Annotated in this window: 47 protein-coding genes; 18 read left to right on the top strand and 29 right to left on the bottom strand. The window is 71.8% G+C overall.

The window, feature by feature from the left end:
* Window positions 1-412: 412 nt before the first annotated feature.
* Window positions 413-958, top strand: a complete 546-nt coding sequence (locus WFI16_RS09320) for an SDR family oxidoreductase (protein WP_419897548.1) — start codon at window positions 413-415, stop codon at window positions 956-958.
* A gap of 8 nt (window positions 959-966) precedes the next feature.
* Here WFI16_RS09320 and WFI16_RS09315 read toward each other — a convergent pair whose 3' ends face one another.
* The 3 genes from WFI16_RS09315 to WFI16_RS09305 all read right to left on the bottom strand — a co-directional run bounded on the left by WFI16_RS09315 (window position 967) and on the right by WFI16_RS09305 (window position 4,490).
* Window positions 967-1,524 (bottom strand): chlorite dismutase family protein, encoded by a 558-nt coding sequence (locus WFI16_RS09315; protein ID WP_199259175.1) that lies wholly within the window; start codon window positions 1,522-1,524, stop codon window positions 967-969.
* 245 nt (window positions 1,525-1,769) lie between these two features.
* Complete coding sequence (locus WFI16_RS09310) at window positions 1,770-3,125, bottom strand: IS1380-like element ISPme1 family transposase (RefSeq protein WP_011997539.1); 1,356 nt, start codon at window positions 3,123-3,125, stop codon at window positions 1,770-1,772.
* Window positions 3,126-3,239: 114 nt separating this feature from the next.
* A complete protein-coding gene (locus tag WFI16_RS09305; RefSeq protein WP_419897547.1) occupies window positions 3,240-4,490 on the bottom strand; it encodes an ABC transporter substrate-binding protein in 1,251 nt (416 codons plus the stop codon).
* A gap of 216 nt (window positions 4,491-4,706) precedes the next feature.
* Between WFI16_RS09305 and WFI16_RS09300 the strand changes: the two genes are divergently transcribed.
* Both WFI16_RS09300 and WFI16_RS09295 read left to right on the top strand, forming a co-directional pair.
* Entirely contained in the window at window positions 4,707-4,883 is a 177-nt protein-coding gene (locus tag WFI16_RS09300) for a hypothetical protein (protein ID WP_419897546.1), read from the top strand.
* The gene (locus WFI16_RS09295) at window positions 4,880-6,277 is read left to right on the top strand and encodes an amidase (protein ID WP_419897545.1); all 1,398 of its coding nucleotides are present in this window, start codon (window positions 4,880-4,882) and stop codon (window positions 6,275-6,277) included. The genes WFI16_RS09300 and WFI16_RS09295 overlap by 4 nt, the downstream gene beginning before the upstream one ends.
* A gap of 55 nt (window positions 6,278-6,332) precedes the next feature.
* Here WFI16_RS09295 and WFI16_RS09290 read toward each other — a convergent pair whose 3' ends face one another.
* Window positions 6,333-6,713 (bottom strand): VOC family protein, encoded by a 381-nt coding sequence (locus tag WFI16_RS09290; RefSeq protein ID WP_419897544.1) that lies wholly within the window; start codon window positions 6,711-6,713, stop codon window positions 6,333-6,335.
* A 46-nt stretch (window positions 6,714-6,759) separates the two neighbouring features.
* A complete protein-coding gene (locus WFI16_RS09285; RefSeq protein ID WP_419897543.1) occupies window positions 6,760-6,999 on the bottom strand; it encodes a hypothetical protein in 240 nt (79 codons plus the stop codon).
* 162 nt (window positions 7,000-7,161) lie between these two features.
* Here WFI16_RS09285 and WFI16_RS09280 point away from each other — a divergent pair, with 162 nt between their 5' ends.
* The 3 genes from WFI16_RS09280 to pbpC all read left to right on the top strand — a co-directional run bounded on the left by WFI16_RS09280 (window position 7,162) and on the right by pbpC (window position 17,129).
* Entirely contained in the window at window positions 7,162-9,471 is a 2,310-nt protein-coding gene (locus WFI16_RS09280) for a heavy metal translocating P-type ATPase (protein WP_419897542.1), read from the top strand.
* Between the two features lie 445 nt (window positions 9,472-9,916).
* The gene (locus WFI16_RS09275; protein WP_419897541.1) at window positions 9,917-15,118 is read left to right on the top strand and encodes an alpha-2-macroglobulin; all 5,202 of its coding nucleotides are present in this window, start codon (window positions 9,917-9,919) and stop codon (window positions 15,116-15,118) included.
* A gap of 97 nt (window positions 15,119-15,215) precedes the next feature.
* Window positions 15,216-17,129 carry a penicillin-binding protein 1C gene (pbpC, locus tag WFI16_RS09270; RefSeq protein WP_419897540.1) on the top strand — a complete coding sequence of 638 codons (1,914 nt, stop codon included), beginning with the start codon at window positions 15,216-15,218 and terminating at the stop codon, window positions 17,127-17,129.
* An 86-nt stretch (window positions 17,130-17,215) separates the two neighbouring features.
* Here the strand turns inward: pbpC and WFI16_RS09265 are convergent, their stop codons facing one another.
* On the bottom strand, window positions 17,216-17,983 hold the full coding sequence (locus WFI16_RS09265) for an IclR family transcriptional regulator (RefSeq protein WP_419897539.1): 768 nt from the start codon (window positions 17,981-17,983) through the stop codon (window positions 17,216-17,218).
* A 136-nt stretch (window positions 17,984-18,119) separates the two neighbouring features.
* On the opposite strand from WFI16_RS09265, the gene WFI16_RS09260 reads away from it, so the two are divergent.
* Both WFI16_RS09260 and WFI16_RS09255 read left to right on the top strand, forming a co-directional pair.
* Entirely contained in the window at window positions 18,120-19,412 is a 1,293-nt protein-coding gene (locus WFI16_RS09260) for an MFS transporter (RefSeq protein WP_419897538.1), read from the top strand.
* A 61-nt stretch (window positions 19,413-19,473) separates the two neighbouring features.
* Window positions 19,474-20,100 carry a glutathione S-transferase family protein gene (locus tag WFI16_RS09255; protein WP_419897537.1) on the top strand — a complete coding sequence of 209 codons (627 nt, stop codon included), beginning with the start codon at window positions 19,474-19,476 and terminating at the stop codon, window positions 20,098-20,100.
* A gap of 4 nt (window positions 20,101-20,104) precedes the next feature.
* On the opposite strand, the gene WFI16_RS09250 is transcribed toward WFI16_RS09255, so the two are convergent.
* Entirely contained in the window at window positions 20,105-20,686 is a 582-nt protein-coding gene (locus WFI16_RS09250; RefSeq protein WP_419897536.1) for a TetR/AcrR family transcriptional regulator, read from the bottom strand.
* A gap of 207 nt (window positions 20,687-20,893) precedes the next feature.
* On the opposite strand from WFI16_RS09250, the gene WFI16_RS09245 reads away from it, so the two are divergent.
* The 3 genes from WFI16_RS09245 to WFI16_RS09235 are packed head-to-tail and all read left to right on the top strand — an operon-like array spanning window position 20,894 to window position 24,671.
* Window positions 20,894-21,385, top strand: a complete 492-nt coding sequence (locus WFI16_RS09245; protein ID WP_442970663.1) for a (2Fe-2S)-binding protein — start codon at window positions 20,894-20,896, stop codon at window positions 21,383-21,385.
* Entirely contained in the window at window positions 21,382-22,371 is a 990-nt protein-coding gene (locus WFI16_RS09240; protein ID WP_419897535.1) for an FAD binding domain-containing protein, read from the top strand. The genes WFI16_RS09245 and WFI16_RS09240 overlap by 4 nt, the downstream gene beginning before the upstream one ends.
* Window positions 22,368-24,671 (top strand): xanthine dehydrogenase family protein molybdopterin-binding subunit, encoded by a 2,304-nt coding sequence (locus WFI16_RS09235; protein WP_419897534.1) that lies wholly within the window; start codon window positions 22,368-22,370, stop codon window positions 24,669-24,671. The genes WFI16_RS09240 and WFI16_RS09235 overlap by 4 nt, the downstream gene beginning before the upstream one ends.
* Here the strand turns inward: WFI16_RS09235 and WFI16_RS09230 are convergent.
* The 4 genes from WFI16_RS09230 to WFI16_RS09215 all read right to left on the bottom strand — a co-directional run bounded on the left by WFI16_RS09230 (window position 24,668) and on the right by WFI16_RS09215 (window position 28,595).
* Window positions 24,668-25,141: an OmpA family protein gene (locus tag WFI16_RS09230; protein ID WP_419897533.1), complete on the bottom strand. Its 474-nt coding sequence runs from the start codon at window positions 25,139-25,141 to the stop codon at window positions 24,668-24,670. The genes WFI16_RS09235 and WFI16_RS09230 overlap by 4 nt on opposite strands.
* Complete coding sequence (locus tag WFI16_RS09225; protein ID WP_419897532.1) at window positions 25,141-25,938, bottom strand: hypothetical protein; 798 nt, start codon at window positions 25,936-25,938, stop codon at window positions 25,141-25,143. The genes WFI16_RS09230 and WFI16_RS09225 overlap by 1 nt, the downstream gene beginning before the upstream one ends.
* 65 nt (window positions 25,939-26,003) lie before the next feature.
* Window positions 26,004-27,911, bottom strand: a complete 1,908-nt coding sequence (locus WFI16_RS09220) for an AsmA family protein (protein ID WP_419897531.1) — start codon at window positions 27,909-27,911, stop codon at window positions 26,004-26,006.
* Between the two features lie 90 nt (window positions 27,912-28,001).
* Window positions 28,002-28,595, bottom strand: a complete 594-nt coding sequence (locus WFI16_RS09215; RefSeq protein ID WP_419897530.1) for a TetR/AcrR family transcriptional regulator — start codon at window positions 28,593-28,595, stop codon at window positions 28,002-28,004.
* A gap of 131 nt (window positions 28,596-28,726) precedes the next feature.
* On the opposite strand from WFI16_RS09215, the gene WFI16_RS09210 reads away from it, so the two are divergent.
* A complete protein-coding gene (locus WFI16_RS09210; RefSeq protein WP_419897529.1) occupies window positions 28,727-29,233 on the top strand; it encodes a DUF1993 domain-containing protein in 507 nt (168 codons plus the stop codon).
* Between the two features lie 115 nt (window positions 29,234-29,348).
* Entirely contained in the window at window positions 29,349-30,632 is a 1,284-nt protein-coding gene (locus WFI16_RS09205) for an MFS transporter (protein ID WP_419897528.1), read from the top strand.
* A 3-nt stretch (window positions 30,633-30,635) separates the two neighbouring features.
* On the opposite strand, the gene WFI16_RS09200 is transcribed toward WFI16_RS09205, so the two are convergent.
* The 6 genes from WFI16_RS09200 to WFI16_RS09175 form a co-directional block, all read right to left on the bottom strand.
* Window positions 30,636-32,213 (bottom strand): ABC transporter substrate-binding protein, encoded by a 1,578-nt coding sequence (locus WFI16_RS09200; RefSeq protein ID WP_419897527.1) that lies wholly within the window; start codon window positions 32,211-32,213, stop codon window positions 30,636-30,638.
* Window positions 32,214-32,537: 324 nt separating this feature from the next.
* Window positions 32,538-33,290, bottom strand: coding sequence for a substrate-binding periplasmic protein (locus tag WFI16_RS09195; RefSeq protein ID WP_419897526.1), 753 nt, complete (start codon window positions 33,288-33,290; stop codon window positions 32,538-32,540).
* Window positions 33,290-34,855, bottom strand: coding sequence for a SpoIIE family protein phosphatase (locus tag WFI16_RS09190; protein WP_419897525.1), 1,566 nt, complete (start codon window positions 34,853-34,855; stop codon window positions 33,290-33,292). The genes WFI16_RS09195 and WFI16_RS09190 overlap by 1 nt, the downstream gene beginning before the upstream one ends.
* 2 nt (window positions 34,856-34,857) lie before the next feature.
* Entirely contained in the window at window positions 34,858-35,790 is a 933-nt protein-coding gene (locus WFI16_RS09185) for a GGDEF domain-containing protein (protein WP_419897524.1), read from the bottom strand.
* On the bottom strand, window positions 35,787-36,185 hold the full coding sequence (locus WFI16_RS09180; protein WP_419897523.1) for a DUF1987 domain-containing protein: 399 nt from the start codon (window positions 36,183-36,185) through the stop codon (window positions 35,787-35,789). The genes WFI16_RS09185 and WFI16_RS09180 overlap by 4 nt, the downstream gene beginning before the upstream one ends.
* Before the next feature lie 13 nt (window positions 36,186-36,198).
* Window positions 36,199-36,744, bottom strand: a complete 546-nt coding sequence (locus tag WFI16_RS09175; protein WP_419897522.1) for a SiaB family protein kinase — start codon at window positions 36,742-36,744, stop codon at window positions 36,199-36,201.
* Between the two features lie 332 nt (window positions 36,745-37,076).
* On the opposite strand from WFI16_RS09175, the gene poxB reads away from it, so the two are divergent.
* Complete coding sequence (gene poxB / locus WFI16_RS09170) at window positions 37,077-38,816, top strand: ubiquinone-dependent pyruvate dehydrogenase (RefSeq protein ID WP_419897521.1); 1,740 nt, start codon at window positions 37,077-37,079, stop codon at window positions 38,814-38,816.
* Between the two features lie 31 nt (window positions 38,817-38,847).
* On the opposite strand, the gene WFI16_RS09165 is transcribed toward poxB, so the two are convergent.
* From WFI16_RS09165 to WFI16_RS09150, 4 genes are read right to left on the bottom strand one after another with little or no spacing between them, the layout of a single operon-like run.
* A complete protein-coding gene (locus WFI16_RS09165) occupies window positions 38,848-39,750 on the bottom strand; it encodes a VOC family protein (RefSeq protein WP_419897520.1) in 903 nt (300 codons plus the stop codon).
* Window positions 39,747-40,502 (bottom strand): serine O-acetyltransferase, encoded by a 756-nt coding sequence (locus WFI16_RS09160; protein ID WP_419897519.1) that lies wholly within the window; start codon window positions 40,500-40,502, stop codon window positions 39,747-39,749. The genes WFI16_RS09165 and WFI16_RS09160 overlap by 4 nt, the downstream gene beginning before the upstream one ends.
* A 1-nt stretch (window position 40,503) precedes the next feature.
* Window positions 40,504-42,045: an aldehyde dehydrogenase family protein gene (locus WFI16_RS09155; protein ID WP_419897518.1), complete on the bottom strand. Its 1,542-nt coding sequence runs from the start codon at window positions 42,043-42,045 to the stop codon at window positions 40,504-40,506.
* Window positions 42,045-42,923 (bottom strand): NAD(P)-dependent oxidoreductase, encoded by an 879-nt coding sequence (locus WFI16_RS09150; protein ID WP_419897517.1) that lies wholly within the window; start codon window positions 42,921-42,923, stop codon window positions 42,045-42,047. The genes WFI16_RS09155 and WFI16_RS09150 overlap by 1 nt, the downstream gene beginning before the upstream one ends.
* A 222-nt stretch (window positions 42,924-43,145) precedes the next feature.
* Here WFI16_RS09150 and WFI16_RS09145 point away from each other — a divergent pair, with 222 nt between their 5' ends.
* Genes WFI16_RS09145 through WFI16_RS09135 form a run of 3 tightly spaced genes read left to right on the top strand, consistent with a single transcriptional unit; the run spans window position 43,146 to window position 45,515 of the window.
* The gene (locus WFI16_RS09145) at window positions 43,146-43,793 is read left to right on the top strand and encodes a CDP-alcohol phosphatidyltransferase family protein (RefSeq protein ID WP_419897516.1); all 648 of its coding nucleotides are present in this window, start codon (window positions 43,146-43,148) and stop codon (window positions 43,791-43,793) included.
* Window positions 43,790-44,797: a phosphatidate cytidylyltransferase gene (locus WFI16_RS09140; RefSeq protein ID WP_419897515.1), complete on the top strand. Its 1,008-nt coding sequence runs from the start codon at window positions 43,790-43,792 to the stop codon at window positions 44,795-44,797. The genes WFI16_RS09145 and WFI16_RS09140 overlap by 4 nt, the downstream gene beginning before the upstream one ends.
* Before the next feature lie 7 nt (window positions 44,798-44,804).
* The gene (locus WFI16_RS09135) at window positions 44,805-45,515 is read left to right on the top strand and encodes a lysophospholipid acyltransferase family protein (RefSeq protein WP_419897514.1); all 711 of its coding nucleotides are present in this window, start codon (window positions 44,805-44,807) and stop codon (window positions 45,513-45,515) included.
* Between the two features lie 4 nt (window positions 45,516-45,519).
* Here the strand turns inward: WFI16_RS09135 and WFI16_RS09130 are convergent, their stop codons facing one another.
* The 6 genes from WFI16_RS09130 to WFI16_RS09105 all read right to left on the bottom strand — a co-directional run bounded on the left by WFI16_RS09130 (window position 45,520) and on the right by WFI16_RS09105 (window position 52,181).
* Window positions 45,520-46,248 carry a segregation and condensation protein A gene (locus tag WFI16_RS09130; protein WP_419897513.1) on the bottom strand — a complete coding sequence of 243 codons (729 nt, stop codon included), beginning with the start codon at window positions 46,246-46,248 and terminating at the stop codon, window positions 45,520-45,522.
* Window positions 46,235-46,831, bottom strand: a complete 597-nt coding sequence (locus WFI16_RS09125) for a hypothetical protein (protein WP_419897512.1) — start codon at window positions 46,829-46,831, stop codon at window positions 46,235-46,237. The genes WFI16_RS09130 and WFI16_RS09125 overlap by 14 nt, the downstream gene beginning before the upstream one ends.
* A gap of 6 nt (window positions 46,832-46,837) precedes the next feature.
* On the bottom strand, window positions 46,838-47,842 hold the full coding sequence (locus WFI16_RS09120; RefSeq protein ID WP_419897511.1) for a site-specific integrase: 1,005 nt from the start codon (window positions 47,840-47,842) through the stop codon (window positions 46,838-46,840).
* A gap of 89 nt (window positions 47,843-47,931) precedes the next feature.
* On the bottom strand, window positions 47,932-48,993 hold the full coding sequence (locus tag WFI16_RS09115; protein WP_419897510.1) for a hypothetical protein: 1,062 nt from the start codon (window positions 48,991-48,993) through the stop codon (window positions 47,932-47,934).
* Window positions 48,994-49,092: 99 nt separating this feature from the next.
* Entirely contained in the window at window positions 49,093-49,983 is an 891-nt protein-coding gene (locus tag WFI16_RS09110) for a hypothetical protein (protein ID WP_419897509.1), read from the bottom strand.
* Window positions 49,984-50,075: 92 nt separating this feature from the next.
* Window positions 50,076-52,181 carry a hybrid sensor histidine kinase/response regulator gene (locus tag WFI16_RS09105; RefSeq protein ID WP_419897508.1) on the bottom strand — a complete coding sequence of 702 codons (2,106 nt, stop codon included), beginning with the start codon at window positions 52,179-52,181 and terminating at the stop codon, window positions 50,076-50,078.
* A 271-nt stretch (window positions 52,182-52,452) separates the two neighbouring features.
* Between WFI16_RS09105 and WFI16_RS09100 the strand changes: the two genes are divergently transcribed.
* The gene (locus WFI16_RS09100; RefSeq protein WP_419897507.1) at window positions 52,453-54,018 is read left to right on the top strand and encodes an ABC transporter substrate-binding protein; all 1,566 of its coding nucleotides are present in this window, start codon (window positions 52,453-52,455) and stop codon (window positions 54,016-54,018) included.
* Between the two features lie 188 nt (window positions 54,019-54,206).
* Here WFI16_RS09100 and WFI16_RS09095 read toward each other — a convergent pair whose 3' ends face one another.
* Window positions 54,207-55,091 carry a dienelactone hydrolase family protein gene (locus tag WFI16_RS09095; RefSeq protein WP_419897506.1) on the bottom strand — a complete coding sequence of 295 codons (885 nt, stop codon included), beginning with the start codon at window positions 55,089-55,091 and terminating at the stop codon, window positions 54,207-54,209.
* A 46-nt stretch (window positions 55,092-55,137) separates the two neighbouring features.
* Window positions 55,138-56,364 carry a multidrug effflux MFS transporter gene (locus WFI16_RS09090; protein WP_419897505.1) on the bottom strand — a complete coding sequence of 409 codons (1,227 nt, stop codon included), beginning with the start codon at window positions 56,362-56,364 and terminating at the stop codon, window positions 55,138-55,140.
* Window positions 56,365-56,785 lie beyond the last annotated feature (421 nt).

Here is a 56,785-nt window from a genome sequence, read left to right as displayed (position 1 = left end):
GGATGTGCCGCCCGAATGCAGTAGACTGAGGACGGTCGACAGTTGCTTCAGCTCTGCCGCTGCTCCCAGCATTGGATCGCACCAGCCGTTCGAGCGTAGACAGAGCCTGTAGAGCGGACAGCCTTCAACGCTGGCTGCAGGACAGGCACATCAAGGCTATCACCTCGTCAGTCACCACCCGCACCATGTCCTTCGAACTCGCTACCAATCCCATTAGCGCAGCCACGCTCTTGAGGCATCATTTCTGCTGCCTCAAGAGCTCGGAAAGGTTGGCAACACCACATGAGCTTGTCGCCCGACACTACAGCGCCAACCTTGCCCTCATCGCCGCCGTCAACGACTGGGACTGACCCCCAAACCCCCCGAGGATACAGGGCACAAAATAGATGATTATTTTAGGGGGTTTGCTATAATGCTTGCGCGGACCCCGGGGACGGATAGGCCGCGCACGAAATGGGGCGGCCAGTCCTTCGCGGGGCTGGTCGCTTCTTCGTTAAACGGCATCGCCCATACCGTGGGCGGCTTCGCCTCGGCCGCCGCCGCCGAGGGAGGCCCCGATCTCTGGGAGCAGATGTACCGGTTGAACGTCCTGACCACGCTCAACATCTTCCGGGCCGCGCTGCCGCCCATGTGCGCAGCCGGTCGCGGCAGCCTGCTGGCCATCGGCGCCGGTGCGGCCGTGAAGGCGCCGTCGGGGCTTGGCGCCTATGCCGGTGCCAAGAGCGCCGTCCATCGGCTTGTCGAGAGCTTCGCCGACGAGCTCAAGGCCGACCGCATACGCGTCAACGCGATCCTGCCCAGCATCATCGACACCCCGCAGAACCGGGCGGCCATGCCCGACGCCGACCACACCGCCTGGGTGCGGCCGCGTGAGATCGCCGACGCCATCGCCTTCCTGCTCGCCGAGGATGCCAGCGGCGTCACCGGTGCGTTCATTCCGGTGTCGGGGCGGGTCTGAGGCTTCGCTTAGACAGGCTCGGTCCGGACAAGCCGGACATCGACCTCGCGCTCAACGAAATCCCATTCCCGCGTCGCTCGCAGCCGCGCCAAAAGCCTGTCGAACGCCGGCTCATCGGCCGGTGCGAACTCGAACCAGGTCAGGAAATCGAACGGCTCGCCGAGGTCGCGGCTGTGGTGCAGCCGGCGCGCGATCGCCGGAAGGTACTCCATGCCGATCGCCGTGTGCTGCGAGGTCTCTTCGAAGATCGCGCGTCTGTCATCCTGCGCGAGGTCCCACCAGGCCGCCGACTTTTTGATTGGGATCAGGGCTGCATGGGTCGCCTGTCGGCGGTCGAGGCCCTCCTGGCGCGCCCTCAGGCCGGCCACCTCGTCTCGCGTCGCATAGCGGAGGTTGCTGACCGTGCCGAGCAGGCGCCAACTTGTAGGGTCATCGATCGGGCCGGGCTCCCAGGGGTGGATGGTCAGGGCCTCGGCCGGTGCGAGGCCGGCGCCGCGATAGGCCGCGATCGAGGAGATACGCCAGTCTCCGTGCGCTCCGGCGCTGAAGGCATAGGTCGACGCCATGGCGGTCCCGATCTTGCTAATCACCCGACATTCCCCAAGTGGCCCGCCGCTTGACTTCAAGATCGCCTGATTTTGCTCGCTGGGCAAGCGTTTTTCGCCCCGAGCGGTGTCTGTCGTCGCGCAAACGGCCGAAGTCGGGTGGATCAAGCCTCGAACCCGCAGCATTCTGGCCCGGCAGAGCCGCTTTTCCGCGCGGCAGACGGACCTGTCCTGCCGCTTTCGTTCAGCTTGGGCATGGATCGTGGTCATGCGCATGACGGAGGCGTTCGAAGACGGCGGATGGCGGCAAGGACGGCCCGCACCATCGGGCCGGTGACGGCGACCTCGGCCAACTGGAAGGTAATGGCGCGGGCGTGGCGGACGACGCGGGCGCCGATCTTGATCAGCTTGAGTTGCAGGCTGGTCAACGACCAGTCCGCCATGGCCTCGGGCAGTTCGATGCAGCGCAGGAAGGTTGCCAGGTTGTAGGCCAGCGCGTGCAGTTGCAGCCGCACCTCGTTGTGCCGGAACTTCCGGCATGACAGCCGCGTCCAGCGAAAGGCATATTTGCCTTCCTTGATGTGCTGCTCTGCGGTGCCGCGCTGGTTGTAGAACCTCACCACCCAGTCTGGCTCCATCGGCAGGTTGGTGACGATGAAGCCGACTTTGGGGAACAGCTCGCCCGGATGCCATTCGATCTTGGCGATGACGCGGCGCGGCTTGTCCCAGGACGCCGCCTGATACTCGAAGTCCTCGAAGAACCGTTTGACCTTGGTCAGCGAAGGCCGTCCCACGGGCCGTGTCAGCCGATGCGCGATCTTCTCGCGCAAGACGGCGTTGGCGGGCAGACGGATGGCGTAGAAGAACCTGGCTTCTTCCAGCCGCATATAGATCGCGGGGATCGCGTAGGCAGCGTCGGCCCGGAAGAAGCGTCCACCAAGGTCGCGGCCAGCATATCGGGCAATGACGGGATCAAGGACATCCCGCCAGCCATCGGCGCTGTGGACATTGCCGTTACGCAGGGCGCAGCGCTCCAGCATGCCAAACTGGTTGAACAAGAAGATGGGGTGATAGCAGGTGCAGTCGAAATGCCCGTTCCAGGCAGTACCTTCCTGATCGCCGTGGGTGGGGCTGACCGAGCTGTCCATGTCCAGCACGATGTATTTCAACCCGTTGCGGTCATGAAACCGGTCGATCCATTGGCCGTTCAGATCGGCCAGCGCCGCCCGGTTCGCGGCCAGAGCCAGCGTCTCGGTCTCGAACCGTCCCATCTGCGATGCCGAAGCAGCTTGCGCCTCGACGGCCCTGCCGCCAACGACCTGACGCATCACGGGATCGAGGGCCAAGCGGTCGGCATCGTTCACATCCTCGTATCCGGCCAGTCGTCCGAACACCGATTGCCGGAACAATCCGTCAAGCCGATGGAGCGTGTTCTTCCCGGTGCGGCTGTCTCGCAGCGCCTCCGACGCCAGATTGGACAGGCCGAGCACGTCATCAAGCTCGCGCATCACCAGCAGGCCACCGTCTGAACTGATCTGCGCACCACGGAACTCCAGACGCACACGGCGGTCGAAATCAACCCGATCTCCCCGCGCCAAGCCCGCACCCTCCAGGTGATCCATGAAACGCGCCCCTCGCAGCCGTCAACGCCATGATTTATATGCGAAATATCACGATTACGACAGCGAAATCAGCGACTTACTTGGAGAATGTGGGACTGAATGCCCCCTCCTTAACTAACGCGCCATCAGCGGGCAGCCGCCCTCGCTGATCGGCCGGAACGCCTGTTCGGCGGCGATGCTGCCGACCGGGGTGTAGTAGTCCCAGGCCCCCTTGCTCTCGCCCGGCTTCTTCACCGTGAACAGATGCGTCGGATGGATCTTCCGCCCGTCCTCGCGCAGCAGCCCGGACCCGAAGCAGTCGTCATCGGTCGGCAGCCGCCGCATCGCCGCGATGGTGTCCCGCCCCGAGGCCTTGGCCGCCGGCGCGCCGATCTCCGCCACCGCCTTCAGATAGTGCAGCACGCCGGAATAGGTCGCGGCATGTTCCTGGTTCGGGTAGTTGCGCGGCGTCTTCGGCAGCAGGCGCTTGGTGAAGGCGCGGGTGCGGTCGTTCAGATCCCAGTAGAAGCTCTCGGTGAGAAGCAGATCCTGGGTGATCTCCAGCCCCACCGAATGGATGTCGGTGATGAAGGTGACCAGGCTGGTCAGCCGCAGCCCGCGTTGGCGGATGCCGAACTCATGCGCCTGCTTCAGCGAGTTCTGCAGGTCACCGGCGCCATTGGCGAAGCCCACCACCTTGGCGCCGCTGCGCACCGCCTGCAGCAGGTAGGAGGAGAAATCGGTGGTGGAGGGGAAGGGGTAGAAGGTCCGCCCCAGCACCTGGCCGCCGGCCTGCTCGACCATCTTCGCCGTGTCGCGCTGAAGCGAATGGCCGAAGGCATAGTCGGGGGCGATGAAGTACCAGTCCTTGCCACCGGTCTTGACCACATGCGGCGCCACCGCATTGGCGCACATCCAGCTGTCGCTGGTCCAGTGCAGCAGGTTCGGATTGCAGCCCCGCCCGGTCAGGTCGGAGGAGACCGCGCCGGTGTTCAGATGAATGCGGTTCTTCTCCTGCGCCACGCTGGCGACGGCGAGCGCCACGGCGCTGTTGTTCACCTCGACGATGACGTCCACCTGGTCCAGGTCGAACCAGCGGCGCGCGATGGCCGCGCCCACATCGGCCTTCTGCTGGTGGTCGGCGGCGACGATCTCGACATTGAGGCCCCGCTCGGCGGGCCGGAAATCCTCCAGCGCCTGCTGCGCGCAGGCCAGCGAGGTCGGACCGCCGGTGTCGCGATAGGCGCCCGACATGTCGGTCAGCACGCCGATGCGGATGGCCGGCGCGCCCTGCGCCTGACCATGCCGCGCGAAGACCGCGCCGGCGGAAAGACCCGCCCCGGCCGCGAGAAGCCGCCGGCGCCCAAGCCCGTTGCCCTGGTTCATTGAACCCTCCCTGGATTTTTATGGGCCGAGCCTAGAGATTCAGAATACAGAATGACAAACGATATTGCGAATGAACCGGTCACAATTTTGCCCTAAGGCCGGCCAGGCCTCGCGCCATGGCATTCCCTCCGCTGAAACAGATTTCCGTCGGCGCGATCGGCTGATGACAGCCAGCCAGCTTGCCGCATGATGGCGGCGGAGCAGGAGGGTGATCCGATGAGCGACGAGTCCGGCGTCAGGGCCATGGCGGAGGCGGCAGGCCTGGCCCGGCTGTGGGAGGAGCAGCCCGAGCTGCTGCGCCAGGCGGCGCGCAAGGCGGCCGAGCTGCGCGCCAGCCTGGCCCGCCCGCTGCCGCCGGCGCTCGAGCCGGAGCCGTCGCGAGGCCCGCGGTGAGCGGCCTGTACCGGCTCTCGGCCCAGCAGCTGCAGTCCGGCTATGCGCATGGCCGCTTCACCCCGGTCGAGGTGGTGGAGGCGCTGCTGGGGCGGATCGCCGCGCTGGACCCGAAGCTGCATGCCTTCATCCGGCTGGACGCCGCCGGTGCCCGCGCCGCGGCCGGGCTGGCGGCGCGGGAGATCGCCGCCGGTGGGCTGCGCGGCCCGCTGCATGGCGTGCCGGTCGGGCTGAAGGACATCATCGACGTCGCCGGCCAGCCCACCACCTGTCATTCGCGGCTCCGCCTCGACCATCGCGCCCAGCGTGACGCGACGGTGGTGGCGCGGCTGCGCGGGGCCGGGGCGATCCTGATGGGGAAGGTGGCGACGCATGAATTCGCCCTCGGCGGCCCGTGCTTCGACCTGCCCTTCCCGCCGGCGCGCAATCCCTGGAATCCCGACCACCACCCGGGCGGCTCCTCCTCCGGCTCCGGCGCCGGGCTGGCGGCCGGCTTCTTCCCGCTGGCGCTGGGCAGCGACACCGGCGGCTCGACGCGCAACCCGGCCAGCGCCTGCGGCGTGGTCGGGCTGAAGCCGAGCTACGGGCTGCTGCCGCGCACCGGCGTCTTCCCGCTGTCCTGGACGCTGGACCATGTCGGGCCGATGGCGCGGACGGTGGCCGATGTCGCGGCGCTGACCGCGGCGCTGGCCGGCCATGATGGCGAGGATCCCGGCAGCGCGCGGCCGGCGGCCTGGGCCGATCCGGTGGCCGGGCTGGAGGGCGGCGTCAGCGGCCTGCGCATCGGCTATGTCCGGCATTTCCACGAGCGCGACATGGCCGGCACCGATCCCGAGGTGGCGGCGGCGCTGGAGGCGGCGGCGGCCGGCTTCTCCGCCATGGGCGCGGTGGTGCGCGACGTGGCGCTGCCCTCGCTGGCCGATTTCGCCGCGGTGAACCGCACCATCCTGACCGCCGAGGCCTTCGCCATCCACCAGGGCTGGCTGGCCGAGCGGCCGGGCGACTATGCCGGGCTGACGCGCAGCGCCCTGCTGGTCGGCGGCTTCATCACCGCCGCCGACCTGCTGCAGGCGATGCGGCTGCGGCGGCAGATGATGGCGGCGGTCGAGGCCGCGCTGTCGCGCTTCGACCTGCTGCTCTGCGCCAGCTCGCTGACCCTGCCGGCGCGGATCGAGGATGCGGCGGAGGTGGCGCGCACCTATCCGCTGCATGCGCGCGCACCCTTCAACGTCACCGGCCACCCGGCCCTGGCGATGATGTCCGGCCTCTCGGCCAGCGGCCTGCCGATGTCGCTGCAGCTGGTCGGGCGGATGTTCGACGAGCGCACGCTGCTGCGCGCCGCCCGGGCCTGGGAGCGCTCGCTGCCCGCCTTCGACGGCCCGCTGCTGCGCTGAGCGGGGGGCGGGGCCAGGTCCAGGGCAGCGCCCCGGACAAGGCCCCGCGCGCCGCCTACTTGCGCTCGAGCAACTCGATGCGCACGCCGTCCGGGCCGCCGATGAAGGCGATGCTCAGCCCCGGCTTGATCTGCTTCGGCTCGGCCAGGATGGCGACGCCCTGGCCGCGCAGCTCCTCGATCGCGGCGGCAATGTCGTCGACCACCAGGCCGATATGCTCGATGCCGACAAAGGGCGCCGGCGGCGGCACCGGCGTCGCGGCCGGCACCTGCTCGACGAAGACGGTGACGCCGCCGAGGTCGAGCACGATGCGCAGCGCGCCATTGTTGTCGAGCCGCGTCTTCTCGGTCGCGCCCAGCAGGCCGGTGTAGAAGGCGGCCGCCTTCTCGGGGTCGGGGCTGCGCAGATGCAGATGGTCATAGCGATAGGCGCGCATGCTCTGTTCCTTTCCTGGAGCGGCGGCGACAGAAGCAGAGGCGCGGTCAGGGCGCAATCGGGGGGCCGGCCGGGGCGCCGCGCCGCGCCGCGCGCAGCCACGGCATCTGGCGTGCCGCGCGGACCAGGCGGCGGCGCGGGCTGGGCGGCAGGTGGGCAATGGTCCGGCGCAGCAGGCCAGGGGCCAGCGGCGCGGCCATGTCGCCCCGCGCGACCAGGTCGTCGATGGCCTGGATCAGGGCGGCCAGGGCATCACGGGCGATGCGGTCCTCGGCGACGGCAGGCATGAAGGATTTTCCTCCGATGCAAACGGGTACTGGGAAGCAAACCTGACGGCGGAGCAACAGTTGCGGCCGCGGCCGATTTTCCGCCCTGGCGCATTTCCGCCCTTGAACCTCTAGTCGCTAGAGGATGCATATGCCCCACCGCACAGCAGGTGGAGCGGCAGGATGGCGAGCGAGGGCAGGACGGCCTGGCGGGTGGCGGGGATGGATTGCGCCGCCTGCGTGGCCAAGGTGACGCGCGCGGTGGAACGCCTCCCCGGCGTTTCCGAGGTCGAGGTCAACCTGATGGCCGAGCGGCTGACCGCCCGCCTCGCCGAGCCCGCCGCCGCCGGGGCGGTGCAGCGCCAGGTGGCGGCGCTGGGCTATGGCGTGACCCCGCTCGAGGGCGGCGCGCCGCCGGCGCCACGGCCCGCCCCGGATCACGGCCACGACCACGATCACGCGGCCTGCGGCGGCCACGCCCATCATCATCATGGCCAAGACCACGACCATGACCATGCGGCCGGCGGCGGCGGGCATGGCCGGGACGTGCAGGGGGCGGCGGCCCCTGCCGGCGAAGGGCATGGCCATGCGCATGACCATGGCGCGCCGGCCGATGCGGACCGGTCCTGGTATGCGACGGCCCGCGCCCGGCTGGTCTTCCTGCTCGGCGCGCTGGTGGCGCTGGCCTGGACGGCGGCGCAGCTCTGGCCCTCGGCCGGCCATGCGCTCTACCTCGCGGCGACGCTGGTGGCGCTGCTGCCCTTCGGCCGACGTGCCCTGGCGCTCGCCCGCGCCGGCAGCCCCTTCAGCATCGAGACGCTGATGGTGGTGGCCGCCCTCGGCGCGGCGGTGATCGGCGCGGCCCAGGAGGCGGCGCTGGTGGTCTTCCTCTTTGCCCTGGGCGAGCTGCTGGAAGGTGTCGCGGCCGGGCGGGCGCGGGCGGGCATCCGCTCCCTGGTGGCGCTGATGCCGCGCACCGCGCAGCGGCTCGGCGCGGCGGGCCTCGCCGAGACCGTGCCGGCCGAGGCGCTGCGGGTCGGCGATCGCGTGCTGGTCCGCCCGGGCGAGCGCGTGCCCTGCGACGGCGAGATCCTCGAGGGCCATTCCGCGCTCGACGAAAGCCCGGTGACCGGCGAGTCCATGCCGGTGCCGCGCGGCCCCGGCGCGCCGGTGGTGGCCGGCAGCATCAATGCCGAGGCGGTGCTGACGGTCGCCGTCACCCGGGCCGGCGAGGACAGCACGCTGGCGCGCATCGCCCGGCTGGTGGCCGAGGCCACCGCCTCGCGCGGCCGCTCGCAGCGCTTCATCGAGCGCTTCTCGGAGATCTGGACGCCAGCCGCCATGGGCGCGGCGGCCCTGGTCATCCTGGTGCCGCCGCTGCTGGCGGGCGGCGACTGGGGCACCTGGCTGTATCGCGGCCTGGCGCTGCTGCTGGTGGCCTGTCCCTGCGCGCTGGTGATCTCGGTGCCGGCGGCGATGGCCTCGGGGCTCTCGGCCGGCGCCCGGCGCGGGCTGCTGGTCAAGGGCGGCGCGGCGCTGGAGGCGCTGGGCGCGGCGAAGACCATCGCCTTCGACAAGACCGGCACGCTGACCGCCGGCCAGCCGCGGGTGACCGATGTCCGCGCCGTCGAGGGCGGGACGGAGGCGGAGGTGCTGCGCCTGGCGGCCGGCGTCGAGGCGGGGTCGAGCCATCCGCTGGCCCGCGCCGTGCTGGCCGAGGCCGCGGCGCGCGGCCTGGTGGTGCCCGCCGCCCGCGCCGGCGCCGCCATCCCCGGCAAGGCGGTGGCCGCCAATGTCGAGGGCCGCCGCCTCGGGCTCGGCAGCCCCGCCTGGGCCGCCGAGAGCGGCGCTGGCCTGCCGCCCGCCCTGGCCGCCGAGGTCGAGGCGCTGGAGGCGGCGGGCAAGACGGTGGTGGTGCTGACCGCCGACCGCGCTGCCCTGGGCATCCTGGCGATCCGCGACGAGCCGCGCGCCGATGCCGCGGCGGGGATCGCGGCGCTGGTCCGGCAGGGAATCGGCGCGGTGATGCTGACCGGCGACAATCCGCGCACCGCCGGCGCCATCGCCGCGGGCCTCGGGCTGGAGGCCCGGGCCGGGCTGCTGCCGGCCGACAAGCTGCGCGAGATCGAGGCGCTGAAGGCGCGCGGCCCGGTGGTGATGGTGGGCGACGGCATCAATGACGCCCCGGCCCTAGCCGCCGCCAGCGTCGGCGTCGCCATGGGCGGCGGCACCGATGTGGCGCTGGAGGCCGCCGATGCCGCGCTGCTGCAGCAGCGGGTGACCGGGGTGGCCGAGCTGGTCGCCCTGTCGCGTGCGACCCTGACCAATGTGAAGCAGAATGTGGCGGTCGCCGTGGGGCTGAAGCTGCTCTTCGTCGTCACGACGCTGACCGGCACGACGGGGCTCTGGCTGGCGATCCTGGCCGACACCGGCGCCACCGTGCTGGTGACGCTGAACGCCTTGAGACTGCTGGGCTGGAAGCCCCGGCCCTGATTTCGCCGGGAGCAGCCGGACAGCTTCACCATCACCGCATAAGAAGTTGTTTTTAAAATTCTTTATCAACGAAGGATGCTTGGCTTCCGCATGGGCGGGCAGTGCTGCCGGCCATCCGTCGGTCCGGGCCATCGCGGCGACACAGCTCCTGCCAGGAGCGCCGGGAAAAGCCGGCCAGCGGCGACGTCAGGATAACCATCCCTTCCTGAAGAAGCTTTAAAAGCAATTATTTAAAAGAAAAATCGACCACAACGTCGGAGCGGCATGGCCGCCCGCCAGGACGACTTTGCCGCTCGGAGAGGGGGTCGTCGCCTTGTCTCGCTTGTCCTGATCAGGATGCCGATCCGGCACAGGCCGCGCCCGCGCTTGTGAAGGCCAAGCCGGTGGGCGGCGTTTCTCGCCTGGATTATCCTGCCGCCACCGCAATGGCTGCAGGATGGCCCGCATGAGCTTGTTTCCGAAGGCGCCCAGGCCGGCGCGCCTGCTCGCCACCGCCATCCTGGCCGCCGGGCTGGGGCTGGGCGGGCTCGGCGCCGGCAGCGCCCAGGCGCAGCCCTTCGCCATGCCCGGGCTGCAGCGCGATGCCGGTTCCTATGCCCGCGACCTGACCCGCCGCTTTCCGGCCGGCGCCAGCACGCAACAGCGCGCCCAGGCGGAGAAGCGGGCGCTGGACGCCGAGGCGCGCGGCGACTGGGAGGCCGCCGCCCAGGCCTGGGAGCAGCGCCTCGGCATGCCGGACGCGAAGGCAGAGATGTGGCTGTCGCTGGCCCGCGCCCAGCTCGCCCGGCCGACACCCGACCTGAACCGCGCCCTGCAGGCCGCCTGGCAGAATTTCACCAGCATGGAGACCGGCCCGGCCGAGATCCCGGCGCTGAAGCTGATGGCGGAAGCCCTGCAGCGGCAGGACCAGTGGGTGCCGGCCATCGCCGCGCTGGAAGCCGTGGTCGAGCGCGCCCGCCTCGACCCGGCCGCGCGCGAGGCGCTGGCGACGGCGCGGCGCGCCGCCGGCCTGCTGGTCCGCACCATCCGCACCGAGCCCGAGGCCGAGCCGGCCCGCGCCTGCATCGGCTTCACCGGCCGGATCAGCCAGGCCGGCGACTTCCGCGCCGGCGACTGGGTGCGCGCCGAGCCCGCCATCCCCGACCTGGCGGTGACGCGGGAGCAGAACGCGCTCTGCGTCGCCGGGCTCCCCTGGGGGCAGACGACGAAGCTGGTGCTGCGCGCCGGGCTGCCGGGCGAGGACGGGGCGCGGCTGCGCGCCGAGACGCCGGTCAGCATCTCGATGCGCGACCGCGCGCCGCGCATCGGCTTCGACGCCACCCGCTTCCTGCTGCCGCGCGGCCAGGCGGCGCGGGTCGGCATCGCCACGATGAACATCCGCACCCTGAAGCTGCGGCTGGTGCGGCTGACCGAGCGCAACCTGCTGCCCTTCGGCCGGCAGAACCCGCTGGGCGAGGCGATGGAATCCTGGTCGGTCGAGGAGGTGCCGGAAAGCTGGGGCCGCGTCGTCTGGCAGGGCAGCGCCGAGGTGCCGGGCTTCCGCGCCAATACCGCCGCCCGCATCCAGCTGCCGCTGCCGGCCGAGATCACCGGCGCCGGCCCCGGCCTCTATGTGCTGATCGCCAGCGAGCCCGGCCAGCGCGGCAGCGAGGCCAATGGCAATGGCGTGGTCGGCGCGCTGCAGATCGTGGCGACCGATCTCGGCGTCACCGCCTGGCGCAGCAGCGAGGGGCTGGCGGCCCAGGTCCGCTCGCTGCAGGGCGCCGCGCCGCGCGCCGGCGTCAAGGTCGCGCTGATGGCGCGCAACAACGACGTCCTCGCCGAGGCCGAGACCGGCGCCGACGGGCTGGTGCGCTTCAACGCCCCGCTGCTGCGCGGCACCGGGCCGCTGGCCCCGGTCGCGCTGCATGCCAGCGCCGGCGACGACCTGGTCGGGCTGAACCTGGAGGCGGCGGCCTTCGACCTCTCCGACCGCGGCGCCGAGGGGCTGCCGCATCCCGGGCCGGTCGACAGCTTCCTCTGGACCGAGCGCGGCATCTATCGCCCGGGTGAGACCGTCAACCTGACCGGGCTGCTGCGCGATGCGGCGGGTGCGCCGCGCGACCTGCCGCTGCGCCTGCGGCTGCTGCGCCCGAACGGCCAGGTGGCGGCGGAGACGGTGCCGCCGCGCGCGCCCGACGGCGCCATCGCCTGGCGCATCCCGCTCTCCGCCGGCGCCGCCGCCGGCGTCTGGACGGTCGAGGCGCGGCTGGAGCCCGACCAGCCGCCGGTCGGCAAGATCAGCTTCCGCGTCGATGCCTTCGTGCCGGAGCGGCTGGCGGTCAGCTTCGGCCCGGCGCCGGGCCCGCTGGTGCCGGGCACGCCGCTGGCCATCCCGCTGGCGGGGCGCTTCCTCTACGGCGCGCCCGCCGCCGACCTGGAGGCCGAGGTGGAGGGCCAGCTCAGCCTCGACCCCGAGCCCTTCGCGCCCGACACCGCCGATGGCCGCCCCCGCCGCAGCCCCTGGGCCGGCTGGCGCTTCGGCCTGGCCGAGGAGCCGCTGAATGGCGGCCAGATCCCCGGCGGCCTGGTGCAGACCGATGCCGAGGGCAAGGCGGTGTTCCGCGCCGAGCTGGCCGAGGTGCCCGACGTCACCCGGCCGCTGCGCGCCAGCTACACGGTCAGCCTGGCCGATCCGAATGGCCGCGCCAGCCGCGCCACCGTCGAGCTGCCGGTGCTGGGCCGCGTGCCCTATATCGCCATCCGCCCGGCTTTCGAGGGCGGCAGCGTCGACGTCAACACCGAGGCCGGCTTCGATGTCGCGCTGGTGGCACCCGATGGCTCGGCGCTGTCCGGCCGCCTGTCGGCGCGGCTGGTGCGCGAGCGCCCGGAATGGCGGCTGGTGACCCGCGGCAGCGTCGCCCGCTACGAGACCATCTGGCGCGACGAGCCGGTCGATACCGCGACCTTGCAGACGGAGCCGAGCAAGCCGGCGCGCTTCGCCCGCAGCCTGCCCTTCGGCCGCTACCGGCTGGAGGTCAGCAAGCCGGGCAGCCTGGCGATCGCCGCCATCCGCTTCCGCTCCGGCTGGGTCGGCTCGGACAGCGCCGAGGTGCCGGACAAGGTCGATGTCTCGGCCGACCGGCAGAACTATGCCGATGGCGCGACGGCGAAGATCCGCATCAACCCGCCGTTTGCCGGCCGCGCCAGCCTGGCGGTGGTGACCAACCGGCTGGTCTCGCTGCGCGAGGTCGAGGTGCCGGCGGGCGGCACCACGGTGGACCTGCCGGTGGAGGCCGCCTGGGGCCCCGGCGCCTATGTCACCGTCACCGTCTTCCGTCCGGGCTCGGCGGCCGAGGGCCAGCCGCGCCGGGCGCTGGGCCTGGCCTGGGTGGCGCTCGACCCGGCGCCGCGCCGGCTGGAGGTGGCGCTCGACGTGCCCGACCAGCTGCGCCCGCGCCAGCGGGTCGAGATCCCGGTGCGCGTCGCCAATGCCGGCGGCCAGCCGGTGCGGCTGACGCTGGCCGCGGTGGATGAAGGGGTGCTGCGCATCACCCAGTTCGCGACGCCCGACCCGGTGAAGCATTTCCTCGGCCGTCGCCGGCTGGGCGCGGATATCCGCGACGATTACGGCCGGCTGATCCCGCCGCCGGAGGGCGAGCTGGCGGTGCTGCGACAGGGCGGCGACGGCGATGCCGAAGGCGCCGGGGTGCAGCCGCCGCAGCGCGTGGTGTCCCTGTTCTCCGGCATCGTGGAAGCCGGTCCCGATGGCGTCGCCCGCGTGCCGCTCGACCTGCCGGACTTTGCCGGGGAGATCCGGCTGATGGCGGTGGCCTGGTCGGGCAACCGGGTGGGCGCGGCCAGCAAGCCGCTGCAGGTGCGCGACCCGGTGATCGCCGAGGCGCTGCTGCCGCGCTTCCTGGCGCCGGGCGACAGCCTGCGCCTGCCGGTGCTGCTGCATAACCTCGAGCTGCCCAATGGCGAGGTGGCCGCCGAGATCAAGCTGGAAGGCCCGCTGGCCTTCGACGGCGCGTCCCGCGTCGCGGCGACGCTGGCCACCGGCGCCCGCGCCGAGCCCTTCCTGACGCTGAAGGCGACCGGGGCGGGCGAGGGCGTCCTGCGGCTGACCGTGACAGGCCCGAACAACTACCGCGCCGAGCGGGAGAGCCGGATCACCATCCGCTCCTCCCGCCCGCGGCTGACCGAGGTGGCGGTGACCGAGCTGGCGCCGGGGGCCGAGGCGAAGATTGCCCCCGACCTGTCCGGCTTCGTGCCGGGCACGGCGCAGGTGGTGGCGAGCTGGGGCCAGCCGGTGCGCTATGACGCCGAGGCGCTGCGCCGCGCCTCGCTGGAATTCCCGCTGTGGTGCGCCGAGCAGACGGCGACCAAGCTGCTGGCGCTGTCGACGGGGCAGGCCTCGGAGCCGCGCAACCTGGCCATGGCCGATGCCGTCGCCCGGCTGCTGGACAAGCAGCGCTGGGACGGCGCCTTCGGCGCCTGGAGCGCCCAGGGCGATGCCGACCAGTGGATTTCCGCCTATGCCACCGAGGCGCTGCTGCGCGCCCGCGACGGCGGCGCCACGGTGCCCGAGGCGGCGCTGACCGCGGCGCTGGAGAACCTGGCGCGCACCGCGGAGGATGTCGCGCCCGAGAAGCCGGAGGAATTCGCCGACCAGGCCTATCGCCTGCATGCGCTGGCGCTGGCCGGGCGGCCGATGCCGGGCGCCACGCGGCGGCTGGCGGAGGCGCTGGACCAGCTGCCGACGCCGCTGTCGCGGGCGCAACTCGGGGCGGCGCTGATGCGGATCGGCGATGCGCCGCGGGCGACGCTGGCCTTCCAGTCGGCGCTCGATGCGCCGGCCCGGACCTACTGGACGCATGACTATGGCAGCCCGGCGCGCGACCTGCTGGCGGTGACGCTGCTGCTGCGCGAGAGCGGCCTGCTGCCGGAGCGGCTGTCGGCGCAGCTCGGCCGGCTGCCCGGGGCGCGTGACCTGACGCCCGATGGCAGCAGCACGCAGGACCAGGCCTGGGGCATCCTGCTGGCCAGCGCGCTGGGCCGCGACGGACGCCCGGTGCGGATGAGCGTCGATGGCGCGGCGGTGCCGCCGGCGGCCACCGTGGTGCGCAGCGTTCCGGCCGGGGGACTTGCCGCGCGCAATGGCGGCGACCGGGCGGTGCTGCAGGCGGTGTCCGTCACCGGCCTGCCGCTGCAGCCGCAGCCGGCGGCGCGGGCCGGCTTGCGGATCAGCCGCAAGTTCCTGGCGATGGATGGCAGCGACGTGAACCTCGACGACCTGCGGCAGAACCGGCAGTTCATCCTGCTGATCGAGGCGCGGTCGGAGACCGGCGAGGCGCATCGCGCGCTGATCCAGCAGGGGCTGCCGGCGGGCTGGGAGATCGCCACGCGGCTGCCCTCGGGCAATGTGCCGGGGATGCCGTTCCTGGGCACGCTGACCGAGGCGGAGAGCGTCGCCGCGCTGGACGATCGTTTCGCCGTGGCGGCGCCCTTGTCGGCGCGGGCGGCGGTGGTGCGCTTCGCGGTGGTGGTGCGGGCGGTGACGCCGGGCAGCTTCGAGCTGCCGGGGGCGCAGGTGCAGGACATGTATCGCCCCGGTGTCTTCGCTCGCCAGAACACCGGCCGGATCACGGTGCTTTCTCGTGAATAAAAATAGAAGGGCGCAAACGTATACGTTTGCGCGGGGGAATACCTTCCCCCGTCTTCTCTTTCTATTTTGCTTTGTTTTTTGCTTGTTGGCGGCTGTATTGGATCGGGTTTTCCCGCCTGATCTGTCGCGGGTCGGTTCCCTGGCCCCGGTCGTGGTCGACGCGCAGGGCCGCACTTTGTCCGTCCTGCCGGCGGCCGGAGGCGTCTGGCGGGTGGAGACGACGGCCTCCGACGTGCCGCCACACCTGATCGACCTGCTGATCGCCGCCGAGGATGCCCGTTTCGCCTGGCATCCCGGCATCGACCCGGTCGCCCTGGCGCGGGCCTCGCTGCAATGGGTGCGGGCGGGCAGGGTGGTCTCGGGCGGCTCCACCCTGTCGATGCAGGCGGCGCGGCTGCTCGAGCCGCGGCCGCGCACCCTGCGGTCGAAGCTGATCGAGATGGCGCGGGCGCTGCAGCTGGAGGCGCGCTACGGCAAGGCCGGGGTGCTGCGCATCTGGCTGACGCTGGCGCCGATGGGCGGCAATCTGGAGGGCGTGCGGGCCGGCGCCCTGGCCTGGTTCGGGCGCGAGGCGCGCAACCTGGACCCGGCGCAATCGGCGCTGCTGGTCGCCATCCCGCGCCGGCCGGAGGCGCTGCGCCCCGACCGTCATCCGGCCGCCGCGCGGGTGGCGCGCGACCGGACGCTGCTGGTGCGGGCGGCGGGGGCCGAGGGCATTTCGGCAGCGGACCGCGCGCTGCTGGCCGCGGTGGTGCCGTCGGCGCGGCAGCCGATGCCCGGGCTGGCGCCGCATCTGTCGCGCGAGGCGGCGCGGGAAGGGGCCTCGCGCACCACGCTGGACGCCTCGCTGCAGCGGGCGCTGGAGGGGCTGCTGGAACGGGCACGCGAGGGGCTGCCCGGCCGGGTGTCGACGGCGGCCATCATCGCCGACCTGCACACGCGGGAGATCCGCGCCCTGGTCGGTGGCGCCTGGGGCGAGGAGGCGCGGGCCGGCGCGCTGGACCTGACGCAGGCGGTGCGCTCGCCGGGCTCGGCGATGAAGCCGCTGCTCTATGCCCTGGCTTTCGAGGACGGGGTGGCGCGGCCGGACAGCCTGCTGGACGACGCGCCGATGCGCTTCGGGGCTTACGCGCCGGAGAATTTCGACCATGGCTTCACCGGCCGGGTCACCGCCGCCGAGGCGCTGCGCAAGTCGCTGAACATGCCGGCGGTGCTGCTGCTGGACCGGATCGGGCCGCTGCGCTTCGCCACCGCGATGAAGCGGGCCGGGGCCATCCCGCGGCTGCCGCCGGGGGCGGAGGCGACGCTGCCGCTGGCTCTGGGCGGCGCCGGCGTCACGCTGCGCGAGGTGGTCGGCGTCACCGCCATGCTGGGCGATGCCGGCCGCGCCGCGCCGCTGCGCTGGCGGGCCGACGACGCCGCGCCGGCGCCCGCGCCCCCGGTGCTGGCGCCGCGCGCGGCGGCGCAGGTGGCCGCGATCCTGACGCGCGGCTTTCCGGGCGGCGGGCCGTCCGGGGTGGCGTGGAAGACCGGCACCTCCTGGGGCGGGCGCGACAGCTGGGCGGTGGGCTTCGATGCCGGGCATGTGGTCGGCGTCTGGGTCGGGCGGCCGGATGGCTCGCCGATCGTCGCCGAGACCGGGGGCGCGACGGGCACACAGCTGGCGCTGCCGCTGCTGGCACGCAGTTTCGCCCTGCTGCCGGCGGCGCCGCGGGCGCAGCCGCTGGTGATGGCGCGGGCCGGCGCGGTGCGGAACCTGGCGGTGGCCGAGCTCGGCGACCGGCTGCGGCTGGTCTTCCCGGCGCCGGGGGCCAGCATCAGCGACGGGCCGGTGACGCTGCGCGCCGCCGGCGGCCAGCGGCCGCTGACCTTCCTGGTCGATGGCCAGCCGCTGGACGCCACCCCGGCACGGCGCGACACCGCCTGGATCCCGCAGGGGCCGGGGCATTACCGCGTGACGGTGCTGGACGCCGCCGGCGCCAGCGCCACCGCGGCGATCCGGGTGCATTGAGGGCGGCGGCCAGAGGGACTGCTGATTTATTTTACATAATATATCTTATTCGACTTAAGGACAGCCATTCGCCCACCACCCCCGGCTCACCCGGCTGCGCTGCGCAGGCCGCGCGTCACCTCCAGCAGCAGCGGCGCGTGGCGGGCGACGAAGCCGGCCTCGTCGATCTCGCCCAGGGGTGCCGCCAGGTGCAGCGCCCCCACCGGCCGGCCATCGGTGCGCTGCACGGCGACGCCGATGACGCGCTCGCCCTGTTCCACCTCGGCGGTGGCGAGGCCGAAGCCGTCGCGGCGCGCCGCCTCGACGCGCTGCATGATCGCCGCCGGGTCGGTCAGCGTCTGCGGCGTCAGCGGCCGCAGCGAGGAGCGCGCCAGGATGTCGGCCGCCTCCGCCGGCGGCAGCTGCGCCAGGATGGCGCGACCGCCGGCGGTGCAGAACAGCGGCACCCGCCGGCCGATCAGCGAGGCCCAGAAATACTCGCGCTGGCTCTGCTGGCGGATCGCGTAGATCAGCGACAGATCCTCCCACAGGCTCAGGCTGACGCGCTGGCCGGTGGCGCGGCGCAGCTCGGCCAGCATCGGCATCGCCGCCTCGACCAGGCGGTTGCCTTGCAGGTAGCTGAAGCTCAGCTCCAGCACCCGGTGGCCGAGCCGGTAGCGCCGGGTGCGCGCATCCTTCTCCAGATAGCCGAGCTTCCAGAGCGAATGCGAGAAGCGCTGCGCCGCGCTCTTGTCGAGCCCGCTGGCGGCGGCGATCTCGGCCAGCGACAGCGGCCCTCCCGCATCACGGAAGGCGTGCAGCACCTGGAAGGCTTTCTGGACGGAGCCCACCGCCAGAGGGTCTTTTTCGGTCATCCCCGCCCTTCCCCGACTCCATCCGGCGCCTTGCCAGCGGCCGTCGCCTGGCTTCTTATCAGTAAGTGATGTCGTATATCACATAGTGATACGAAACCCTGGGTCAAGCCTGGCCTGGGCAGGAAAGAGCTTCAGCATGGCAGAACAGATGAAGGGCGCGCCGAACGCCGCCGAGGGCCGCCGCGCGGTCGGCGCGGCGGTCGTCGGCAACGTGCTCGAATGGTATGATTTCTCGGCCTACGGCTATCTGGCGACGATCATCGCCGGGCGCTTCTTTCCGGCCGGCGACGAGACCAGTGCGCTGCTCGCCACCTTCGCCGCCTTCGGGCTGGGCTTCGTCGCCCGGCCGCTGGGCGGCATCGTCATCGGCCGCATGGGCGACACGCATGGCCGCAAGGCGGCGCTGGTGCTGACCATCTTCATGATGGCGGTGGGCACCGTCGGCATCGGCCTGATCCCCACCTATGAGACCATCGGCCTGCTGGCGCCGCTGCTGCTGGTGGCCTGCCGGCTGATGCAGGGCTTTGCCGCCGGCGGCGAGTGGGGCGGCTCCACCGCCTTCATCGTCGAATGGGCGCCGCCCAGCCGCCGCGGCTTCTTCGGCAGCTTCCAGCAGGCCTCGGTCGCCGGCGGCCTGCTGCTCGGCTCGGCGGTGGCGGCGCTGTTCAGCTCCACCCTCTCGGTCGAGGCGATGGAGAGCTGGGGCTGGCGCATCCCCTTCCTGCTGGGCGCCATCCTGGTGCCGGTCGGCGTCTATATGCGCCGCAACATCGAGGAGACCCCGGCCTTCCGCGAGGCCGAGGCCGAGGCGGCGGCACCCGCCGCCGCCGCGCCGGCCGGCCAGAGCAACATGATGCTGGCGCTGAAGGCGGCCGGCTTCACCATCCTCTGGACGGTCAGCTACTACGTCATGCTGAACTACATGCCGACCTTCACCCAGAAATATGCCGGCCTCAGCCGCAGCGCCGCGCTGTGGTCGAACACGCTGGGGCTGGTGGTGCTGGTCGTCGCCATCCCGCTGATGGGCGCGCTGTCCGACCGCATCGGCCGCAAGCCGCTGCTGCTGGCCTGCTGCGTCAGCTTCATCTTCCTGACCTGGCCGCTGTTCTACCTGCTGGTCGGCAATGCCGGCTTCGGCACGGTGGTGCTGGTGCAGATCGTCTTCGCGCTGATGATCGCCGCCTTCTCCGGGCCCGGCCCGGCGGCCATCTCGGAGATCTTCCCGACGAAGTCGCGCTCGACCTGGATGTCGGTGGGCTACAGCCTGGCCGTCGCCATCTTCGGCGGCTTCGCCCCCTATATCGCCACCTGGCTGATCGGGGCCACCGGCTCGCCGCTGTCGCCGACCTACTACCTGATCATCGCCGCCATCGCCTCGACCCTGGTCATCGCCCGGCTGCGCGAGACGGCGCATACGGCGCTGCGCTGACCCGCACAGCCGCCGCCGCGCCGGCTTGAGCGCGGCGGCGGGCTCGGGCAGGGTCGCGGCCATGACCGCGACCCTCCGCCTGCTCGGCAAGGCCTCTTCCATCAACGTGCGCAAGGTGCTGTGGACCTGCGCCGAGCTCGGCATCGCCTGCGCCCGCGAGGATTGGGGCAGCGGTTTCCGCCCGCTCGACACGCCGGCGTTCGAGGCGATCAACCCGCATCGCCTGGTGCCGGTGATCCAGTTGCCCGACGGCAGCTTCCTGCGCGAATCCAACACCATCTGCCGCTACCTGGCCGCAGGCTCCGCGCTGCTGCCGGAGGATCGCCTGGCCCGCGCCCGGGTCGAGCAATGGATGGACTGGCAGGCCACCGAGCTCAACACCGCCTGGCGCCTGCCCTTCCTGGCGCTGGTGCGGCGTGATCCTGCCTTCGTCGCGGCACCGGCGCTGGAGGCGGGCATCGCCGGCTGGCACGCGCAGATGGCGCTGCTCGACCGCCAGCTGGCGCAGACCGGCGCCTATGTCGCCGGGGCGGATTTCTCCCTGGCCGACATCGTGCTCGGGCTGTCTGCCAACCGCTGGCGGATGACGCCGATGCCGCATCCCGAGCTGCCGGCGCTTGCCGCCTGGGAGGCGCGGCTGGCGCAGCGCCCCGGCCATCGCGCCCATGCGGGCAACGGCCTTCCCTGAGCCGCTATTCCGCCGCGGCGGGCCCCTGCCGCATCCCCGCCATCAGCAGGTCCAGCACCCGCCCCGAGCGGCTCCGCCAGTCGGCGCTTTCCGGCGCCGCATAGATGCCGTTCAGCGCGTGCAGCACATCGGCCAGCTCGACATCGCCGCGGATCCGGCCGCTGGCCTTGGCGGCGTTCAGCAGCCGCTCGACGGTGGCCGGAAAGCCGCTCTTGCTGGCGGTCAGCAGCTCGGGCCGCTCGCGCAGCAGGGCCTTCAGGCTGTCGCCCAGGCCGCGCTTGGTCGCCATCATGTCCAGGCTGCGGTGCATCCAGCGGGCCAGCGCCTCGTCGGGCGGCAGCGTCGCCGCCATCGCCTCGGCGGCGGCATAGAGCGCCTCGCTCTCATGCTGGTAGACCGTGGCGATCAGCGCGTCGCGGGTCGGGAAATGCCGGTAGAGCGTGCCGATGCCGACGCCGGCGCGGCGGGCGATCTCCTCCAGCGCCGCATTCACCCCGCGTTCGGCGAAAAGCTGCGCCGCCTCGGCCAGCAGCTTGTCGCGGTTGCGCCGGGCATCCGCCCGCAATGCCGGGGGGGCCTCTCCCATCACGCCCGCAGCAGAATCCTTCAAACACCCTACTCCATAGCCGCCGGCCCTTGACGCCGGGCGGTGCAAGCCTTAGCTCCCCAAACAATCGGAGGCATCCTCCGTTTACGTTCCCTGTCTGGTTATTTGCATTATCTGTCCGATCGGAGGGTCTGTCATGCCTGTCCTCTTGCAAACCCGCCATGATGCTGCCCGGCGGGTCCCGGCGTGAGCGCGCCTCGTCCCCTCACCCTGCTCATCAACGGCGCGCCGCGCGCCCTTCGGGTGGAACCCCGGACGACGCTGCTGGATGCGCTGCGCGAGCGGCTCGACCTCACCGGCACCAAGAAGGGCTGCGACCACGGCCAGTGCGGCGCCTGCACCATCCATCTCGATGGCGAGCGCGTGCTGGCCTGCCTGACGCTGGCGCATCAGGCCGAGGGCCGCCAGATCACCACCATCGAGGGCCTCGCCGGCCCCGATGGCACGCTGCATGCCGTGCAGAAGGCCTTCCTCGCCGAGGATGCCTTCCAGTGCGGCTACTGCACCCCCGGCCAGATCATGTCGGCGGTGGCCTGCATCCGCGAGGGCCATGCCGGCTCGCCGGAGGAAATCCGCGACTTCATGGCCGGCAATCTCTGCCGCTGCGGCGCCTATCCGCACATCGTCACGGCGGTGCAACGCGCCGCCCGCGCCCTGGCGCAAGAGGCCCGGCCATGATGGATTTCTCCTATCACCGCCCGGCGGACCTGGCGGCGGCCGGCGCGGCGGTGGCGGCGGGCGGCACGCCGCTCGGCGGCGGCACCGGGCTGCTCGACCTGGCCAGGCTCGGCGTGGCGCGGCCCAGGGCGGTGGTCGACCTGTCCCGCCTGCCCGGGCTGGACGCCATCGAGCTCACCGACACCGAGGCGCGGATCGGCGCCACCGTGACGATGAGCCGCCTGGCGGCGCATCCGGCGATCCGCGCGGCGCTGCCGGCCATCGGGCAGGCGCTGCTGGCCTCGGCCTCGCCGCAGATCCGCAACATGGCGACGATCGGCGGCAACCTGCTGCAGCGCACCCGCTGTGCCTATTTCCGCGATCCCTCGTTCGATGCCTGCAACCGGCGGAACCCCGGCAGCGGCTGTGCGGCGATCGGCGGGGTAACGCGCGGGCATGCGCTGCTCGGGACGTCGGCCCATTGCATCGCGACGCATCCGGGCGATCTGGCGGTGGCGCTGGTCGCCTGCGACGCCGTGCTGGAATGCTGGTCGCCCGAGGGGCAGCGCGCGCTGCCCCTCCACGATCTCTACCGGCTGCCCGGCGCCACCCCCGACCGGGAATTCGCGCTGGCGCCGGCCGACATCATCACCGGGCTGCGCATCCCGCTGACCCCGGCCGCGCGGCGGGCGCGCTACGTCAAGCTGCGCGACCGCGCCTCCTATGAATTCGCCGCCGCCAGCCTCGCCGCCGGGATCACGCTCGACGCGGACGGGCGGGTCGCGGACCTGCGGGTGGCGCTGGGCGGCGTCGCCACCATCCCCTGGCGCGCCCGCGCGGTGGAGGCGGCGCTGATCGGCGAGCGCCCGACGCCGGCCGCCATCGCCGCCGCCGCCGCTCTGGCTGTGCGCGAGGCCGAGCCGCAGCCCGACAACCGCCACAAGCTGGCCCTGGTCCCTGCCCTGATCGAACGAACCCTGGAAGAACTGCTGGGAGACGCGGCATGAGCCCGCTCGATGCACCGGTGAAGCGGGGCGGCGCCGGCGACGGCCTGCCGGTCCTGGGCGCGGCCCTCGCCCGGCTCGATGGCGTCGCCAAGCTGGAAGGCAGCGCCCGATTCGCCCTGGACCAGCCGGTCGAGGGGCTGGCGCATGCGGTGCTGGTCCGCGCCGGCATCGCGGCCGGCCGGGTGACCCGCCTGGACACCGCCGCCGCTGAGGCCGCGCCGGGCGTGCTGGCGGTGCTGACGCCGGACAACACGGCGCCGCTGGCCGCCGCCTCGAGCTGGACCGGCGCGCCGCCCGCCCAGCCGCATTACCGCCCGCTGGATACCCGGATCGTCCACCATGGCCAGCAGATCGCCGCCGTGGTGGCCGAAACCCTGGAGCAGGCGCAGGAAGCCGCCCGGCTGGTCGCCGCCGAATACGAGGCAACGCCGGCCATCACCGGGCTGGACGATCCCCGCGCCGGCGACGGCAGGCCGGTCGACATGCTGACGAAGTCCTGGGGCGATGCCGCGGCCGCGCTGGACAAGGCGCCGGTGCGGCTGACCCTGGAATACCGGACCCCCCGCGAATTCAACATGCCGATCGAGCCGCATGGCCTCATCGCGCAATGGGAGGGCGACGAGCTGACCCTCTGGGAGCCCAGCCAGTGGCTGGACGGCATGGCGCGCACCTATGCCGAGTGGTTCGGGCTGCGCTTCGACCAGGTGCGCATCGTCTCGCCCTATATCGGCGGCGGCTTCGGCTCCAAGGCGCTGGCCCTGCCGCATGGCGCGGTGGCGGCGATGGCGGCGCGGCGTCTGGGCCGGCCGGTGAAGCTGGCGCTGAGCCGCAGCCAGACCTTCACGGGCCTCGGCGGCCGGCCGGCGACGCGGCAGGTGCTGGAGCTCGGCGCGACCGCCGGCGGCCGGCTGCTGGCGATCCGCCAGCGCGGCTGGAACGAGACGTCCATGAATGCGGTGTCGGTCGAGCCGCTCGGCGCGGTCACCGGCCTGATGTATGCCCTGCCGCATTTCGACAGCCGGCAGAACGTCGTGCCGGTCCATACCGTGCAGCCCGGCGCCAAGCGCGCCCCGGGCGAGAACCCCAGTGCCTTCGGGCTGGAATCCGCCATCGACGAGCTGGCGCATGCGGTGGGGCAGGACCCGCTGGCGCTGCGGCTGCTGAACGATGCCGGGCACGACCATTCGAGCGGCAAGCCCTGGTCCACCCGCAAGCTGCGCGAGGCGCTGGCGGCCGGCGCCGTCGCCTTCGGCTGGGAGCGGCGCGATCCGACGCCACGCTCGACGCGCGAGGGCCACCTGCTGATCGGCTGGGGCATGGCCTGCGGCACCTATCCGGTGCGGCGCACGGCGGGCGAGGCGCTGGTCGGCATCCTCGCCGATGGCCGCGTCGAGGTCGCCAGCAGCACCGCCGACATGGGCACCGGCGCGCACACCATCCTGGCGCAGACCGCGGCCGAGGCGCTCGGCCTGCCGGTGGACAAGGTGACGGTGCGGCTCGGCGATTCCCGCCTGCCGCGTGCCCCGGTCACCGGCGGCTCGCAGATGGCCGGGCTGATGACCGGGGCGGTGCACAAGGCGGCGCTGGCGGCGCGCGAGGCGCTGGTCGCGCTGGCGCTGTCCGACCCGCGCTCGCCGCTGCGCGGCACGGGGGCCAATACGCTGCGGCTGGAGGGCGGAATGCTCGTCGCTCCCGACGGCACCGCCCATGATGTCTCGGCGGTGCTGCAGGCCACCGGGCGCGAGCGGGTGGAAGCCCTGCGCGACACGCTGGCAGAAAACCGGCTGAAGCCCGAGGACCACTACCGCAACTTCACCACCGTCTCGACCATGCGGGCGCCGACCGACGGCGACTATTCCATGCACTCCTGGTGCGCGCATTTCGTCGAGGTCGCGGTGGACGAGGCGCTGCAGACGATCCGGCTGCGGCGCGTGGTCTCGGCCTTCGATTCCGGCCGGCTCTACAACCCGAAGCTGGCCGCCAGCCAGTGGAAGGGCGGCATCGTCATGGGCATCGGCCAGGCGCTGCTGGAGGAAGGCCTGGTCGATCCGCGCCATGCCCGCCTGATGAACGACAATCTGGGCGACTACCTGCTGCCGACCCAGGCCGATATCCCCGAGATCGAGGTGATCGACGTCGGCGAACCCGACCCGCATGCCTCGGTGCTGGGCGGCAAGGCGGTGGGCGAGCTCGGCATCGTCGGCGTCGCGCCGGCCATCGCCAACGCCCTGTTCCACGCGACCGGCAAGCGGCTGCGCAGCCTGCCGCTGACCGGGGCGCGGCTGGCGGAGGCCGGCTAGCCTTCTTCCGCGCCGACCAGCAGGTCGACGCGGCGGTTGATCGGCTGCGGCCCCTCCTGCGGCTGGCGGGCCTCGCGGGCGCCACGGCTGTCCAGCTCGATCAGCGCGGCCGGCACGCCGAGCGCGACCAGGGCGCGGGCCACCGCCTCGGCGCGGCGCAGCGCGGTGCTTTCGTCGGCCTCCTGGCCGCGCTGCTCCTGGGCATGGCCGGTCAGGCGGATGCGCGGCGGCCGGCCCGACCAGGGGCGGCCGCCGGGGTCGGCGATGGCGCGGACCGGCGGCGGGCCGGCCTGCCAGTCGCGCTCCTCCTCCCAGACGCGGACGGCGCCGGCCAGCACCATGCGGCAGCGGGCGTTCAGCGTCAGCGAGCCGCGGTCGAAATAGCAGCTCTGCAGATAGGGCGCCGGCGCCGCCGCCAGGGGTGAGGCCGCCAGCCCCGCCAGCGCGGCCGAGACGAGGGCGACGCGCATCAGGGGGCCTGGGTGGTCACCAGCGCATAGAGGCCGGTCGCCTCCAGATCGACGTTGCGCAGATCGGTCACCGGGGCGGCGCCCAGCTGCTCGGCCACGCGGCGACGCGCCTCGACCACGGCGCGGCGCACCGGGCCGGCGCCGCGAGTCACCGCCAGCCCGCCGATCGGGCCGCGCCCGTCCCAGGTCAGCCGGTCGGTCCAGGCCTCGCGATACGGCTTGCCGGTCCATTGCTGGCCGCAATCGCCGCGGGTCCGGGCGAAGCTGCTGTGCACCCGCAGCCCGCCCTGCCCGTCCGCCTGCAGCCGGTTCTCCAGCACCGTCTCGGAGGTACATTGCATGGCCTCCTGCGCGGCGCGGCTCTCGATGCCGATGATGCGCAGCCGCTCCTCGGCGTCGCAGCCGATGAACACCACCAGCCGCTGGCTGAGGCCGGTTCCCGTATTGCCTTCGACCGAGGCCAGCACCACCTGGCGGCCGCCCATGGCAACGACGCGCAGGCGGCCGGCGGTGCCCATGGGCCGCGGCAGGATGATCTCGGCCTCCGGCGCGCCGGGGCCACGGAAGCCGAGATGCAGCACCTTCTCCGGCACCTCCATCACCCGCGCGCGCAGCCGCCAGGGCGCGCCGCCATGCACCAGCCGCGCGGTCAGCGGCGGCGGCGGGGCGGCCGGGGATGGCGCGGCGGCGCCGGGCGTGGCGGGGGCCGCCAGCGGCTGCGCCGCGAGGCCGCGCGCCGTCGTCAGGACAGGCAGCAGCGGCAGCAGGGCCAGCAGGGCACGGCGGGACTGGGTCATGCGACGCAGATTGCCTCGCGATCAGGCCGGCCGCCAGCGGCGGGGCATGAAATCTTGTTCTGGATTCACGGCCGGTCCGCAGACCGGCCGCGCGGCCGATTCAGGCAGGCGCTGCGCCGGGCGAAGGGCTGCAGCTCGGCCAGCAGCGGCGCGATCTCGTCGGCGCTGGCGATCATCGCCCGGCCGCCGGCGGAGAACTGCGCCGGGGCGATGTCCGGATCGGCGAAGCGGCCGCTCAGCCGGATCGGCACGTCGAGGGCGAAGCTGCTGGTGGTGCTGCCCTCGCTGGCCACCAGGAAATCCATCCAGCGGCGCGACAGGTCGAAGCGGCCCTGGCCATAGAGGGTGCCCTGGTCGGTGCGCAGCCGCAGCGGCGCCACCTGGCCCTCGGCGCCGCGCAGATCGATCACCGCGACCAGGCAGCGCAGCGGCACCATCCCCGGCGCCCGCCGCAGCAGCCCGCGCAGGTCGGTCGAGGCCGCCTCGATCACCGCGCGCTCGATGCTGCCGGCGCGCATCGTGACGACCGCCGAGGCCTGCGCCGCATGCCAGGCGGCGTTCAGCGTCGCGCCCTGCCCGGTCACCGCGGCATGGCCATCGAGGCGGCCCTGCAGCGGCAGGGCGCCGAGGCCCAGGGTGCGGCCCAGCACCTGCACCTCCAGCCCGGTGGCATCGAGCCGGCCGCTGATGGCGCCGCCATCGCCCTCGGTGGCGGGGCGGCCCTCGATGGCGCCCTCGCCGCGCAGCGAGCCGCCCTGCCAGCCGATGGCCAGCTCCGGCACGGCGAGGCGCCCGGCGGTCTGGCTCAGCCGCAGCCGCGCCTCGGCGGCGCGCAGCCCGGCATAGGCCAGCTGCCTGGCGCCCAGGGTCAGCTCCAGCAGCGTCCCCGGCGCTGGGTCGACGAGCAGCGGCAGGTCGGCATGGCCGCCCGGCGCGTCGCCCCCGGCCAGCAGGGCATTCAGGTCGAGCCGGTCGAAGCCGAGCTCCAGGGTCAGCTGGTCGGGCTGGCGCGGCGCCCCCTCGCGCAGGCGGATGCGGCCCTCGGTCAGCGTCGAGCCGCCGAGCGCCCCCCGTGCTTCCGCGAGGTCCCAGAGCCGGCCCTGGCGGGTCAGGCTGCCTTCCAGCCGCAGCGGCATGCTCCAGGGGCTGGGCTTCTGCAGCATGGCCAGCAGGGCCTGCGGGTCCGGCGCCGCCAGGCCCAGCCGGCCGGTCGCCCCGTCGACCGCCACCGGATCGGTGAAGCGTCCGTCGAAGTCGAGCCGGGTTTCGCCGGAGCGGAACTCGAGCCGGGCCGGGAAGTCGCGCCGGGTGTCGCGCAGCGCCTCGAAACTGCCGAGCGCCGCCGCCAGGGTCAGCGGCACGCCCTGGTAGCGGCCCCCGGCGGTCAGCCGCGCCGGCTCGGCCTCGGTCGCCGCCTGCAGCGCCGCCTGGTCCAGGCCGATGGCGATCCGCTTGCCCTCCAGCGTGTGCAGGGTGATGTCGCCGCGCTCCACCTGCAGGCCGAGCAGCGTCGGGAAGCTGTTCCGCGACTCCTCGGGATGCGGCGCGGTGCGCGGCCCCTCGCCGAAATGCCAGTTGGCACGGTCATCGGGGCCGTGCTCCAGCAGCAGCTCGACCCCGGCCAGCGTGACGTCGCGCAGCCGCAGCGGGCCGGCGAAGACCGAGATGAGGTCGAGCTCGGCGCTGGCGCGGTCCAGGCGCAGCATCTCCGGGCGGCTGCCGCCGGGCAGGTTGGCGACCGTCAGCCCCTCGAGGCGCAGCGTCATCCAGCGGCCGGGCTCGAGGCGGAGCGAGCCGATGGCAACGTCGCGCCCGAGCCGGGCCTGCAGCCGGCCCGCCGCCAGCCCGCCGAGCTCGAGCCGCGGCAGGGCGAGGGCGGCGCCGACCAGGCCGGCCGCCAGCAGGGCGCCGCCCACCAGGACAGCCGGCAGGCGTCGCCGCGGACGGGGCGGCGGGATCAGGGTGAGCGACATGCGAAGAAGGTAGAGGCTGGCGGCGCCGCTGTCGCCCCCGACCCCGTCACGGCGCCAGGCTTTCCGGCGAGGCCGCGCCGCCGGGCCGGCTCACGCCGCGGCGACGCGCTCCGGCCAGGCCTGCAGCGCGGTGGCGACGACGCGGCGCAGCGCCTCGCGCCCGGCGCCCGACTTGGCCTGCACGGCCATGCCCTGGGCCAGCGCCATGACATAGCGCGCCAGATCCTCCGGCTCGGCGCCGGGCGGCAGCTCCTCCGACGGCGCGGCGCGCAGCCGTTCGGCCAGCTGCGCCTCGACCGCGCCGCGGCGGCGTGCCAGCTCCTGCCGCACCGGCTCGGAGGCCTCGGAACAGGCCAGGGCGCCGTTGACGCCAAGGCAGCCGGCCGGCGTGTCCTGGCCCGACTGCGCATCAGCAAAGCCGTAGAGCAGCCCGGCCACCGCCTCGCGCGCCGGCTGGCGCCGCATCGCCTCGGCCATGAAGCCCATGACATGGCTCTCGTAGCGGTCGAGCGCCTTGCGGAACAGCTCCTCCTTGTTGCCGAAGGCGGCATAGAGGCTGGGCCGCGTGATGCCCATGGCCTCCGTCAGGTCGGACATCGAGGCGCCTTCATAGCCCTGGCGCCAGAACACCTGCAGCGCCTGGCCGAGCGCCTGGTCAGGGCAAAATTCGCGTGGGCGGCCCATGTTGAACCCCTGTCTCTCCTGCTGCGGCGGCCGGATCACTAGCCAGCTTGACGGCCACGGTCCAGAATCATACCACATGGTACGAAACCGCGCGAGGATTTTGCGCGGTCCCCCTTCCAGGATGCCGTCCCATGCCGATCCCGCTGCACACCGCCTCCACCGCGATCTTCCTGCGCGGCCTGACCAATCTCGCCGCCCTGCTCGAGAAGGCCGAGGCGCATGCCGCGGCGCAGGGCCTGGCGCCGGAGACGCTGGTCCGGGCGCGGCTCGCCCCCGACATGCGCGACCTGGCCGGCCAGGTGCAGCTCGCCAGCGACGCCGCCAAGGCCGGCGCCGGGCGGCTGGCCGGGGTCGAGCGCCCGAGCTTCCCCGATGTCGAGACCAGCTTCGCCGAGCTGCACGAGCGCATCCGCAAGACCATCGACTACGTCCAGGGCATCGACCCGGCGGCGACCGAGGCCGGCGCCGAGCGCGCCATCTCGCTGACCGCCGGCGGCCGCGACTACCACTTCACGGGCGCCACCTACCTGACCCAGTTCGCCCTGCCCAACTTCTTCTTCCACGTCACCACCGCCTACGACATCCTGCGCGCGCAGGGGGTGGCGCTGGGCAAGCTGGACTATCTCGGCAGCTTCTGAGCCGCGGCGGCGGGAGGCCTGGCCGGGCCGGCAGATTTTTCTGCCCGGCTCTGGCTGCGGCGCAAACCGGGCGTCGAACCGCGCGTTGCGGCAGGACACCCTTCGGAACCATTGCATGGCCGCCCTGCCCGCCCCGGCCCCCTCCCGCGTGCTGCGCGGGCTGGACGCCCTCAACTTCTTCCTGGCCGATGTGCGGGACGGGCTCGGGCCCTATCTCGCCATCTATCTCGTCGCGGTGCGCGGGCCGGAGGGCGGCTGGGACGAGGCGACCACCGGCCTGGTCATCACCCTGGCCGGGCTGGTCGGGCTGGTGGCGCAGACCCCGGCCGGCGCGCTGATCGACGGCAGCCACCGCAAGCGCGTCATCGTCATCGCCGCGGCGCTGGCGGTGACGCTGAGCTGCCTGGCGATCCCCTTCCTGCACAGCTTCTGGGCGGTCGCCGCCAGCCAGTCGCTGGCCGCCATCGCCGGCGCCATCTTCCCGCCGGCGCTGGCCGCCATCACGCTGGGCGTCGTCGGCCCGCGCCTCTTCGCCCGCCGCATCGGCCGCAACGAGGCCTTCAACCATGCCGGCAACGCCGCCTCGGCGGCGCTGGCCGCCGGCGGCGCCATCCTGGTCGGCCCGCAGGTGGTGTTCTGGCTGATGGCCGCGCTCGCCGTGCTCAGCATCGGCGCCATGCTGATGGTGCCGGCATCGGCGATCGACGACCGCCAGGCCCGCGGCCTGGCGGCGACGCCGGCCGAGGGCACGGCGCAGCCGAGCGGGCTGGCGACGCTGCTGGCCGACCGCCCGCTGCTGGTCTTCGCGCTGCTGATGGCGGCCTTCCACCTGGCCAATGCCGCCATGCTGCCGAGCCTCGGCCAGCTGCTGGCGCGCGGCATCGGCCAGGAGCATGCGACCTCGCTGATCGCGCTCTGCATCCTGGCGGCGCAATGCGTCATGGTGCCGGTGGCGCTGCTGGCCGGGGCGCGCGCCGACCGGTGGGGCCGCAAGCCGCTGTTCCTGGCGGCCTTCGGCGTGCTGGCGCTGCGCGGCTTCCTCTACGTGCTGTCCGACAGCCCCTACTGGCTGATGGCGGTGCAGCTGCTGGACGGCATCGGCGCGGGGCTGTTCGGCGCGTTGTTCCCCGTGGTGGTCGCCGACCTGACGCGCGGCACCGGGCGGTTCAACGTGGCGCAGGGCGCCATCGCCACCGCCCAGGGGCTGGGCGCCGCGCTGAGCGCCAGCCTGGCCGGCGGGCTGATCGTCGCCGCCGGCTTCGACACCGCCTTCCTGACGCTCGGCGGCATCGCCGCGGCGGGGTTCCTGGCCTATTGGCTGTTCATGCCGGAAACCCGCCCGGCCGGTGGGGCGGCCGATGGCGGACCGCCGGCCGCGGCCGCGCAGCCGGCGGAGTAGCCATCAGCCCTTCTCGACGCCCCAGAACAGCGGGAAGGGCGCCTGCTTCACCCCGGCGACATTGCCGCGCCAGGCGGTGTGGCCGAGGAAGAAGCCGGTCGGGATGAAGGTGACGTGGTCCATGCCGGCGGCATTGACCCCGTCGATCGCCTGCTTCTCGGCCGCCAGGTCGGGCGCCTGATACCAGTCGGCGATGTGGCGCTCGACCTCGGCGGAGTCCGGCCAGCCGAACCAAGCCTTGTCGCCGCTGGCGCTGACGCCCTTGTAGGGCGCGGGGTTGATGCAATCGACGCCGGAATGCCAGCTGAAGAAGATGCTCCAGCCGCCTTCGGCGACCGGCTTCTTGCTGGTGCGGCGGGCGCCGACCGTGCCCCAGTCGGTGGCGATGTAGTCGACGTTCATGCCGATGCGCGCCAGCATGTCGGCGGTGACGTCGCCCTGCGCCTTGGTGATCGGCACGTCGGTGGCGACCAGCAGGGCGACCTTCTCGCCATTGTAGCCGGCCTGCTTCAGCATCTCCTTGGCGCGCTCGTAATTGCGCGGGCCCTTCAGCCGCTCGGCGCCGACCTCGGTGTAGAGCGGCGTGCCGGGGGTGAAGAAGCTCGGCATCGCCTTCCAGAGCGCGGTGTCGTCGCCGACGATGGCGCGCATGTAGTCTTCCTGGCTGACCGCCAGCTGCAGCGCCTGGCGCACCTGCTTGTTGTCGAAGGGCGCCTGCAGATGGTTCAGCCGCATGGCGCCGACATTGCCCAGCGGGTCGCCGATCGCCACCTTGACGTTGCGGTTGCGCCGCAGCAGCGGCACCAGATCGGCGATCGGGTTCTCCCACCAGTCGACCTCGCCGCCCTGCAGCGCGCTGGCGGCGGTGCCGGGGTCGGGCATGGTCAGCCATTCGACGCGGTCGACCAGCATCCGCTTGCCGCCGGCCAGCCAGTCCGCCGCCTCCTGCCGCGGCTGGTAGCCGGCGAAGCGCTCGAAGACCGAGCGCGAGCCGGCCACCCATTCGTCGCGCTTGAACACCATCGGGCCGGAGCCGACATACTCGGTGATCTGCTTGAAGGGATCGGTCCTGGCGATGCGCTCCGGCATGATCACCAGCAGCGGCGTGTTGCTCTTGCCCAGCGCGTAGAGCAGCTTCGGGAAGGGCGCCTTCAGCCGGAAGCGGAAGTTGCGGTCGTCGACCGCCTCCAGCGCGTCGAGCTGCGTCTGGATCATCTGCCCCATGCCGTCGCGCACCATCCAGCGGCGGATGCTGGCCACCACGTCGCGGCTGCGCACCGGCTCGCCGTCATGGAAGGTCAGGCCCGGGCGCAGGCGGAAGTCCCAGATCTTGCCATCGGCCGAGACCTCGTGCCCCTCGACCATCTGCGGCTTCGGCTGCAGGTCGGCGCCGATGCCATAGAGCATGTCGAAGACCAGCAGGCTGGCATTGCGCACCACCAGCTGCGTGCCGGCCACCGCGTCCAGGTTCGGCAGGTCCGCCTGTGGCACGAAGCGCAGGACCTTGGAGGATTGGGCGCGGGCATAGGCCGGCGCGGCCAGGGCGGCTCCGGCGGCGAGCAGGAAGGTGCGACGCTGCATCAGCAGGGTACTCCAGGCAGAATGGCGAGGCGCCGGGCGGCGAGGCAGGGCCTGGCCGGCGATCCGGCGCGCCACGGAAAGGATGGTCGGCGCGGGGCGCACCATCGCCGCCCTGTCCCGCCGCGTCACGCCCCGGCAGAACGGCAAAAGCACCGTCCGGGACAGGACCTGCGCAGAATATCGGCATTCTTCCTGTGCCGCCGAGGCAAACGCCCAGGATGCGGGCGGCCGGCCGCCGGAAGGGCCTTCCTGTCAGGCAGCGGGATGGGGGCAGCCCAGCATGGCCTTGGCCGCCGCCCCGCTGGCGGGGATGGCGGCCGGGCCTCAGCGCGAGGAGGTATAGCTGGCGACGATGGCGTCGTAGCGGCCGCTGGCGCGCAGCTGCCGCAGCCCCTCGTTGAAATCGGCGCAGAGTGCGGGATCGCGGAAGCCGACCCGGTATTGCGCCGCCTCGAACAGCGGGTGCAGTGCCACCGGCTGCCGCGTCTCGGGCGTGTCCGGCAGGGTGCGGTTGAACCAGTTGAAGATGTTGATGTCGCCCACCACCACATCGACGCGGCCGGCGAACAGCATGGCGTTCTGCGTCTGCTGGTTGGCGGTCTCGGCATAACCCGAATTGTCCGCCGTCACCGCGCTGAAATCCGCGCCGAGATAGAGCCGCGCATTCTGGAAGGCGCGGATGGTCTTGCCGCGCAGGTCGTCCATCGCCTCGATGCGCAGCCCGCGGCTGGCCAGGCTGATCGCATAGTTGCGGTAGAGGATATGCACGTCCGAGAAGCAGACCCGCAGGCCGGAATCGGCATTCACCGTCAGCGCCGCATCGCCGGTCCCGCGCTCCAGCTCGACCGGGATGCGGGCGAAGGGCACGTAGTGCGGCACCATCTGGTGGCCGCGCAGCGCCAGCGCCTCCTTGACGATGTCGTATTCGACGCCGCGGTTCTCGCGCTCGATGATGTAGGGCGGCAGCGAATTGCCGATCAGCACCCGCACCTCGGCGGCCCGTGCCGCGGGCGCCGCCGCGGCGCCGAGGCCGATCAGCAGCAGGGGGAGCAGCGACAGCCTGCGGCGAAGGCGCATCAATGAATCTCCGATCCGGGAGCAGCGGCCAGCGGCAGGAAGCCGATCGCCGTCATGTCGTCGCGCAGCGGCTCGGCGCCGCGGTACTCGGCCAGCGCCCGCTCGAGCCGGTCCATCTGCACCGCCATCGGCTGGCCGAGGCCGGCGCGCAGCAGCTCGGCCAGGCGCTTGCGGCCGAGCAGCCGGCGCGGGCTGCCGCCCATCTGGTCGCTGACGCCATCGGTGCAGAGGTAGAAGGCCATGCCCGGCTCCACCGCAATCTCGACATCGACGAAGGAGGCGGGATCCGGCGTCACGCTGCGATAGCCGAGCCCGTGCCGGCCGCCCTTGACCAGCTGCATGGCGCCGCCGGCATCGCTGTGCAGCAGCGGCAGGCCGGCGCCGGCGAAGAGCATGCGCCGTCCCGGCCGGTCCCAGATGCAGATCGCGCAGTCCAGCCCGTCATCGCTCTCGGCGCCGCGCCCGTTCTGCCGCAGCCGGCTGCGCACCATGGCGTCCAGCGCCTGCAGCAGGGCGGCCGGGGAGTCCAGGCCGCGCTCGCCCAGCGCCCGGTCCAGCGCGGCGGCGACCACCAGCGTCATGAAAGCGCCCGGCACCCCGTGGCCGGTGCAGTCGACCACCAGCAGCACGCTGCGGCCGCCGCTCTGATCGACCCAGAAATAATCGCCGCCGACGGTGTGCAGCGGCTGCCACAGCGTCGCGACATCGGCGAGCGCCGGCAGCAGCACCCGCTCGTCCGGCAGCATCGAGGCCTGGATGCGCCGGGCATAGTTGATGCTCTCCAGCACCAGCCGGTTGGCCGCGCCCAGCCGCTGATGCGCGGCCTCCAGCTCGGCCAGCAGCTGCTTCGCCTCGTCGCCGCTGCGCAGCCCCTCCACCATGCGGTTGAAGGCGGTGGAGACGGCCCCGATCTCGTCATTATCGCCGCTGCCGATCTCGACCGTCGTCCAGCGCTTGTGCTCGACCTCGCGCATCGCCGCCAGCAGCCGGCGCAGCGGCAGCACGGCGCGGCGGCGCACTGCCGCCTGCAGGGTCAGGGTGAAGACCAGCACCAGCACCAGCACGGCGGCCACCGCGATGACCACCTGGCGGATCGCGCTGTCGCGCAGCGGCGCGGTCGAGAGCACCAGCTCCAGCCGGCCGACAGGGCGCGGCACCCCGTCGACGCGCAGCTCGGCGCTGACCCGAATGGCGCCGGCATCCGGCTGGTCCGGCCGGCCCCGCACCAGCATCGGCTGGCCGGCATCGTCGAGCAGCCGCACGCCGAGGAAGGCCGCGTCCAGCGCCAGGCTCTCGATCTGCGGCCGGTAGACGCTGTCGTCCAGGTTCCAGACCGGCCGCGCCACGGCGCTGGCGGTGAGCTGCGCCAGCAGCTGCGCGCGTGCCTCCTGGTCGCGCAGCTGGTCGCTGTAATTGACCCAGGCGATGGTCAGCTGGGTGACCAGCACCACGCCGGCGACCACCGGAAAGACGCGCAGGAACAGCCGCCGGGCGAGCCCCGCCCGGGCGGACAGCGGCGGCGCGGCTTCGCCCGCCGCGGTGTCGGTCGGCCTGCCCGCCAGCATGCTCAGCCGGCCGCCTCCTCGCCGCCACCCTGATCGGCGACGGCGCGGCCGCGGCCCTGATCCTTGGCCTGGTAGAGGCCGCGATCGGCGCGGCGCATCAGCTGCTGCAGCGTCTCGCCCGGGGCCCGCGTGGCGAAGCCGATGCTGACCGAGAAGCAGAGGCTGCCGCCAGGCGCCAGCGGCACCTCCAGGGCGGCGGTCGCGGCACAGATCCGGTCGGCGATGGCGCGCGCCTCCTCCAGCCCGGTCTCGGGCAGCAGCAGGCCGAATTCCTCGCCGCCCAGCCGGCCGAAGACGTCGAAGCCGCGGATCACGCCCTGGCAGCAGCCGGCGAAGGCGCGCAGCGCGGCATCGCCCGCCTCGTGGCCATGCGCGTCGTTCAGCCGCTTGAAGCGGTCGAGGTCGAGCACGGCCAGCGACAGCGCCGCGCCATTGCGCTGCTGGCGGGCGAATTCGGCCGCCGCCAGGTCGTAGAAATGCCGGCGCGAGCGGGCGCCGGTCAGCGCGTCGGTCTCCAGCATCGAGCGCAGCTCGAGCTCGAGGCGGCCGCGCAGCTCGATCTCGGCCGCCAGCGTCTCGTTCAGCGCCAGCAGGTCGGCGGCCTGCTCGGCCAGCCGCGCCTTGGCCTTCTGCAAATCGCGCTGCATGCGGTCGGAGAGACGCACCAGCCGCTCCTGCTCGCGGTAGCTCTGGCGATAGGCATCGGCCAGGTCGCTGACCGTGCCGCCGATGTCGCCAAGCTGTGCCAGCATCAGCGCGGCGCTGCGCAGCACCTCCTCCTCCTTGTCGAAGAGGCTGAAGCGGGCGGCCTCGGGGGCGCTGGCCAGCGCCTGGCGGTCAAGCGGGCCGGCCGCCAGCTGCGCCGCCAGCGCCTCGGGCCGGGTAGTGGCGCGGCTGGCGCCCGGGCGCGCCCGGCTGCGACCGGCGCCCGTCATGCCGGGGTCTCGATCATCTCGAAGCGCGCATGGACGAAATCGGCGGAGAAATCCTCCCCCGCCTCCTGCAGCGAATCATCGCCTTCCTGGTAGTGCCAGCCGATGCTGATCGCCGCCCCCGCCGCGGCGGCCTCCTCCAGCAGCATGAACAGGTTCATCAGCGCCTTGGCGCTGGAGCTGTTGAAGTAGCAGAGGTTGACGTCGAAGCGGATCGCGCTGCCGGGCGCGGCCTGCAGATGCTGCTTCAGCGCCTGCAGCAGCGGGCCGAAGAAGGCGGCGGCGTCTTCCGGATAGGCCTCGCCTTCCAGCGCGAAGCGGCCTTCGGCGAAGTCGAAATCGACCTTCGGAGAGCGTTCCGTCGCCTCCAGCCGGATGCGGTCCATCATTGGGGCCATGGCGGCGGCGCTCTCAGATATAGGCTTTCAGGCAGAAGAAGCTGAGATCGGCTCCGACGTCCTGGAAATCGAATTCGACGGGGGCGCTGGCACGGCGGACGATCTCGATCAGCCCGATGCTGCCGCCCAGGCTGCCCTCCTCGGGCGGCTCCTTGAGCTTGCTGCGGTAATGCGCCTTCAGCTCCTCGGCGCTCATGCCGGCCAGGGCCGCCAGCCGCGCCTGCAGCACGGGGACGTCAGGGCGGGCAATCTCGTTGCCGCAGACCACGAAGAAGCGGCCCTCCTCGACGCCGACGATGATCAGCCCGGCGCTGAGCGGCGGCGTCGGCTCCTTGGCGATCCGGTTGGCGGAATAGCGGATGACGTTCTGCGCCTGCTCGATGAAGATCGAGAAGACCCGCTTGGCGATGCCGGAATCGGTCTCTTCCTGCTGCATGCGCGCACGCAGCACCTCGCCCAGGGAGAACATCACCTTCTCAGAGACGAAGCCGCTGAAGGAGAGGATGATTCCATTCTCGCGAATGGCGCGGTGGAAGGCGGTGTACTGCTGAGCGAGCAAGCATCCTCTCCCGCAAAGGGCTGCGGTGCCGCTGCCCTCGCCGATCACGGCGCAGCAGCAATTTTCGGTGGCAGTTATACCGGGACATGCCCGCGGCGGTAGCTAAAAATTTACTAATACGCTCACCCTGCGGCAGGTCTTTCTGCAGATTGTGGCCGGCGCGACACTTCGTGACCGGTACCATTTTTGCCTTGATGGCACTGGCTGGAACCAGCCGGGTGGCGAATACCAGTCTCCCCACCGAGCTGTGATCCGTCGCCGCCGGCCACCCGCCGCAGGATGCGGCCGAGGCCGCCGCATCCGGCGCCCCGCCCGTCCACCGGAGTGCCCCGATGTCGAACAGCGTCGCCGACCAGTTTGCCGCCACCCTCGCCGCCGCCGGGGTGAAGCGGATCTACGGGGTGGTCGGCGACAGCCTGAACGGCCTGACCGAGGCGCTGCGGCGCCAGGGCCGCATTGACTGGGTGCCGGTCCGCCACGAGGAGGCCGCCGCCTTTGCCGCCGGCGCCGAGGCGCATGTCACCGGCGGCCTCGCCGTCTGCGCCGGCAGTTGCGGCCCGGGCAACCTGCATTTGATCAACGGGCTGTATGACTGCCACCGCTCGCGGCTGCCGGTGCTGGCCATCGCGGCGCAGATCCCCTCGGCCGAGATCGGCTCCGGCTATTTCCAGGAGACCGATCCGATCGCGCTGTTCCGCGACTGCAGCCATTACGCGGCGATGGTGGGCAGCCCGCGCCAGCTGCCGCGGGTGCTGGAAATCGGCATCCGTTCGGCCCTCGGCCAGGGCGGCGTCGCGGTGGTCGGGCTGCCGGGCGATGTCGCGCTGCAGCCGGCGACTGCGGCGCCGCTGCCGACCGCGGCCGGGCTGATGCCGCCGCCACCGCTGACCCGCCCGGCGCGGCGCGAGCTCGAGGCGCTGGCCGCCCTGCTGGCGCAGCAGGAGGCACGCATCACCCTGCTCTGCGGCGCCGGCTGCGCCGGGGCGCAGGCCGAGGTGATGGAGCTCGCCGCGCGGCTGAAGGCGCCCATCGTCCACGCCCTGCGCGGCAAGGAGCATGTCGAGGGCGGCAATCCCTATGACGTCGGCATGACCGGGCTGATCGGCTTCGCCTCCGGCTACTACGCGCTGCAGGATTGCGACATCCTGCTGATGCTGGGCACCGACTTCCCCTATCGGCAGTTCTACCCCGACAAGGCCACGACCCGCATCGCGCAGGTCGATATCCGGCCGCAGCAGATCGGCCGGCGCGCCGCAATCGATCTCGGCCTGGTGGGCGATGTGCGGGCCACCCTGGAGGCGCTGCTGCCGCTGCTCGCCCAGCGCCAGGATGGCCGCCACCTGAGCAAGGCCCTGGCGCATTACCACCGCACCCGCGAGCAGCTCGACGCCGAAGCGGAAGCGACCCCCGGCCGGCGCCCGATCCACCCGCAGCAGGTGGCGAAGCTGGCCAGCGACCTGGCCGCGACGGATGCCGTCTTCACCGCCGATACCGGCCTGCCGACGGTCTGGGCGGCCCGCTACCTGGCGATGGGGAACGGGCGGCGGCTGCTCGGCTCCTTCCTGCATGGCTCGATGGCCAATGCCCTGGTGCAGGCGATCGGCGCGCAATCCGCCCTGCCACAGCGCCAAGTGGTGGCCTTCTGCGGCGATGGCGGGCTGGCCATGCTGATGGGCGAGCTGCTGACCGTGGTGCAGCAGAAACTGCCGGTGAAGCTGGTGGTCTTCAACAACGCGACGCTCGGCTTCGTCGAGGTCGAACAGAAGTCGGCCGGCCTGCTGCCCGCCGGCACCACGCTGGAGAACCCGAACTTCGCCGCCATGGCCGAGGCCATCGGCCTGCGCGGCATCCGCCTGGAAGACCCGGCCGATGTCGCGGCGGGCCTGGCCGAGGCCTTCGCGCATCCCGGCCCGGTGCTGATCGACGCCGTCGTCTCCCGCACCGAGCTGCCGTTGCCGCCCGCCATCACGGCCGAGATGGCCAAGGGCTTTTCGCTCTATGCCCTCAAGGCGGTGATGGACGGGCGCGGGCGGGAGCTGGTCGACCTGGCGAAGAACCAGTTCTGGCGCTAGGCGCCGGGCAGCGCGCTGCCTGCGCTGCGGCTCAGCCCCCGGGGGCCGGCACGAAGCGGATCAGCGCATTGCCGCAGGCGGCGATGTCGCGCACCGCCGGCCCCTCCGGCGTCTCGCAGGTCTCGATGCCGGCTTCCGCCAGGACGCGGCGCGCGGCGGCCAGGTCGGCCACGGCGATATCGATGGCGGCGCCGGCATTGTCTTCCGCGGCCATGACCGGCTGCGGGGCATCGGCGAAGACCATGCTCCAGGCGTCGGGGCGCAGCACGCGGAACACCCCCTGCCCGGTCGCGACCTCCCAGCCGAAGGGGTGCTGCACGGGCGCGGCGCCGCCGAACATCGCCGACAGCCGCGCCAGCACCGGCGCCGGATCGGGCGCCCGGTAGGTCACCGCGCCGATGAAGCGCGCGGTGTTGGCGTGCTGCATCCAGGAAGGCACCCAGACCAGTTCCGGCCGGTGCTGCTGGCAGAGGAAATGCGAGACCCGCGGCAGCGCCTTGTCGCGCAGCACTTCCAGCTCCACCACCGCCTCGTCCCAGTCGCCGCCGGGCACCCGGACGCGGCGGCGGAAATGGATGGCGCCGCTGGGCTGGATGCCGCGGCTGGCCATGTCGGCGCGGTCGCCGGCGGCGTCCCTGCTGTGCAGGGCAACCAGGGAAAGCCCTTCGCGCTCCGCCAGCGCCTCCTGCATGTGGCGCCCGAACAGGAAGTCGCCGGTGCCGTAGCCGCCGGTCAGGCTCTCGTCATAGACGCTCATCACCTCGAGCAGCGAGCGTTCCAGCACCGCCAGCGTCGTGCTGGTGCCCCAGGGGTGGAAGCCCACCGGCGTCATGGTGAAGCCGAGCCGCGTGTAGAAGCCACGGGCGCGCTCGATGTCGCGCACCAGGACCAGCGGATGGTCGATGCCGGGCATTGCCTGGGGCATGCTGCTCATACGGCGATCTCCAGCGCAGCCAGGTGCTGCGGATAGGGGTGGCGGTGCTGGCCGCGCGGCATCGCGGGATTGCCGGCGACCGTGGTGCGCGGCGGGACGGCGCGCAGCACGACGCTGCCGCTGGCGACGACCGCGGCCTCGCCGATCTCGATATTGCCGAGGATGGTGGCCCCTGCCCCCAGCACCGCGCCGCGGCGGATCTTCGGGTGCCGGTCGCCATCGGCCATCAGCGTGCTGCCCAGCGTCACGCCGTGCCAGAGGCAGACGCCATCCTCGATCACCGCGGTCTCGCCGACGACCAGCCCGATTCCGTGGTCGAGGAACAGCCCGCGCCCCAGCCTCGCCGCCGGATGGATATCGGCGCCGAGGATGGCCGCCCCGGTCTTCACCGCGATCGCCAGCTCGGTCTCGCCCTGCTGCCACAGCCGGTGCGCCAGGCGATGCGCCACCAGCATGTGGAAGCCGCGCCCGCCGAGCCAGGTGCCGACCAGCCCGCCGGGCTCGAAGTTCAGCCGGGTGATGGCCTCGAGATCGGCCAGCGCCGCGGCCACGTCATCCGGCGCCCCGGCGAAGACGCGCTGGGCCAGCGGGCCGATCTCGACCCAGCCGCCCGGCACCAGCCGCCGCAGCAGCCCGGCCAGGCCGCTGGCGGCATCGGCCGCCAGGGCGGTCTCGCCCAGCCCCGCTGCCAAGGCGGGGACGCGCGCCGCCAGGCCGGCGGCCGCTTCCTGCAGGCGGGGCCAGGGGTCCATCTCAGCCGACATAGCCGAAGGCGACGCCGGGGCTGGCCGCCGTCTCCACCCAGACGCTCTTGGTCTGGGTATAGGCGGACAGCGCCTCGCGCCCCGAGGAGCGGCCGAAGCCGCTGCGCCCGAAGCCGCCGAAGGGCGAGGCGACATTGATGGTCTTGTAGCTGTTGATCCAGAAGGTGCCCGCCCGCACCCCGGCGGCAACGCGATGCGCCCGCCCGACATCCTGGGTCCAGACCGCGCCGGCCAGGCCATAGGGCGTGCTGTTCGCCAGCGCCACCGCTTCTTCCTCCGTATCGAAGCCGAGCACGGCGAGGACTGGCCCGAAGACCTCCTCGCGGGCGATGGCGGCATCCGGCGTCACGCCGTCGAGGATGGTCGGCGCGAAGAAGAAGCCGCCCGTCGCCTGCAATGCTTCCGGGCAGCCGCCACCGGCCGCGAGCTGCGCACCCGCCGCTGTCGCCGCACCCACCATGCTGCCGATCTTGTCCCATTGCCGGCGGTTGTTGATCGGGCCGATCTGCGTGGCCGGGTCGGTCGGCGAACCGACCGGGATGCGACCGGTGGCGGCAGCCAGGCGCGCGACGAATTCCGCCTGCACGCTGCGCTGCACCAGCAGGCGGGAGCCGGCGACGCAGCTCTGCCCGGCGCCGCCGAAGATGGCGGCCTGGGCACCGGCCACCGCGCGGCCGAGATCGGCATCGGCGAAGACGATATTGCCCGACTTGCCGCCCAGCTCCAGCACGCTGGGCACGATGTTGCGCGCGGCGGCGGCGGCGATCTGCGCGCCGGCCTCGGCCGAGCCCACGAAGACCACCAGCCGCGTGTCGCGATGGCCGACGGCGGCGGCGCCGGTGGTCGGGCCGGCCCCGGCCAGGATGCTGACCAGCCCGCGCGGGATTTCCTGGACGTCGTCGATCAGTGCGCCAAGGGCGAGGCTGGTCAGCGGCGTCAGCTCGGAAGGCTTCAGCACCACCGCATTGCCGGCGCAAAGGGCCGGCGCGATCTGCCAGCCGGCGGTGAAGACCGGCGCGTTCCAGGGGGTGATCTGCACCACCGTGCCGAAGGGCTCCGGGCGCGTGTAGTTCAGGTGGCTGCTGGGGACCGGGATGACCTCGCCATGCAGCTTGTCGGCCCAGCCGGCGTAATACTCGAACATCTCCGCGACCTTGGCGACCTCGCCCCTTGTGTCGCGGATCGGCTTGCCGGCGGAGAGGGTCTCCAGCTCGGCCAGCGCCTCGGCCTTCTGGCGGACGAGCCGGGCGACTTCCCACAGCGCGCGGCCGCGGGCGGCGGCGGTCATGCCCCACCAGGCGCGCTGCGCGGTCGCGGCGGCGGCCATCGCCGCATCGACGACGGTCGCGCCGGCATCGGCGTAGGACAGAATGACGCGGCCGTCGGCGGGGTTGACCAGGTCGAGCGCGGCGCCGGTGCCGGGCAGGACCTCGCCGGCGACGAAGCTGCCGACCGTGCCGCCGGGCAGCAGCTCGGACAGCAGGGCCGCGACGCGCGGGGCGCAGCTGGTCAGGGGGGCGCCATCGGGCATCAGATCGGCTCCTTGCGGAAATCGGCCATGTGCGTGAAGTCGTCGGTGTCGGCGATGCGGGGCGTGCTGTCGCGCCAGATGCGGGCGACCTCGGCCGAGAGCGGCAGGGCGACGCCGGACGCCTCGGCCATCTCGAGCGCCAGCCGCACATCTTTCCGCATCAGCCCGGCGCTGAAGCCGCTGTCGAAGGTGGCGGGCAGGATCCAGCGCGGCACCATCGCCTCGCTGATGGCGCTGCGGCCGGTGGCGGCATTGACCACGCCCAGCGCATCGGCGGCCGAGAGGCCGGCGGCCTCGGACAGACGCAGCGCCTCGCCGGTGGTGACCAGATGGGCGGCGACGAGGAGGTTGTTGACCAGCTTGGCGATGTTGCCGGCCCCCGAGGGCCCGACATGCACCGCCTTGGCGGACAGGGCGTCCACCACCTTCTGCACGATGGCGAGGTCGGCCGCCTCGCCGCCGATCATCATGGTGAGCGCGCCGGTCGCCGCCCCCGTCGGCCCGCCGCTGACCGGCGCGTCGAGCAGCCCGTGCCCGGCCGCCGCCAGGGTCGCCGCCAGCCGCCGCGTCGTCACCGGGTCGGAGGTCGAGGTGTCGATCACCACCACCTTGCGGTCCGACCGATCCAGCAGCCCGCCGGGGGCGGTGGCCACCGCCTCGACATCCTTCGCATAGGGCAGCGAGAAGACCAGCGCATCGGCCTGGCGCAGCACGCCGTTCAGTTCCGGCACGAAGCGGATGCCGGCGGCCTCGATCGGGGCGCGGCGCGCCTCGCTGATGTCATAGCCCAGCACCGTGAAGCCGGCCTTGGCCAGGGTGGCGGCCATGCCGAGGCCCATATTGCCCAGCCCCACCACGCCGATCGTCTGCACCTGCATCATCCGCTTCCCCGAACCGTCCCGCAGCCTCGCCCGGTGCCGGGATGACGACAAGCCGCAGTTTCCGCACGAAGCGTTGCCTTTCCGGCAACGCTACACGCGTTTGTCACCATCCCTGCCGGGGGTCGGGCCATGGACAGGCGCGGGCGCGGCCGTGCATCTGTCACGCTATCGTCGCGAAATTCGCGGCCCCGAGGAGTCGCTGCCCATGATCGAGCGTCCATGACCGAGCCCGGCGACCGGCGGCCGATCGCGGCCCGCAACCTGGCGGTGATGGAGCGGCTGGCCGGCTGGCTGATCCGGCGCCAGGCGTCTCCAAACGCGATCTCCGGCTGGGGAATGGTGGCCGGTCTTGGCGCCGGGCTGGCCCTGGCCGGGACCGCCTGGCTGCCGGAGGCGGCACGTCCGCTCTGGATCCTCGGCGCGCTCGGCATCCAGCTGCGGCTGCTGGCCAATCTGCTGGACGGCATGGTGGCGGTCGGGCGCGGCGTCACCTCGCCGGTCGGCGAGCTGTGGAACGAGGTGCCCGACCGGGTGTCCGACAGCGCCGTGCTGCTCGGCCTCGGCGTCGCCGCCGGCAACTGGGGGCTGGGTGCGGCGGCGGCGCTGGCCGCCATGGCGACGGCCTATCTCCGCGCCATGGGCAAGGCCGCTGGCGCGCCGAGCGATTTCCGCGGCCCGATGGCCAAGCAGCAGCGCATGGCGCTCTGCACCGCGCTGGCGGTCTGGTGCGCGCTGGTCCCCCTCGCCTGGAGCCATGGCCTGCAGCTGCCCGTGATCGGGCTCTGGGTGATCCTGGCCGGCTCGCTGCTGACCTGCTGGCGGCGGCTCTCGGGCACGGCGCGGGCGCTGCGGGGGGGACGGGCATGAACGGCACGCTCGCCATCCCGACCGCGCCGCCGGGCCTCGGCCGCGCCTTCGAGCATCCGGTCACCCAGGGCATCGTCATCGCCACCATCGGCGTGCTGCTGGCGGCCTCGCTGATCATCCTGGCGCTGCAGCTGACGGGGCGCATCGGCCCGGCATTGAGAAAGGAGCTCTGGCTGCGCACCGGCGCCTGGGGCGTGCTGCTGCCGCTGATGCTGGGGCCGGTGCTGGCGGGGCGCGAATGGACCATCGCCGCGGTGACGCTGCTCGGCATCTTCTGCCTGCGCGAATACGATCGCGCCACCGGGCTGTTCCGCGAATACCTGCTGGCCGGCGTGGTGGCGCTCGGCATCCTGCTGGTGAACTTCGCCGCCCTCGACCACTGGTACGGCCTCTATGTCGCGCTCTGGCCGCTGATGGGCGTGCTGATCGCGGTGGCCACCATCCCGCAGGACCGGCCGGAGGGCTATATCCAGCGTGTCGGCCTGGCCACCTTCGCCTTCATGCTGTTCGGCGCGGGCCTCGCGCATCTCGGCTACATGGCGAACGACCCGGGCTACCGCCCGCTGGTACTGCTGCTGCTGACCGCCGTCGCGTTGAACGACGTCGCCGCCTTCACGTTTGGAAAACTGTTCGGCCGGAAGAAGATGCTGCCGGCGACCAGCCCGAACAAGACCTATGCCGGCGCGCTGGGGGCGCTCGCCACCACCACCCTGCTGGTCGCCTTCGTCTCCGGCCCGATCTTCGCCGGCACGGCGATGGAGCCGCTCTGGCTGCGGCTGATCCTGGGCGTCATCGTCTCGGTCGCCGGGCAGCTCGGCGACCTGATGCTCTCCTCGATCAAGCGGGATCTTGGCATCAAGGACATGGGCACGGTGCTGCCGGGGCATGGCGGCGTGCTGGACCGCTTCAACAGCCTGCTGCTGGTCTCGCCGGCGGTGTTCCACTTCCTGCGCTGGATCATGGATCTGGGCGCCGCCGGCCCGCACCGGCTGATCACCGGGTGAGCACACCATGAAATGGGAATTGCGCCCGGCCCGCGACCTCGGCCTGAGCCCGATGGACCGGCTGCGCTCCCAGGGGCGCGAGGCCGGCCTCGGCAGCCTGGCCGCGCAAAGCGCCTGGCGGCGGCTGGTGCGGCTCTATCTGGCCGCCGCGCACCGGCTGGTGGTCGAGGGGCGCGACAACCTGCCCGCCGCGCCGCCCTATGTCCTGATCGGCAACCACAGCAGCCATCTGGACGCGCTGACGCTGTCCTCCGTGCTGCGCGGCGCCGCGGCGCGGCGGGGCTATGCGCTGGCGGCCGGCGACTTCTTCTTCAGTTCCGGCCCCTCCTCGGTCTTCGCCGCCTATGCGGTGAACGCCCTGCCGGTCTGGCGCCGCCGCACCACGCGGAAGGAGCTGAACACGCTGCGCGACCGGCTGGTCGAGGATTCTCTCGTGTACATCCTCTTCCCCGAAGGCACCCGCAGCCGCGACGGGGCGATGGCGAAGTTCCAGCCGGGCCTCGGCACCCTGGTGGCGGGCACGTCGGTGCCGGTGGTGCCCTGCTATCTGGACGGCGCCCACAAGGCCTGGCCGCCGGACAGCAGATTCCCCCGGCCCTCGCCGCTGACCCTGCGCATCGGCACGCCGCTGCACTTCACGGATCTGCCCAACGAGAAAGCCGGCTGGGCCGAGATCGCGGCAAGGTCCGAGGCGGCGGTGCGGGCACTGATCCGCTGACCGGTCAGCCGGCCGGCGCCAGCAGGATCGGCGCGAAGCCCTCCTGCTGCGACAGGCGGAGCTCGCCCTCGCGGGCGAGTTCCAGGGCGGCAACGAAGGTGCTGGACAGCGCACCGCTGCGCCGCCGGGGCGGCAGGAAGGCGGTCAGCGCGCGCGGCGCCTCGAGGCCCGGCAGCAGCTGCCGGACATGCGCCAGCGCCTCGGGAACCCGCCAGAGATCCTGCGGCGGCGGGCGATAGGTCGCCGCGAAAGCCTCGCCGCGCGGCAGGGGGCCTTCCAGCAGCACCAGCAGCGCCTCGAGGAAGGCAAGCTGCGCCGCCGCGCGCGGCGGGCCGGCCGGCCGCTCCGGCGCGCCGCGGGGGAAGACGTCGCGGCCGAGCTGCGGCCGCGCCGACAGCCGCGCCGCCGCCGCGCGCATGGCGGCCAGCGTCTCCAGCTGCCACAGGCGGCGGCTGGCCTCCTGCTCGGCATCGGCCGCCTCGCCAGGGCTGCGCGGCGCCAGCAGGCGGGATTTCAGCAGCACCAGCTCGGCCGCCATCACCAGCCAGTCGCCGCGCTGCGCCAGCGGCACCCGCCCGGCACCGTCCTGCAGCGCCGCGGCGAGCTGGTCGGTGGCCTCGGCGATGGACAACGCGGCTAGGTCGATCCGCTTGCGGCCCAGCATCTCCAGCAGGAAGTCGAGCGGCCCCTCGAACCCCTCCAGGCTCAGCCGCGGCGTGTCAGATGTCGTCATAAAGCGGCCGCAGGTCGAGGATCAGCGCCGGCCAGGCACGGCGGAGGCGGCGCAGCGCCTGCCAGGGCGACCAGTCGGCCGACCAGAATTCCAGCTCCAGCCGGCCGGAACGCGTCAGGCGGCGATCCTCGGAAGGCAGTGCCCGCACCTGGCGCAGCGCCCGCAGCGTGCCCCAGCGCCGCCACAGCCAGGCCCGCGCCTCGAGGTCCTCGGGGCCGCGGCGCAGCAGCGCCTCCGGGATCGGCAGCAGCCGGTGCAGGTCGAAGGGGCAGCGTCGGTCGGTGGCAGCGCGCGCCAGCAGCGCCGCCTGGTTGGTCGCCGCCGCATCGCGCAGCCGCCGCGCCAGCAGCCGGGCACCGGCCGGGCTGATCGCCGGCGGCCCCTCGACCGGGGCGAGCAGCTGCAGCCGCCAATCCTCCTCCATACGGTCGAGGTCGAGATGCCAGGGGATCTCCCCCGGGCCGGCGGCGGCCGCGGCGAAGGCGGCCATCGGCTCGGCCGGGCCGCTGACCGTCAGGCGGTGGCGCAGCCAGTCGGTGTGATCCGGCGCCAGCGGCGCGTCGGGTGCCGGAGCCGGGGCCAAAGGATCTCAGAGATCCAGCAGCCGCGCCGGGCTTTCGGCGGTGATCTTGGCGCGGCGGCGATAGGATTGCGTGGTGTTGAAGTCGCTCTGCCGGGCGTGCTGCATCACCTGCTCGTCACGGGCGCCGTTCAGATAGGCCTCGGTGATGAAGCCGGCGCGCAAGCCATGCGGCGACAGGCGCTCTGACGCATCCACCGTGATGCCGGCGCGCTCCGCCCGGCGGCGCAGGATGCGCCAGACACCCTGGTCGCCGAGCCGCCCCTCCAGCGTGCCGCCGGCGGTGACGCGGCGGAAGACAGCGCCGTAGTCGATGCGGGCGCGCTTCAGCCAGTCCTCGACGGCGCGCACCGGGCAGGAGAGCGGGTTGTTGCCGCGCGGGATGCCGAGGCGGGCGCCCTGCCCCTCCTGGTCGCGCTTCGAGCGCGGGATCTCCAGCACCATGCCCTCGCTGGTGAAGCGCAGGTGCTCGCGGTCGATCGCCACCAGCTCCGAGCGGCGCAGCGCCGCCGCGAAGCCGAGCAGGAACAGCGCGCGGTCGCGCAGCCCGGCCAGGTCGGTGCCACAGGCGCGCAGCAGCTGCTTGACCTCGACCGAGGTCAGCGCCGCCGCCGGCCGCGTCGGCTTGCCATGGCTGGCGAGGATGCCGCGCAGCGTGGCGCGGATCGCCGGATGCCCCGGCTGCCAGGGCAGGTTGGCCTGGCGATGCGACTGGGCGATGGCCGCCAGCCGCCGCTTCAGCCCGCTGCGGCCGAGGCTGCCGGCCAGGCTCGCCAGATGCGCGGCCACCAGTAGCGGATCGGCCGGCAGCGCCTCCTGGCCGAGGCTGCGGCACCAGCCCGAGAAGGCGCGCCAGTCGCCGGCATAGGCGCGGCGGGTATTGGCCGAGAGCGACTTGCCGGCATAGGCGGCGGCCTCGGCGATGGCGGCGCCGAGCGGACCGGCGAGCAGCGCAGCGGCCTCCGGCGAGGCCTGCTGCAGCGCCAGGGCAAGGGATTGGTCGTCAGTGGCCACGGCGATGTCCCATGCGGCGGTTCTGCCAGAGAGCGGAAAGACTGAGCAAGAGCTCGCGTCACCGCCCTGGCTGCGGCTTCACTGACGGGTCAGCCTCTGGCGGAAAGCCGAATCCGGCGGAGCAACCCGTCGAGGCTTCTCTTCAGAAGGGCTATGCCTTCTGGGGAACGGGTACGGCAGACCGCATCGAAAACCTGATGCTTTTCGATATTCCTTTTTCTTGTATTGATCTTTTCAAGGCTGTTTAACGACAGGGCAACCGCGTGATGGGTTTCCTTCTGCTCGATAAAGCGGGCCAAGTTTTTCTCGATATTACGCAGGCTGCGAGCATAAAAATCAAAATTGTAGTTATAGAGCTCAATGGCCTTGTCCGGCTCGCCAAGCTGGTAGAACAGCCATCCCCGCAGCAGCAGGATCCGACTCAGATTGTAGGAGGTCGCCGTCATCGGCGACGCCAGAAGACGCGAGTGGGAAATTGCCTCGTCAAGCGTGGCAAGGAAGGCGTCATGGTCTTGCAGAGCGAGGTCGACATGCCAAAGCGCCATCAGCAGGGAGATCGCGAGATGGTCACGGTCCGTACGCGCCTCGCCAGTGCTCGCCACGGTGCCGAGCCTTTTCTGGACGTCGCGGATGTCCTGCCTCGCCTGCCGAAGGCCTGCGGCTTCACCAAGATCAACTGCCCGATAGGCGTAGATCACAGCCGCCACACAGAGATGCGAAGCATTGAGGCTATAGTGATCGAGAATCTGCCGAGCCGAGAAGACCAATGTTTCCCGGTCTTGTACCCTGTTTCGGTGCCGGAAGAAGTGCTTCTCGAACTGCCTCTCGCTGAAGGCAAAGAGACCCGTCAGACACCAGGCTTCGCCCACGGGCAATGGTGTAGCGTCCTGCTCCACCACCACCTGAGAAAAGGGCGGCCAGCTTGGCTGAACTGGCAGCACCAGCCTGCCAGAATGGCCAGACTCTGCAGTCCCGCTCTCGACACTGGCGCCGGCTTGGAAATCGGTGGGCCACACGCAATGCGCGACAACCACGGGCCCGGCCCCGGTGAGGATGCTGATCGTCAGATCGCGGCGGGAAAGATCTGGAAACAGGATCGACATCTCGATCGTGCCGCCACGAACAACACCTTGCTGGAGAGTCGGTACCATTTTCCTCGCGATCTCTTCGTTTGAAATACAGAGTACTATCGGGAACCCTGGCCGGCAGTGAGGCAACGCTTCCGCGCCGCCAGCTATCCGGCCCGCCACCTACATGCCCGACAGAACCATTTTCCAGACCGCCAGCGTCTGATCCTTCTCCATCGGAATATGACCGCCCTTAGCCGTCATCCGGTTGAAGAACATAAAGTGTATTTCATCGATCTCGCTGAGGAAGCCGTCGCCTTTCAGGCGCTGTACCTCGTCCCAGAAAGGCTCGATCTGCGTCCTTGTATTCTTCGGGTCCTTAAGATTGTGGTAGATCCAGACCCGGCGTGGCAGGCTGCGGCTCTCCAGCCAGCGATCGATAACCCGCATGCGCGATGAGTATTTATTCTTGATGTACTTAATACTACGCCCTCGATAGCAGCGGGCCAGCATCTTCTCTTTTGGACCGTCATCCTCGTACAGGAAGAGATCGACCTGCGGGATCTCCGTCACAACCGAACACCCAGGAAAGCAGACGGCCGACATCAGAGCCCAGAAGCCGCCCGCAGAGATTCCGTAAAGCATCACTTTCTCGGATGGAATCTGCAGAAGTTCGCGGATGCGATCCAGGATGCGGTTCACGACATCAAGCGCCCAGGCCGAGCTGTAGCCCTGGTGCCAGCCCCCGTTCAGGCTGTCGCTCATATACAGAGTGGGATCGTTGATTGTAATGTAGGAAGAAGCCACTTCGGCGTGCCAGGACCACCGATAAAAATAGGGAAGCTTGACAATATCGCGTTGAATTGCATCCTGACCACAGATGATCAAATTTTCTGCATTTTTGCGAAAATAGCAAAACATATCGACGCAGAAACCATCGACTGAAAATCTATACCAAATCTGTTGATCATAGATGATTTTCAAATCCTCTACTGAGGATTCAATAAATAAAGGCGAATATTTAGAAGATTTATCGAGCCAGGAATTATCTCGGAACTTAACGCCTTCTCCCAAGAAAACTCTCCTGAAATAATATATCGATCTTTTCTCAAGATAAGACGTTTTCAGAAATTCGGCAAGTTCCACCCTCTATTGAGATGCTCCCGCTACCCCGCCAGCAGCGCCTGGATCCGCCCCGCCAGCAGTTCCATGGCGAAGGGCTTGGTCAGCAGATGCATCCCGGGCTCGAGCTGGCCCTCGCCGATGACGGCGCTCTCGGCATAGCCGGTGATGAAGAGCACCGGCAGGCCGGGGCGCAGCGCCCGCCCGGCATCGGCCATCTGCCGCCCGTTCATCCCGCCCGGCAGGCCGACATCGGTGACCAGCAGGTCGATCCGCTGGTCGGCGCGCAGCTGCTCCAGCCCGCCGGCGCCATCGGCCGCCTCCAGCGCGGTATAGCCGAGATCCTCCAGCACGGTGCGCAGCAGCAGGCGCAGGGTCGGCTCGTCATCGACCACCAGCACGGTGCCGGGGCGCGACGGCCGCGGCGTGGCCAGGTCGGCCGGCTGCTCCGCGGCGGCACCGGCCTCGGCCGTTCCCTGGTGATGCGGCAGGTAGAGCAGCAGGGTGGTGCCCTCGCCGGGCGTGCTGCGGATCTCCGCCTGGCCGCCGGACTGGCGGACGAAGCCGTAGATCATCGACAGGCCGAGCCCGGTGCCCAGCCCCAGCGGCTTGGTGGTGAAGAAGGGATCGAAGGCGCGGCGCGCCACCTCCGGGTCCATGCCGGTGCCGCTGTCGCTGACCGAGAGCGCCAGGTAGGGCCCCGGCGGCAGGCCCAGCCGGCCCGCCGCGGGGCCTTCCAGATGACAGTTCTCGGTGACGATCCGCAGCCTGCCCCCATCCGGCATCGCGTCGCGCGCATTGATGCAGAGGTTGAGCAGCGCGTTCTCCAGCTGGTTGGGGTCGACCAGCACGGTCCAGAGATCGGCGGCCGCCACCACCTCGGTGCGGATCGCCGGGCCCATGGTGCGCTCCACCAGGTCGGTCATGCCGGCGACCAGGCGGTTCACGTCGATCGGCTTCGGGTCCAGCGTCTGCCGGCGCGAGAAGGCCAGCAGCCGATGGGTCAGCGCCGCCGCCCGCCGCGCCGCATCCTGCGCCGAGGCGATGAAGCGGCCGAGACCATCGGTCTGGCCACGCGCCACACGGAACTGCAGCAGCTCCAGGCTGCCGGTGATGCCGGTCAGCATGTTGTTGAAATCATGCGCCAGGCCCCCGGTGAGCTGGCCCACGGCCTCCATCTTCTGGCTCTGGCGGAGCTGTTCCTCGGCGAGCTGCAAGGCCTCGGCCTGCTCGCGCTCGGCGGTGAAGTCGCGCCCGCCGGCATTGATCAGCCCCTCGCCCGGCACGGCGTTCCAGGCGATCCAGCGGTAGCCGCCGCCGCGATGCCGCAGCCGGGTGTCGAAGCGGCGCCCGGCCTGGCCCTCCGCCATGCCCGCCAGCGCCTCGGCCAGCGCCGCCCGGTCATCCGGATGCACCAGCCCGGCGAGCTCCGCGCCGACCAGCTCCGCCTCCTGCCAGCCCAGCACGGCGGTCCAGGCCGGATTGACCACCACGATGCGGCCCTCCGGGCGGGCCACCAGCATCAGGTCGGTGGTGAGTTGCCACAGGCGGTTGCGGTCGGCGGTGCGCTCGGCGACGCGGCGCTCCAGCGCGGCGTTCATCTCGGCCAGCCGCGCGCGTTCCTGGCGCAGCGCGCGCTCGGCCAGGACCTTGCCGGTGCTTTCCATCACCGTGTCGATCATGCCGACGACGCGCCCGGCCTCGTCGCGCACCGGGCTGTAGCAGAAGGTGAAGAAAGCCTCCTCGGCATAGCCGTGCCGGTCGGTCTGCAGGGCGAAATCCTCGACGAAGGTCGAGGTGCCGGCCATGGCGCGCGCGGCGATCGGACCGATCTGCGGCCAGGCATCGCGCCAGACCTCGGCCATCGGCCGGCCGAGCGCATCCGGCTTGGCGCCCAGCATCGGCAGATAGGCATCGTTGTAGATGCTGATCAGCGCCGGCCCCCAGAACAGGCATTTCGGGAAATGCGAGGCCAGGGCGATGTCCACGGTCAGGCGCAGGGCCGCGGGCCAGCCGGCGATCGGGCCGAGCGGCGTGGTCTCCCAGGGGAAGTCGCGGATCCGCGCCGCCATGGCGCTGGAGGTCGCCGGGAAGGGCATGGCGGCTTCCTCGGCGGCGATGCTCCTGGGGCCGGAAAGGGGCGACGTCATGCGGCGGTCCAGTCCTCGGGGGCGCAGGCCGGACGCGCTGACCCGGCCTCCGGCCAGCGATGCCATGCCACCCCCGCGGCTGTCAAAGCCGCCGCGCGGGCGGCCTTCAGGACCACTAAGCGCGACACCAGACCAGTCGCACCCGGCCGCGTCGGCTGACGCCGTCGCCCGCTCCAGCGTCACGGCAGGGTCCTTCGCTATTCACACCTGCCGGCGCCCGGCCTATCCTCGATGAACTGGACGTCACACTTTTAAGAACAGGTAAAATATCATGATGTGGAAGTGGTCGGTTGCCGCTGTCGCCCTTCTCTGTGCCGCTCCGCTGCAGACTGTCGCGGCTGCCGACCTGACCATGGGCAACAGCGCCTTCCCGCTGTCGGTCGATCCGCATTTCTACAACGGCATTGCCGACCGCAACCTGTCGCTGCATGCCTTCAGCCGGCTGGTCGAGCAGAAGGGCGACATGTCTCTGGCCCCCGGCCTGGCGACCGAGTGGAAGCTGGTCTCCGACACGGTCTGGGAATTCACCCTGCGGCCGGGCGTCCTGTGGTCCGACGGCCGGCCGGTGACCGCCGAGGACATCGTCTTCTCGCTGACCCGCTCGGCCAACATCCCGAACAGCCCGCTGGGCTACGCGCCCTTCACCCGCGACATCGCGACGGTGGAGGCGGCCGGGCCGGGCGTGGTGCGGATCACCACGAAGCAGCCCTCGCCCAACCTGCCGATCAACATGACGGCCATCTCGATCGTCGCGAAGCACGCGGTCGAGGCCGGCGAGAATGATTTCGACGGGCTGCGCGCCGCCATCGGCACCGGCCCCTACCGCGTCACCCGCTTCCTGAAGAACGAGCGCGTCGAGCTCGAGCGCAACCCGAACTGGTGGGGCGAACGGCCGGAATGGGACCGCGTCTCGATGCGCTTCATCGCCAATGAGGGCGCCCGCAGCGCCGCGCTGCTCTCCGGCGATGTCGACCTGATCGACAGCCCGTCGCGCAACGACCTGCCGCGCTTCCGCCAGGACAGCCGCTTCCGCGTCGCCTCCACCCCCGGCAACCGCTCGATCCTGCTGCTGCCGAACTTCCAGGAGGAGAGCAGCAGCCAGGCCACCGACAACGAGGGCAAGCCGCTGGCCGCCAATCCCTTGCGCGACCGCCGAGTCCGCCAGGCGCTGAGCCACGCCATCGACCGCGTCTCGCTGGCCGACCGCGTGCTGGAAGGCACCGCCCAGGCGGCCGGGCAGTTCATGTGGCCGGGCGCCTATTCCTACACGCCCGAGATCGGCATCCCGGCCTTCGACCAGGCCCGCGCCCGCACACTGCTGGCCGAGGCCGGCTTCCCGCAGGGCTTCCGCCTGACGCTGAGCGCTTTCGCCGACCGTCCCGACTTCCGCACCGTCGCCCAGGCGATCGCCCAGATGTGGAGCCGCGTCGGCGTGCGCACCACGGTCGATGCCATCCCGGCCTCGGTCTATCTCGGCCGTGGCGCCAAGCATGAATTCGCCATGCCCTTCTTCAGCTGGGGCATCAGCACCGGCGAGGCCGGCTACGCCCTGACCAACATGTTCACCACCATGGACCGCAGCACCGGCCGCGGTCCGGCGAACTGGGGCGCCTATTCCAACCCGGCGCTCGACACGCTGATCGACCGCTCGCTCTCCACCATGGACAATGCGGCACGCGAGAAGCTGCTGATCGAGGCGCAGAAGATCGTGGCCGACGACATCGCCGGCATCCCGCTGTATCAGCTGGTGAACTTCTGGGCGACGCGGGCCGGCATCACCTACGAACCGCGCCAGGATCAGCGGACGGTGGCCTTCTCGGCGACGACGACGAAATAAGCATGAAGAAGGCTGGGGGAAAGAGTTCCCCCAGCCCCGCTCTTTCTTCCGACCCTCGCCCCAGCATCATGGGGGGGCGCAGACGCTTTGGCCGTTTCACCGACCGTCGCCACCTGGACACGGCAGTCCGACAGAAAAAAGAAGGGGTCGAGGGGAATTCATTCCCCTCGCCTTCGTCTGTCTTCTCTTCAGACCCCGTATTTCCTGAACCAGGCCAGCATCCTTCCCCACGCGTCTTCCGCGATCTCCTTGCGGTAGCTGGGGCGGTAATCCGCGTGGAAGCCGTGCGGCGCCTCCGGGAAGACCACGATATCCACGGTCCTGCCGGCGGCACGCGCCTTCTCGGCCGCGGCCTCGACGGTCGCCGGCGGGATGCCGGTGTCGGCGGCGCCGTAGAGGCCCAGCAGCGGCGCCTTCAGCTCGGCCGCCACATCGGTCGCGGTGCGCGGCTGGATGGCGCTGGTGGCGCCGGCGACCGGGCCGTACCAGGCAACCGCCGCCTTCAGGTTCGGGTTGTGCGCGGCGTAGAGCCAGGTGTTGCGGCCGCCGCGGCAGAAGCCGGTCACCGCCAGGCGGGCGGCGTCGCCGCGGCCCTCGGTGGTGGCCCAGGCCAGCGTGCTGTCCAGGTCGGACAGCATGGTGGCGTCGGGCGCCTTGCTGATGACCTCGCGGACGATGGTGGCGGCGTCGGTCATCGTCGAGAGGTCGGCCAGGCGGGCATAGAGCTCGGGCGCGACCGCCAGGTAGCCGGCTTTGGCCAAGCGGCGGCAGGTGTCCTTGATATAGGCGTGGACGCCGAAGATCTCCTCGATGACCAGCACCACCGGGAAGGGGCCGGCGCCGTCGGGGCGGGCGAAGTAGGCGGGCAGGCGGCCATCGGCGACCGGCACCTGCACCTCGCCGGCGACCAGGCCCTGGCTGTCGGTGGTGATCACCTGGGCGCTGGCACCGTGCGGGACGGCCAGGGTCAGCCCGGTCATCAGCGAGGTCATGACGAAGCCGCGGCGGGCCAGCTCGCCCCGCAGCGGGTTGGCGGCGGGCATCAGCCCGTCCAGGCCGTGGAGGTCGTTCATCGCCGGTGTCTCCTGCGCGGGATCTCCGGCGATGCTAGACCGGTGCTCAGCGGCTGAACAGCCGGCCGCGCTCGGCGTAGAGGACGCTGGCCAGCGCCGCGATGCCGCAGGCAGCCAGGCCGGTCAGCAGCGGGATGGCGGTGCCGTCGAAATGCTGGCCGATCCAGAAGCCGATCAGCGCGCCGCCGAGCGTGGTGACGAAACCCTGCACGGCGCTGGCGGTGCCGGCGACATGGCCGAGCGGCTCCATGGCCAGCGCGCCGAAATTGGGCACGGCCAGGCCGAAGCAGAACATCAGCGGCGCCTGCAGCAGGACGAAGCTCCAGAGCGTCTCCTGGCCGGCGATCGCGACCAGGGCATGGACGGTGCCGACGAGGATGTAGCCGAGCAGCGCCAGGTGGCAGATGCGGCGCGAGCCGTAGCGCACCACCACCCGCGCATTGGTCAGCGAGGCCATGGCCATGAAGCCGGCGATCAGGGCGAAGACGGCGGGGAACAGCGCCTCGGCCTGGAAGACATCGGCGAAGAGCTGCTGCACCGAATTGATGAAGCCGAAGATGCAGCCCATCATCATGGTCATCGCCAGCATGTAGCCGACGGCGCTGCGATGGCCGAGCACCGCGCCGAAGGCGCGCGCCACGCGGGCCGGGTTGATCGGCATGCGGTCGGCCGGGTTCAGCGTCTCGGGCAGGCGGAAGCTCACCCAGGCCGAGACCAGCGCGCCGAACAGGGCCAGCACGCCGAAGATCCAGGGCCAGGGCGCGACGGCGACGATCGCCTGGCCGATCGAGGGGGCAATGATCGGCACCGCCAGGAAGACGATGAAGGAGAGCGACATGACGCGCGCCATCTGCGGCCCGGCATAGCGGTCGCGCACGATGGAGATGGTCAGCACCCGCGCGCCGGCGGCGCCCACGCCCTGCGCCGCCCGGGCCAGCAGCATGGTGTCGAGCGAGGGGGCCAGCGCGCAGGCGATGCTGCACAGGGTATAGATCGCCAGCCCGGTCAGCAGCACCGGCTTGCGGCCGAAGCGGTCGGCCAGCGGCCCATAGACGATCTGCGCCGCCCCGAAGCCGAGCAGATAGGCGGTGATGATCCATTGCCGGTCATTGTCGGCGACGATGCCCAGCGACTGGCCGATGGCGGGCAGTGCCGGCAGCATGGAATCGATGGCCAGCGCATTGACCGCCATCAGCGCCGCGATCAGCGCGACGAACTGGCGGAATCCCATGCCGCCGCCGGCCGCACCTGGCTGCCGCTGTTGCTCACGCACCTTGTCCGTCTCCCTGCCCCGGGCACCACGGCGGCGCGCCTGGGGGCGCCACGGGGTCTGTCACTGTGTCGAAGCCGCCGTCCCGGCACCGGCCAGGCCGGCCTGCCGGTCGCGCCACCGACCGATCCTACGGGACGATCAGGCTCTGCCGAGCGGCATCTGGCTCGCGGCGTGGTCAGGCGGCTGTCCACGCCGCTGCGGGAGCGGGGCTTCACCGGTCGGTAACTGTCGGCAGGGGCATCGGTCAAGCCCTGCCGGGCGGCGGGCTGGTTACCGGAGGAAGCGGCGCTTTCTCGCTCCCGACCACAACCGTGCGGCCGCTGACGAAGCGGAGGATGGGCGCCCTTCCTCGACAGAGGCTGGTGGGCATTGTTGCCCTGTTGCGCAGCAACGAAGGAAGACGCGGCCTGATCACGCCGCC

This window comes from Roseomonas sp. USHLN139, from assembly GCF_037145735.1.
Taxonomy (GTDB): Bacteria; Pseudomonadota; Alphaproteobacteria; order Acetobacterales; family Acetobacteraceae; genus Pseudoroseomonas.
The sequence above is the reverse complement of the archived record's forward strand: the minus strand, read 5'-3'. Positions and strand labels throughout refer to the sequence as shown.

Coding starts and splice junctions, on each gene's coding strand:
- WFI16_RS09275 (WP_419897541.1), top strand. CDS start 9,917: ATGAGCTTGTTTCCGAAGGCGCCCAGGCCGGCGCGCCTGCTCGCCACC.
- WFI16_RS09140 (WP_419897515.1), top strand. CDS start 43,790: ATGAACGGCACGCTCGCCATCCCGACCGCGCCGCCGGGCCTCGGCCGC.
- WFI16_RS09215 (WP_419897530.1), bottom strand. CDS start 28,595: ATGGGCCGCCCACGCGAATTTTGCCCTGACCAGGCGCTCGGCCAGGCG.
- WFI16_RS09145 (WP_419897516.1), top strand. CDS start 43,146: ATGACCGAGCCCGGCGACCGGCGGCCGATCGCGGCCCGCAACCTGGCG.
- WFI16_RS09300 (WP_419897546.1), top strand. CDS start 4,707: ATGAGCGACGAGTCCGGCGTCAGGGCCATGGCGGAGGCGGCAGGCCTG.
- WFI16_RS09250 (WP_419897536.1), bottom strand. CDS start 20,686: ATGGGAGAGGCCCCCCCGGCATTGCGGGCGGATGCCCGGCGCAACCGC.
- WFI16_RS09220 (WP_419897531.1), bottom strand. CDS start 27,911: ATGTCGCTCACCCTGATCCCGCCGCCCCGTCCGCGGCGACGCCTGCCG.
- WFI16_RS09235 (WP_419897534.1), top strand. CDS start 22,368: ATGAGCCCGCTCGATGCACCGGTGAAGCGGGGCGGCGCCGGCGACGGC.
- WFI16_RS09115 (WP_419897510.1), bottom strand. CDS start 48,993: ATGGTACCGACTCTCCAGCAAGGTGTTGTTCGTGGCGGCACGATCGAG.
- WFI16_RS09155 (WP_419897518.1), bottom strand. CDS start 42,045: ATGCCCGATGGCGCCCCCCTGACCAGCTGCGCCCCGCGCGTCGCGGCC.
- WFI16_RS09130 (WP_419897513.1), bottom strand. CDS start 46,248: ATGACGACATCTGACACGCCGCGGCTGAGCCTGGAGGGGTTCGAGGGG.
- poxB (WP_419897521.1), top strand. CDS start 37,077: ATGTCGAACAGCGTCGCCGACCAGTTTGCCGCCACCCTCGCCGCCGCC.
- WFI16_RS09290 (WP_419897544.1), bottom strand. CDS start 6,713: ATGCGCGCCTATCGCTATGACCATCTGCATCTGCGCAGCCCCGACCCC.
- WFI16_RS09180 (WP_419897523.1), bottom strand. CDS start 36,185: ATGGCCCCAATGATGGACCGCATCCGGCTGGAGGCGACGGAACGCTCT.
- WFI16_RS09195 (WP_419897526.1), bottom strand. CDS start 33,290: ATGCGCCTTCGCCGCAGGCTGTCGCTGCTCCCCCTGCTGCTGATCGGC.
- WFI16_RS09225 (WP_419897532.1), bottom strand. CDS start 25,938: ATGACCCAGTCCCGCCGTGCCCTGCTGGCCCTGCTGCCGCTGCTGCCT.
- WFI16_RS09165 (WP_419897520.1), bottom strand. CDS start 39,750: ATGAGCAGCATGCCCCAGGCAATGCCCGGCATCGACCATCCGCTGGTC.
- WFI16_RS09240 (WP_419897535.1), top strand. CDS start 21,382: ATGATGGATTTCTCCTATCACCGCCCGGCGGACCTGGCGGCGGCCGGC.
- WFI16_RS09305 (WP_419897547.1), bottom strand. CDS start 4,490: ATGAACCAGGGCAACGGGCTTGGGCGCCGGCGGCTTCTCGCGGCCGGG.
- WFI16_RS09280 (WP_419897542.1), top strand. CDS start 7,162: ATGGCGAGCGAGGGCAGGACGGCCTGGCGGGTGGCGGGGATGGATTGC.
- WFI16_RS09210 (WP_419897529.1), top strand. CDS start 28,727: ATGCCGATCCCGCTGCACACCGCCTCCACCGCGATCTTCCTGCGCGGC.
- WFI16_RS09100 (WP_419897507.1), top strand. CDS start 52,453: ATGATGTGGAAGTGGTCGGTTGCCGCTGTCGCCCTTCTCTGTGCCGCT.
- WFI16_RS09315 (WP_199259175.1), bottom strand. CDS start 1,524: ATGGCGTCGACCTATGCCTTCAGCGCCGGAGCGCACGGAGACTGGCGT.
- WFI16_RS09255 (WP_419897537.1), top strand. CDS start 19,474: ATGACCGCGACCCTCCGCCTGCTCGGCAAGGCCTCTTCCATCAACGTG.
- WFI16_RS09185 (WP_419897524.1), bottom strand. CDS start 35,790: ATGACGGGCGCCGGTCGCAGCCGGGCGCGCCCGGGCGCCAGCCGCGCC.
- WFI16_RS09150 (WP_419897517.1), bottom strand. CDS start 42,923: ATGCAGGTGCAGACGATCGGCGTGGTGGGGCTGGGCAATATGGGCCTC.
- WFI16_RS09200 (WP_419897527.1), bottom strand. CDS start 32,213: ATGCAGCGTCGCACCTTCCTGCTCGCCGCCGGAGCCGCCCTGGCCGCG.
- WFI16_RS09285 (WP_419897543.1), bottom strand. CDS start 6,999: ATGCCTGCCGTCGCCGAGGACCGCATCGCCCGTGATGCCCTGGCCGCC.
- WFI16_RS09160 (WP_419897519.1), bottom strand. CDS start 40,502: ATGGACCCCTGGCCCCGCCTGCAGGAAGCGGCCGCCGGCCTGGCGGCG.
- WFI16_RS09230 (WP_419897533.1), bottom strand. CDS start 25,141: ATGCGCGTCGCCCTCGTCTCGGCCGCGCTGGCGGGGCTGGCGGCCTCA.
- WFI16_RS09205 (WP_419897528.1), top strand. CDS start 29,349: ATGGCCGCCCTGCCCGCCCCGGCCCCCTCCCGCGTGCTGCGCGGGCTG.
- WFI16_RS09135 (WP_419897514.1), top strand. CDS start 44,805: ATGAAATGGGAATTGCGCCCGGCCCGCGACCTCGGCCTGAGCCCGATG.
- WFI16_RS09310 (WP_011997539.1), bottom strand. CDS start 3,125: ATGGATCACCTGGAGGGTGCGGGCTTGGCGCGGGGAGATCGGGTTGAT.
- WFI16_RS09105 (WP_419897508.1), bottom strand. CDS start 52,181: ATGACGTCGCCCCTTTCCGGCCCCAGGAGCATCGCCGCCGAGGAAGCC.
- WFI16_RS09095 (WP_419897506.1), bottom strand. CDS start 55,091: ATGAACGACCTCCACGGCCTGGACGGGCTGATGCCCGCCGCCAACCCG.
- WFI16_RS09265 (WP_419897539.1), bottom strand. CDS start 17,983: ATGACCGAAAAAGACCCTCTGGCGGTGGGCTCCGTCCAGAAAGCCTTC.
- WFI16_RS09190 (WP_419897525.1), bottom strand. CDS start 34,855: ATGCTGGCGGGCAGGCCGACCGACACCGCGGCGGGCGAAGCCGCGCCG.
- WFI16_RS09320 (WP_419897548.1), top strand. CDS start 413: ATGCTTGCGCGGACCCCGGGGACGGATAGGCCGCGCACGAAATGGGGC.
- WFI16_RS09260 (WP_419897538.1), top strand. CDS start 18,120: ATGGCAGAACAGATGAAGGGCGCGCCGAACGCCGCCGAGGGCCGCCGC.